A 57,671-nucleotide genomic window follows, 5' to 3' on the forward strand; every position below is an offset into this window, starting at 1 on the left:
CCATCCGCAACGACGACAGCTCGCAGTATGGATCAAAGAACTCCGGCTCGCTTGGCTACGGCTACCGCATCACGGCGGGCCTGCGCGTCAATGCCAGCTATGGCACCAGCTTCCGCGCGCCCACCTTCAATGAGCTGTACTACCCCGGCTACGGCCTGCCGGCCAATCGCCCGGAAGAAGGCCGCAATCGCGAGATTGGCATCCACTTCGAGCAGGCCGGCACCGCACTGGCCGCCGTGGCTTACCGCAACAAGCTGACCGACCTGCTGGTAAACACCGCTCCTTGCCCGCTGCCCGGCTTCCGCTTCGGTTGCGCCTACAACGTGAACCAGGCCACGCTGGAAGGCATTTCGCTGTCGGCCCGCCGGCAACTGGGCGGCAGTTTCACGCTGTCCGCCAACGCCGACCTGCAAAACCCGCAAGACGACGGTACCGGCAAGCTGCTGGTACGCCGCGCCAAGCGCCACGGCAATGTGGCGCTGGAATATACTGCGGGCAGGCTGAGCAGCGGCGCCGAATGGCAGGTTTCCAGCAACCGCTTCGACGATACGGCCAACCGCAACCGCCTGGGCGGCTACGGTTTGCTGAACCTGTATGCGGCCTGGGAGTTCGACCGCGCCTGGACAGCCACCCTGCGCTGGAACAACCTGGCCGACAAGCGCTATGAACTGGCGCGCAATTACGCCACCGCCGGGTCCACCGTGTATGCCGGCCTGCGCTACGGCTACAGATAAATGAGATAAGCTGCCCGCTATGCATCCTCTTTCCGCCAAACTGCGCCTGCGCGCAGTCACCGTCGTCATCCTGCTGGTGCTGTTATCGCTGGCCAGCCTGGTGGCCGCCGGCATGATCGGATCGGTCAGCATCCCGCTGGCCGACATGCCAGGCGCGCTGCGGGAGTTCATCAGCGGGCAACCGGCCTCCCTGCCCGGCCACCTGCTTGGCTTGCGCGCCGAGCGGGCGGCCACCGCCTTCGTCACCGGCGCCTCGCTGTCGCTGGCCGGCGTCATGATGCAGGCCTTGCTGCGAAATCCCCTGGCCGATCCTTTTGTACTGGGCATTTCTTCCGGCGCGTCGGTCGGCGCACTGGCGGCATTGATGTTCATGTGCGCCGCATGGATGGTCGATGCGGCCTCCTTCGCCGGCGCTGTGGTCGTATCGATGATGCTGTATTTCCTGGCCCGGCGCGACCTGCGCGGCGGCACCGCGGCGGAAGGCGGCACGGCCCTGCTGTTGTTGACCGGCGTGATCCTGTCTTCCGGCTGCGTCGCCCTGGTCACACTGATGCTCTCGATTGCGCCGGAAAGCCGCCTGCGCACCATGGTGTTCTGGCTGATCGGCGACCTGTCCGGCTCCCCGATCCGCTGGCTGCCATGGATCGTATTGGCCGGCGGCTTGGCATTCGCCCTGCGCGCCGCCCGCTCCCTGAACGTGATGGCGCTGCATGCGGAAGCTGCGGCTACGCTGGGCATCCGCGTCGGCGCCTTGCGCAAGGGCCTGTTCTTCTGTTCCGGCCTGCTGACCGCCAGCGCCGTGACGACCGCCGGCAGCATCGGCTTTGTCGGCCTGATCGTGCCGCACGCCTGCCGCTTCGCCTTCGGCCCGGACCATCGCCTGCTGGTGCCAAGCGCCGCACTGGTCGGCGGCGCCTACCTGGTGCTGGCCGACACTGTGGCGCGCACCATCATCGCGCCGCAGCAGCTGCCGGCAGGCGTGGTGACCGCGCTGGTCGGCACCCCGGTCTTCCTGTATCAGCTGCACCGCCTGAGGAAATAAGATGATCGGCACCCATCAACTGCGCCTTGCCATGGGCAAGCGCACCCTGGTCGAAAAGCTGGACTGGCAGGTTGGCGACGGCGAATGCTGGAGCGTGATCGGCCGCAACGGCGCCGGCAAAAGCACCTTGCTGCGCACCCTGGCCGGCCTGCGCCAGCCAGAGGAGGGCTATGTCAGCATCGACCGCCGCGCTTTGGGCGAATGGCCGCTGCACGAACTGGCGCTCAAGCGCGCCTTCCTGGCACAGGCCCGCAACGACGCCTTCTCATATTCCGTGATCGAAACCGTGCTCTCCGCACGCCACCCCTACCACGATAACCGGTACTGGGAGAACAGCGACGACCACCAGGCCGCCATAGCCGCACTGGCTGCGATGGAAGTCGACCACCTGGCGGCGCGTGACGTACGCACGCTGTCCGGCGGCGAGCGCCAGCGCGTGGCAATCGCTGCCATGCTGGCACAGGATACGCCCCTGCTGCTGCTGGACGAACCGGCCAATGCGCTGGACCTGGCGCACCAGGTCAGCGTGATGTCCCTGCTCTCCAGGCTGTGCCGCGAGCAGCGCAAGACCGTGGTGATGGTCGGCCATGACCTGACGCTGGCGCACAGCGTGTCGTCGCACGCCCTGCTGTTGATGGGCGACGGACGCTGGCTGGCCGGGCCGGTCGAAGAGGTCATGCAGCCGGCCGTCCTCGGCGAATACCTCGACCATCCGATCGAAACCATCCGCCACGGCGAACGCACCATTTTTATTCCCGGGAGCCCCCAATGAACGACATCAACGACCGCCACCGCGACCGCATGGCGCGCAAGAAGGCGATCATCGACGCGAAGATCGCGGCGGCCGACAAGAATATCGGCGTCCTGATCGTCAACACCGGCAATGGCAAGGGCAAGAGCTCGAGCGGCTTCGGCATGGCAATGCGGGCCATGGGACATGGCATGAAGGTGGGCGTGGTGCAGTTCATCAAAGGCGCCATGTCGACCGGCGAGGAACAGTTCCTGCGCCGCTTCCCGGAGGAGTGCAGCTTCCACGCCATGGGTGAAGGCTATACCTGGGAAACCCAGAACCGCGAGCGCGATATCGAAAAGGCGCAGCAGGCCTGGGATCAGGCGCGCGCCTTCCTGCGCGATCCATCCTACGGCATGGTGGTGCTGGATGAATTGAACATCGCCCTGAAGTACCGCTACCTGGACGTGCACGATGTGATTGCCGACCTGCTGGACCGTCCCGCGATGCAGCACGCCGTGGTCACCGGCCGCGCCGCGCCGCAGGAATTGATCGACGTCGCCGATACCGTCACCGAGATGACCGTCGTCAAGCACGCCTTCAAGGCCGGCATCGCGGCGCAGCCGGGGACGGAATGGTAGCCCGCGCCGTACTGATTGCCGCTGCCGCCTCCGGCCAGGGCAAGACCACGGTCACGGCGGCGCTGGCGCGCAAGCTGGTACGCGCCGGGCGCCGCGTGCGGGTCTTCAAGTGCGGCCCGGATTTCATCGACCCGATGGTACTGGCTCGCGCTTGCGGTTCGCCGGTCGAATCGCTCGACCTGTGGATGGTGGGGGCTGAGCGCTGCCGCACCTTGCTGGCCGAGGCGGCCGAGCAGGCCGATACCATCCTGGTCGAAGGCGTGATGGGCCTTTACGACGGCACGCCCTCCACCGCCGACCTGTCGCGCGAATTCGGCCTGCCCGTGCTCGCCGTCATCGATGCAGGCGCCATGGCGCAGACTGCCGGGGCGCTGGTGCACGGACTGCGCGACTATGGGCCGGTCGCCATGGCGGGCGTGGTGGCGAACCGGATTGCCAGCGCGGGACATGCGGCCATGGTGGCGGCCTCGCTGCGCGAGATTCCCTTGCTGGGGACCCTGCCAAAGCAGGCGGTTTCGCTGCCCGAGCGCCATCTGGGTCTCGTATTGCCGGACGAAGTCGCCGGCCTCGATGAACTGCTCGATGCGCTGGCCGACCAGTTGACGTTCGACTTGGCAGCATGGGATGCCTTGCCAGAAGCGCACATTGCGGACGGCCGCGGCGCGGACGGCGGCACGCCGGCTGGACGGCCGCTCGACGGAACGCGTATCGCCATCGCCCGCGATGCGGCTTTCATGTTCCTCTATCCTGCCAACCTGTCCGTGCTGGAAGCGCTGGGCGCACGGCTCGACTACTTCTCGCCGCTGGCGGACCAGCCGGTGCCCGCCGGGGCCACGGCCATCTACATGCCCGGCGGCTACCCCGAACTGCACGCCGCCGAACTCTCCGCAGGCCAGCGCTGGCAAGCCTCGCTGCGCGCCGCGCACGCCGCAGGCCTGCCGATCGTGGCCGAATGCGGCGGCATGATGGCCATCGCCGAATCGCTGCAGGACAAGGAGGGCAAGGACTGGCCAATGGCCGGCCTGCTGCCCGGCAAGGTGTCCATGCAGCCCCGCCTTGCCGGCCTGGGCGCGCAGGCGATGCCCACGCCGCTCGGCCCGCTGCGCGGCCACACCTTCCACTACTCGCGCCTGGAAACCGGCGAGCCGGCCGCCGCGACAACGCAAAAGCACCCAAGCGGCGCCGCAGGAGAAGCGGTATACCGCCTAGGGTCGCTGCAGGCGTCGTACTTCCACGGCTACTTCCCCTCCAACCCCGCCGCGGTGGCAGCCATGTTCTCGCGGAGCGCGGCATGACGCGCACGCTGGTCTTCGGCGGCGCCCGTTCCGGCAAGAGCGCACATGCCGAGCAGCTTGCCGCGGCTTCCGGCAAGGAGGTGGTCTACATCGCCACCGCTGCCGCCGGCGACGCCGAGATGGCGGCCCGCATCGCCCTGCATCGCGCACAGCGCCCGCCGCATTGGCATACCGTTGAGGAGCCGGTCGCCCTTGCCGCCGCACTCGCCGCATGGCGTGCGCCGCAGCGCCTGGTGCTGGTCGATTGCCTCACGCTGTGGCTGTCCAACCTGATGTTCAGCGACGGCACGCACTATCCGGAGGTCGGCACGGTCGAACTGCCTGCCCTCTTCCATGAGCAGCGCGCGGCCTTGCTGGGCGAGCTGGCCGTCGAGCGCGGCGACGTCGTGCTGGTCTCGAATGAAGTCGGCATGGGCATCGTGCCTTGGGGCGCCGTGTCGCGCAGCTATGCCGACGAAGCCGGCCGCCTGAACCAGTCGGTTGCCGCCGTATGCGACCGCGTCGCCTTTGTCGCGGCAGGCTTGCCGCTGATGCTGAAAGGCGCCTGATGCTGCTGGCAGGCCTGGACTGGACCGTATTTGCCGGCGCGCTGCTGGCCGGCGTCCTGCTCGACGCCATCGTGGGCGAAGTGCCGCGCTTCCACCCGCTGGTCGGCTTCGGCCGCCTGGCCGGCGTCATCGAGAAACGCCTGAACCGTCCCCGCGCCAGCGATGCAGGCGCACCCGCTGCGCCTTTCGCCCGCTTTGCCCGCGGCGCGCTGGCTTGGACCCTCGCCGTCCTGCCGCCCACCATGCTGGCCGCATGGGCACTCGGGCAAGCGCTGCCGGTCGCAGCGCAGGCAGCCCTGCATGCGATCATCCTCTATTTCTGCCTCGGCCTGCGCAGCCTGCGCGACCACATGCTTCCCATCGGCCATGCGCTCTTGGCCGGGAACCTGCCGGCCGCGCGCGCCCTGACCGCCCGCATCGTCAGCCGCGATACGGCGCATGCCAGCGAACCAGATCTCGCCAAGGCAGCCACCGAATCAATGCTGGAGAACGGCAACGACGCCGTCTTCGGCACCCTGTTCTGGTTCGCCATCGCCGGCGCTCCGGGCGCCCTGCTGTTCCGCCTGGCGAACACGCTCGACGCCATGTGGGGTTACCGCAGCGAGCGCTTCAACCTGTTCGGCCGCAGCGCCGCCCGCATCGACGACGTCCTCAACTACCTGCCGGCACGCCTGACCGCATTCAGCTACGCCCTGCTGGCGCCTGGCCCCGGCAGCACGCGCCGCGCACTGGCCTGCTGGCGCAGGCAGGCCCCGGCCTGGAGCAGCCCTAATGCAGGCCCGGTCATGTCGACCGGCGCCGGCGCACTCGGCCTGCAACTGGGTGGCGCCGCGAGCTACGGCGGCGAGATCGAACACCGGCCGCCACTGGGCGAAGGCAGCACAGCATCGGCCGCCGACATTCCGCGCGCCTGGCGCCTGGTGCGCAACACGACCGGGTTGTGGATGGCCATCATGCTCGCCATTGCCTATGGAGTACATCATGCTTGAACACGGCGGCAAGCTGCGCGAAGCGGCGCAACGCTACGGCCGAACCGATTGGCTCGACCTGTCGACCGGCCTCAATCCCAACGGTTATCCAGCGCCAGCACTGCCCTTCGACGCCTGGCACCGCCTGCCCGAGCACGATCCGGCGCTGCAGGAAGCCGCACAACGCTACTACCGAGCGCCGCGCATGCTGGCCGTCGCAGGAACACAGGCAGCCATCCAGGCCCTGCCCCGCCTGCGCGCGCCGTCGCGGGTGGCAGTCGCCAGCCCCAGCTACGCCGAGCACCTGCACCACTGGTCGCAGCACGGCCACCAGGCTGGCGCCGTGCCGTACAGCGGGCTGGCAGGCGCCGCCGCCACTGCCGACGTGCTGGTGGTCTGCAACCCGAACAACCCAACCGGTGCGGTAGTGCCGCGCGCGGCACTGCTCGATTGGGCCGGAGCGCTGGCGGCACGCGGCGGCTGGCTGGTGGTCGACGAAGCGTTCGCCGACACCGATGGCAGCTACAGTATCGCCGACGCCACGCAGGCGCCAGGCCTCATCGTGCTACGCTCGGTCGGCAAGTTCTTCGGCCTGGCCGGCCTGCGCCTGGGCTTCGTCGCCGCGCGAGAAGATATCCTCACGCCGCTGGCTGACTTGCTCGGCCCGTGGGCCGTCAGCGGCCCCGCCCAGCAAGTCGCACGCGCCGCGCTGGAGGATGGCAGCTGGCAACGCGCCACCCAGAAAGAACTGCGAACGGCAGGTACGCGCCTGCGCGAGCTGCTTGCCAGCCACGGCATCGCCAGCCACGGCACGGCATTGTTCCAATGGTGGCCGGAAGCGCGCGTCGAAGAGTTTCACGACCACATGGCGCGCCGTGGCATCTGGGTGCGCCTGTTTCGCGATGCAGCGCGCGGCATCCGTATCGGACTGCCGCCCGGCGAAGCCGGCTGGCAGCGCCTCGAGCGTGCATTGAACGAATGGACCAAGGAAAACCAATGAAAAAGCTGTTGCTGATCTCCGCCCTGTGCACCGCGCAACTCCCTGCGCATGCCGCCATCACCGTCAATGACGACGACGGCAAACCCGTCACCCTGCAAAAGCCGGCGCAACGTGTCGTCGCACTGGCGCCGCACGTCACCGAATTGCTGTTCGCGGCCGGCGGCGCCGGTAAGGTCGTGGGTGCAGTCAGCTACAGCGACTATCCGGAAGCGGCCAAGCAGGTTCCGCGCGTCGGCGACAACCGCCAGGTCGATATGGAACGCCTGCTGGCAATGAAGCCGGACCTGCTGGTGGTCTGGCGCCACGGGACTTCGGAGCGCCAGATCGACCAGTTGCGCCAGCTCGGCATCCCGATGTTCCACAGCGAACCGAAAAAGCTGGACCAGATCGCCGACAACCTGGAAAAGATGGGCAAGCTGCTCGGCACCGAACCCGCCGCCAACGCGGCAGCGAAAGAACTGCGCCAGAAGCTGGCCGCACTGCGCGCGCAATACGCCGCCCGCCCCCCGGTGCGCGTCTTCTACCAGGTATGGGACAAGCCGCTGTACACCCTGAACGGTGAACATATCGTCAGCGACGCCTTGAAAGTATGCAGCGGCCAGAACATCTTCGCCGATCAGAAAGTGACGGCGCCGGTCGTCAGCATGGAAGCCGTGCTGGAAGCCGATCCCGAAGCAGTCTTCGCCACGGCGGAGAAGGACTACGGCGGCGTCAACCTGTGGCGCCCCTACAAGACATTCAAGGCGACACGGCAGGACAACCTGTTCACGATCGACGGCAACCTGCTCAATCGTGCAGGCCCGCGCATGATCGCCGGCACCGCCGTCCTGTGCGAAAAGCTGGAAGAAGCCCGTAAGCACCGCCCTGAAAAATGAGCTTCCCTTACCGCACCCTGATGGTCCAGGGCACCACGTCCGATGCCGGCAAGAGCACCATCGTCGCTGCCCTGTGCCGCCTGCTGAAACAGCGCGGCGTGCGCGTCGCTCCTTTCAAGCCGCAGAACATGGCGCTGAATAGCGCTGTCACGATCGACGGTGGCGAGATCGGACGCGCACAGGCGCTGCAGGCGATTGCCGCGGGTGTCCCGGCACACACGGATATGAATCCCGTGCTGCTCAAGCCAAGCAGCGATATCGGCGCCCAGGTCATCATCCACGGCAAGGTGCGCGGCGACATGAATGCACGCGACTACCACCAGTACAAGACCATTGCCATGGCTGCCGTGCTGGAGTCTCACCAGCGCCTGCTGGCGCAATTCGAAACCGTTGTCGTGGAAGGCGCGGGCAGCCCGGCCGAAATCAACCTGCGCGACCGCGACATTGCCAACATGGGCTTCGCGGAAGCTGCCGACTGTCCCGTCATCCTGTGCGCGGACATCGACCGCGGCGGCGTGTTCGCCCATATTGTCGGCACCCTGTCCTGCCTGTCCGAAAGCGAACGCAAGCGCATCATCGGCTTCGTTATCAACCGCTTCCGCGGCGACATCAAGCTGCTCGAGCCCGGGCTGGACTGGCTGGAACAGCAGACCGGCAAGCCGGTACTGGCTGTGCTGCCCTACCTGCATGGGCTCTATCTCGATGCCGAAGATGCGGTACAGGCGGCGCAGGCAGAGCGCGGCGCCTTCCGCGTGGTGGTGCCAAGCCTGCCGCGCATGAGCAACCATACAGACTTCGACGCGCTGCGCGCCCACCCCGGCGTAGACTTGCGCTTTGTGCGCAAGGGCGAAGCGATCCCGCCCGCCGACCTGCTGGTCCTCCCCGGCAGCAAGAACACGCGCGACGACCTCGCCGCACTGAAAGAAGGCGGCTGGCCGCAGGCGATTGCGCGCCACCTGCGCTACGGCGGCAAGGTGATCGGCATTTGCGGCGGCTTCCAGATGCTGGGCACCCTGGTGAACGACCCGCATGGCGTGGAAGGCCGGGCCGGCAGCGAGACAGGACTCGGCCTGCTGGACCTGCAAACGGAACTCACGCGCGACAAACGCCTGGCGCAGGTCACCGGCCAATGCGCCTTCGACGATGCGCCGGTCAGTGGTTATGAAATCCACATGGGCGTTTCAAACGGCTCCGCGCTGGCGCAGCCGGCTTTTTACATCGAAGGCAGGCCGGAGGGCGCCATCTCCGCCGACGGCCAGGTGCTCGGCACCTACCTGCATGGCTTGTTCGATCACCCGCAGGCCGGCCGCGCCCTGCTGCGCTGGGCCGGTTTGGCGACGCAGCACACCGTCGACACCGCCGCCTTGCGCGAAGCTAGCCTGGACAGGCTGGCTGCAGCCTGCGAACCGCTGATGGAAGCGCTGCTCAAGCCGATGTAGGCATTGCTTTATTTGCAAACACTTTCAGGATTGGCTACCATCGTCCTGTTGAGTAACCGCATTTCAAGTCAAGGCCCGCACTACAGTGAAGCTGATTCGGAAAAGCAGCCTGGTTCGCAGGCAAAAAGACGCCATCATCCATTGCGAGATCGAGCTGTGCGAGGTGGCAGGATCGCCGGGCCGCTACCTGGTCAACCTGCGCCAGGGCCGCACCGGCGAGGAATGGCGCGAGAGCACGCGCACCCCGCAGCCGGTCGACTGGCAAGCAGCCGAAACCCTGTTTGAGCTGGCCCTGATCGAACGCACGGCACAGGGCTTCAGCGATCCGGCGTCCGCTGCGGAACCGGCCATGCCGCAAAGCGCCGCCCCAACCTCACCCCCGCCACAGCAACCGCCGGATCCTGCCGCCGTCACGCTGCTGCAGCAACTGCAGCCCGGTCACTGGAAGAAGCTGGACCAGCACCACCGTAACCGCGTCATCTGGCGCATCGGCGAACGCCGCCTGCGCGGCGCCGTCCCCACCATGGTCGACCTGATCGCACGCGGCGACGCCATGCAGGATTACTGCCTGGCCTGGGCCATCGGCCGCTGTGGAGACCCCGGCGCCGCCATCGCCATGCAGGAGCTGCATGCGCGCGGCAGCACCGGTGCCGTGCGCCGCATCGCGCTGCAAGCATGGCTGATGCTGGCCGATAGCGCCGCGCTGCAGGCGCACGCGGCGCGCCTGCTGGCCGACTGGCCGGCTGTCCTGCGCAGCGCCTGGGACCAGCAGGACGAAGAAAAGCTGCAGTCGATCGCCGCCGGCGACGACGAGTGGCAGGGCTTGTCCAAACCCGACTGGCTCGAGCAACTGCACCAGGTAGCCCTCAGTCATCCCTTGGCGCGCCGCGTCCTGCGCAGCCACCTCAAGCGGATGCGTTTGCGCGCCGGGACTTTCCGCGCCGTGCGCCACATTTACAAGGCGGCCGAAATGGCCGGCGACGCCGAGCTGTTTGGCCTGCTCCAGCAGCGCTTCGACACCGATCCCCACACCAGCAGCAGCGAGTGGATCTACGTGCGGCGCGCCTACGGCAGATACGCCGAGGAGGCGTCCCGCCCGGACAGCAAGGTGGCTTACAGCCTGCGTACCCGGGACTACCTGCGCCGGCGCGGCTGGCGCACATTGCGCCGCCTGGGCGAGGACGCCGATCCAGCCTACATCCGCATGGCGCTCGGCGTCCTGGCCGCAATGGACGACAGCGATGCCGGCCAGCCGAAAGCGCGCGGCGGACGTTTTTACGACGGCTACAGCCACTGGATGGTCTTCAACCGCATGCTGCGCGCACGCGGGCACTGGCTCAGCAACCGCCACGGCACCAGCTGGTACCAGCCGCACCCGATCCAGGCCGATGACAGGCGCCAGGAGGCCTTCCCCGAACTGTGGGATGCGCAGCCGCAGGCCCTGCTCTCGCTGATGCAGCAAAGCCGCTGCGCCGGGGTGCACGAGTTTGCGGCGCGTGCGCTGGCCGATAACAGGGAATTCTGCGCGACCCTGGAACCCGGCGTTATTCGCGACCTGCTGCGCAGCCCCTACCTGTCGACGGCGCGCTTTGCCTTCCAGGTGGCGCGCCAGCGCTTCGAGCCCGGCACCCCGTCGACCGACTGGCTGCTGTTGCTGATCCAGTGCACCTTGCCGGAAGCGACCCGGTACGCCCTGGACTGCATCGCGCGCGACCCGCTGCGCTACGCGGCCGATCCGCTGCTGGTCGCAACCATCGCCTGCGCTCCGCTGGAAGCGGTGCGCCACCAGGGCCGCATGCTGTGCCAGGTTGCAGCCACCTTGCCCGGCCAGGCGCCAGCCATCGTCATGCAACTGCTCGACTGGCTGGACAACTGCGCCGACTTCGACGATGCGCGCAACGCCGTGCCGCCAATCGCCGCCGACCTGCTTTGGCTGATCGGGAATCCGCTGCGCGATGCGGCCGCCGGCGCCCCCTACGAGCGCCTGCTGCAACTGCTTGGCCATCCGCTGGCTGCCGTGCGCCTGCTGGCCTGCGAGTGGCTGATGCTGCACCCGGCGCCGACCGCAATGCTGCCCGGCTCCAGGCTGGCCATGCTGCTGAAAGATGAAGACGCCGATGTTCGCGGCGCCGCGGTACGACTGTTCGGTACGCTGCCGGACCAGGTGCTGGCCGCACAGTCGGACCTGATCATCGCCTTTGCCACCAGCGCGGAAGCGCGCATACGGCGCGGCGTCGACCCGGTTATCCAGCGCCTGGCAGCCACCGATGGCGGGTTCCGCCGCACGCTGCTGGCCGGACTGCTCGATGCCCTGTTCCGCAGCGAAACCGGGGATGGCATGCTCGCCGACCTGGTGGCCTGGATCACCGGGCCGTTGAAGGACGAGGAGCAATTGGCCGATACTGCCTTGCTGGCGCGCCTGCTGGCCGCGCGCAGCAAAGGCGCCCTACTGCTCGGCGCGCGCCTGCTGCCGGGCTTCCGGTACGATCAGTTTGACGTCGCAGCATGGGCGGCGTTCGGCCGCAACCCCACCGCCAGCGTACGGCAATGGGCGTTCGAAGCCTACCGGTCCCACCCGCAGCGTGTGCGCGGCCAGATGGAAGCCGCCCTGCGCATATTCGACAGCCGTTTCGACGACAGCCGCGAATTCGCTGCGGCCTTCTTCAACGATGCCTGCACCCGCGACGACTGGACGCCGCTGCTGCTGGTAAACCTGTGCGACCACCAGGACCCGGCAGCGCAACGCTTCGGCCGCGCCATGATCACCAGGCACTTCGACGTCGGCGATGTGACGGAGTTGCTGGATAAGCTGAGCCAGCATCCTTCGGCGAATATGCAGCTCTTCGTCAGCTCCTGGCTGGAGAGCGCCTGCGCCGGCGACCTGCACAAGCTGCAGCGCATGGAGCCCTATTTTCTCAGCGTGCTGTCGCAGGTAAATCGCGGCCGCGTCGTCAAAAGCCGCGTGCAGGCATTCCTGCGCGCGCAGGCCGAACTGTCGGAGGAGATCGCCGGCTTCGTCGCCAGGCTGTTCGCACGCCAGGTGCTCACCGTCGCCATCGCCGACAAGGCGCAATACATCGAAGGCCTGCGCGCCATCCAGCAGCGGTATCCGGACCTGCCTGCAGCCATCACGATCCATACGCCGGCAGCTATCGCCGACCGGGGAAGCAAGACATGAGATTCCAGTACCGCTACTACGGCGAGACTTACGTCAGCAACAGCGCAGCGTCGACCGATATGCGCTTTGTGCCGGACACCCTGCGCGCTCCGACCCATTTCGTCGCCAGCATCAACAAGCACATTCCGTTCCGCGAAGCGATCTCCGCCCTGCACGATGTGGTGGTAGCCGACCAGCGTTACCAGCCAAAAGACAAGATGGCCTACAAGGAATGGGTCGCACAGAACGAAGAACTGATGCTGGCCCAGTTCCAGGCTCGCGGCAGCGAGCTGAGAGAGCAGCTGCAGCCGCTGCAATCCGAAATGCGGGCGCTGAGGGAACGCAAGTCCAGGCTGATGAAGCCCTTCTACGATGCCCAGTCCAGGTACTACAACTACCTGTACCAGACCAATCGCGAACTGTGGATTGCGCTCGACCCGGTGATCACCGTGCATCCGGACCGCGTGTTTTTCGAGTGTTTCAGCCGCGACGAATCGAGCTACGCCTCGCTGAGCTGCAGCCACAATGTGTTCGGCCAAATCGGCGACTTCGCTTGCGGCACCACCAATATCGACTATTCGGAAAGCCTGTACGGCGAGTTCCAGAAAATACGCGACTACAAGGAGACCAGGCTGTCGATCGACCCGAGCGGCTTCCAGGTCAAGACCGCGGACGATCCCGAATTCATCGAACAGAAGATCGAAGTTCCCGACACGTGGGTGCGCGGCTTCCTGCAGGTGAGCAGCGCCATGAATATGGTGGCGCGCCGGCTGGAACTGCACCCGATGGACGTGCACAACTTCTGCCTGCAGATGCGGCGCAAGAAGGAACGCGCCGGTCCACGTTCGATCCGCTTCGTGCTGGCGCCGGGCCAACCCGTACGCGCGATATTCGAGCCGTGGAACGAAGAAATAGTCTGCCGCCGCTCCATTTACCAGGGCAGCGTGGCCGAGGAAGTGCGCGTCTGGGGACGCCGCCGCCTGCTGCTGCTCGAACGCCTGATTCCCGTCGCCCACAGCTTCACAGTGCACCTGATGGGCAGCGGCCTGCCAAGCTTCTGGATCGCCAACATGCCCGACATGCAGTTCACGCTGGGCCTCTCGGGCTGGACCGCCAACGACTGGTCGCATGCCGGCCAGTTCGACCTTCTCGCGCCGCGTGGCGAGATCGACAACGACAGCAAGGAAAAAGTATTCATCGCACTAGGCAAGCGCTGGTTCGCCACCAGCGCCCAGCTATCGCTGGACACCGGCCTGGAGCGCATGATGGTCGAACGCGCACTGACCCTGTACACGCAGGCCGGGCGGGTGATCTACGACATGGTCGATGAAGTCTACCGCCTGCGCGAACTGGCCCGCGATCCACTGCCGCTGGACACGCTGCGTTTCGCCAGCCCCGAGGAGGAGGAGGCACGGAAGCTGGTCGCGCTTCACGCAATAAGCAAGCACTCAGTCGAAGCAGTGGCCGATGGCGGCATCCGGCTAAGTGCCCTGGCCCGGCAAGGCGATCGCCAGTACCAGGTCATGCTGCGGCTGGACGCCGACGAACGCATCGTCGATGGCGCCTGCCAGTGCAACTTCTTCACTTACAACCGCATGCACAAAGGTCCTTGCGCACACATGCTCGCGCTGCGCATGTCACGGAACCAGGCGGCTTGAGGAAGGCGATTGATATGAAAAATGCAAATGAACTGATATACTCGTTCCAGCAAACACGGCGGGATGGCTCTTGCAAACCGAACGGTGGATCGCCGTTCACGTATTCAGCTCTTCCCATGCGCCACTGGCACGCTCTTCACAGTGCCATACAGACACCGGTGCGGCAAGACGGTGTGACTGCCCTGCAGTCCATTCGCCGCACCGGTGCCGTATGGCATCGAGTGGAGCGCCCCAGTCCTAAAGGCTCTTCGATGACAATCCCGCCGTGCTTGCATCTTTTGCGCTCGCCTCGCCAGGAGGCCATGCAATGAGCGCCAACGAATCCAAGCCAGTCACCACCCGCGCCGAATTGATGGAGCGCCTGCGTAACAGCTCGCGCCAGGAAGTCGTGCTTGGCGAGATGCAGCGCCTTGGCTTCTGGCCTGCCAATAGCGGCCAGCCCACCGAGCTGGAGGAATTGATAAAACGCGAGGCGGAGCTCAGTAGCGCCTTGCATCGCCTGGGGCAGGAGCTGCGTACCATCCAGGACCCGGAACAGGCACTCAAGGCGATGCGCAAGGAGCGCCTGGCCAAAGCGCGGCAGCGCCGCGAAGAAACCCGCCAAAAGCGCGCGCGAGAACGTTTTGAGCGCGCGAGCGCATGGCACAAGCGGCGGTCGACCGAACTGCTCTATCTGGGCGAAGGCGTATCCGCCGGCTTGAACGATACCGAAAGCAATGCCGGGAAACTGGCACGCTGGTCGCTTCCCGCAATGCACAATGCGAGCGAGCTTGCGCACGCCATGGGTGTTACGCTGCCCGAGCTGCGCTTCCTTAGCTTCGAACGCCGTGTTTCGCGCGTCAGCCATTACCGCCGCTTCGCTATGCCAAAGAAGACCGGCGGCGAGCGGGTCATCTCCGCACCGATGCCGCGTGTGAAGCGCCTGCAGTATTGGGTGCTGGACAACATACTGGCCAAGGTGCCGCTGCACGACGCTGCACACGGCTTCATTCCGGGTCGCTCGATTGTCAGCAACGCCCAGCCCCACGTCGGCAAGGCCGTGGTGGTCAACCTGGACCTGAAAAACTTCTTCCCTTCCGTCAGCCTGCCGCGCATCAAGGGGGTGTTCAGGGAGCTTGGCTATAGCGAACAACTGGCGACCACGCTCGGCCTGATCTGCACCGAATCGCCTACCGAAGAAGTCAGCGTGGATGGCGAAAAGTTCTTCGTCGCGACCGGCGAGCGCGCACTGCCGCAGGGCGCGCCGAGCAGCCCTGCACTGACCAACATCCTGTGCCGTCGCCTCGACGCGCGCGTGCAAGCCTGCGCAGCAAAGCTCGGCTTTGCCTATACCCGCTATGCCGACGACCTGACTTTCTCCGGCGATGCCGCCGCACGCAAGCTGGCGGGCAAGCTGCTGTGGCGCGTGAAGCAGATCATCGCCGACGAGGGCTTTACGCCGCACCCTGATAAGCAGCACGTCATGAGCGATGCGCATTGCCAGAGCGTCACCGGCATTGTGGTCAACAGGAAGCTTTCCCTGGACCGCGACACCTTGCGACGCTTTCGTGCGACCCTGTTCCAGGTCGAAAAGGACGGTCCGGCCGGCAAGCAATGGAATGGTAATGAAGATGTGATCGATGCCCTCGAGGGCTATGCGCAGTTCATCAAGATGGTCGATGCAGCAAAAGGAGTGCCTTTGCTGCAGCAGGTACGCGCAGCACGCGCGAAGTGGGTCCAGCAAGCTCAGCCCGAGAGTGCGCAGGTCGTTCGCCGCAGCAGTGGTTTCCGCGCCCTGTCAGCGCAAGGCAAGGAACCTTGGGCGGGCTTCTGGCAGGCCGCAGCGCCACCTGCGCCTGTCCTGGAAAAGACGCAGCAGCAGCTTACGCTGGAGAAGGTCACGGCAGCGCAGAAAGTTGCCTCTCCCACCAGCGGCCCCTCGCGGCCTGCAGCAAGGCCGGTTTCCGAAGCAGCAGCGCCGGCCCAGGCGCGAGGCGGCCGCGGGACTTTCACCGGCCGTCCATGGGTGGCCATCATCATCCAGCTCTACTTCGCCATTACCTTGTGCCTGAACTTCCGCACGCCGCTACCGTTCGTCGTTGCGGCCGTGCTGGCTGTGCTGGCCTGGCGAGACTACAGCGGTAAGTGGCTGCGCTATTTCGGCGCCATGCTGCTGGCGGTCATTGCAGGCGTGATTCTGCGGTAAAGCCCCAGCGAAACTGGACTTAGTAGGGATGCGGCAGTCTGGCCAGCTCGAAGCTGCGCCAGACTGCCCCTCCCACAGCCCGCCAGTCCTGTGCAGAGGCGAACTGGAAATCGCGCATACGGCCGCGTGGATCCTGTTCCGGCGGCAGGCCGCGGTCGACAACGGTAACGACCCGCGGTTTACCCTGCTCGAACACCAGCGCTTCGTCCTCGGCTTCGTTGGTGTTCACGTCGACAGCGATCACCCGGCCATTGTGCAGCATGGTTACCTTGTCGACCAGCGTATGCCCAACTACTACAGTCGACGCACCGAAACGCGCCAGCACATGCTGGACCTCGTCCGCTGACACCAGTCCGCTCTCCTGATCCAGATAGCCGCGGTACTGCGTCACACCACCACGGCCTAGCACTGCGTCCAGCGCCGGCTTGGCCGCAGGCGTGCCGTTCCAGTAATTTCGCATTGCTTCATTCAGCTGCTGAACGGTCAGTCCGCTGTCGGCAGTCGCCTTGCTAATGCCGCCGTGAGTAAACAGCACGCTGCCGATCTGCAGGATTACGGGCTGCGCGCGCAGCCAGGCGCCTATCACGGTATCATCGGCGAATGCGGACACTGCACCGCCCATCTGGCCCAGTGCATACAGGTGCTCCAGGTGCGCGCGCGAAGTGTTCCCGCGCAGGATGTATTGCTCGTGATTTCCCAGCACCATATGTACACCACCGCCAGCACGCTGCGCTTCTTGCGCCAGCGAATACAGGCGCCACAGCACCGCGAATACGTCGCGGCCTCGGTCCACCACATCGCCGGCAATCACAAGGCGACCTTGCCCGTATGCCCACGCGCCGGCGCTGTCGGTCACACCCAGCTTCGCCAGCGCGCCATCGAGGAATGCCAGGTTGCCTTCGATATCGCTTAATACCGCGACCTTGTCCGGCATAGGCATGACGCCCGCCACTTCCGGCATCGCCGCGCCGATCGGGTAAGTAGTACGTTTGCCAGCGCAGTTGATGATCAGTTGGGAGGCATTGATCTGTTGCCTATGCACGCGGTCTTCGCAGAACCAGCTTGCCGACCAGCTACCGTCAGGCGCCTTGCGCGCAATCGGACCGTCCAGGAAGCCAGGCAAAGATGCGCTATCGCCTGTACCGGCAAACATCGCAACTTTGGCATAACCTTTTCCGATCGGGACATAGAGGCGCTGATGCACGCCATGCGGATTCAGCTCAAAGCGCGAGTTATAGAGTGCGAGTAAGGCGAGGGCAGCCAGCAGCAGGGTGAAGAGGCCAGCGACGATCGCCAGCCAGCGCAGGGGCTTTTTAATATTCATTTGGCAATATTAACCAAATATTGCCGAAAGCGCAAAATTTCAGCCAGAACCGGTAATCCAGGGTCTGACCCGCAGGGTCAGACCCGCTCAAAGCAAAAAGCCCGCTGGCACATGCCTAGCGGGCTTTTCTAATAAGAGCCTGACGATAACCTACTTTCACACTGGTTGCAGCACTATCATCGGCGCAGAGTCGTTTCACGGTCCTGTTCGGGATGGGAAGGGGTGGGACCGACTTGCTATGGTCATCAGGCATGACTTGTCAACAATCGGGAAGAAGTAAAGTTGGGGTAGTGTTCTCAAACACGGTAAGTGCTATATAACCGTCAAGGTTATAGGGACAAGCCGTACGGGCAATTAGTATCAGTTAGCTTAATGCATTACTGCACTTCCACACCTGACCTATCAACGTCCTGGTCTCGAACGACCCTTCAAGGAGCTCAAGGCTCCGGGAAATCTCATCTTAAGGCAAGTTTCCCGCTTAGATGCTTTCAGCGGTTATCTCTTCCGAACTTAGCTACCCGGCAATGCCACTGGCGTGACAACCGGTACACCAGAGGTTCGTCCACTCCGGTCCTCTCGTACTAGGAGCAGCCCCCTTCAAATTTCCAACGCCCACGGCAGATAGGGACCAAACTGTCTCACGACGTTTTAAACCCAGCTCACGTACCACTTTAAATGGCGAACAGCCATACCCTTGGGACCGGCTACAGCCCCAGGATGTGATGAGCCGACATCGAGGTGCCAAACTCCCCCGTCGATATGAACTCTTGGGAGGAATCAGCCTGTTATCCCCAGAGTACCTTTTATCCGTTGAGCGATGGCCCTTCCATACAGAACCACCGGATCACTATGTCCTACTTTCGTACCTGCTCGACTTGTCGGTCTCGCAGTTAAGCACGCTTATGCCATTGCACTATTAGCACGATGTCCGACCGTACCTAGCGTACCTTCGAACTCCTCCGTTACCGTTTGGGAGGAGACCGCCCCAGTCAAACTGCCTACCATGCACTGTCCCCGATCCGGATCACGGACCAAGGTTAGAACCTCAAACAAACCAGGGTGGTATTTCAAGGATGGCTCCATGAGAACTGGCGTCCTCACTTCAAAGCCTCCCACCTATCCTACACAGATTGGTTCAAAGTCCAATGCAAAGCTACAGTAAAGGTTCATGGGGTCTTTCCGTCTAGCCGCGGGTAGATTGCATCATCACAAACACTTCAACTTCGCTGAGTCTCGGGAGGAGACAGTGTGGCCATCGTTACGCCATTCGTGCAGGTCGGAACTTACCCGACAAGGAATTTCGCTACCTTAGGACCGTTATAGTTACGGCCGCCGTTTACTGGGACTTCAATCAAGAGCTTGCACCCCATCATTTAATCTTCCAGCACCGGGCAGGCGTCACACCCTATACGTCCACTTTCGTGTTTGCAGAGTGCTGTGTTTTTATTAAACAGTCGCAGCCACCAGTTTATTGCAACCTTTTCGCCCTTCCACAGTAAAGTGGTCAAGCTACCGAGGCGTACCTTATCCCGAAGTTACGGTACCAATTTGCCGAGTTCCTTCTCCCGAGTTCTCTCAAGCGCCTTAGAATACTCATCTCGCCCACCTGTGTCGGTTTGCGGTACGGTCTCGTATGACTGAAGCTTAGAGGCTTTTCTTGGAACCACTTCCGATTGCTTCACGGGCAAGCCCGCTCGTCCCAGTCCCTTGAATTACGCGCCCGGATTTGCCTAAGCGCCTTCTATGAACCAGGAACTGCCTATTCCAACAGGCAGACAACCTTCCGCGATCCGTCCCCCCATCGCATCATACGACGGTGCAGGAATATTAACCTGCTTCCCATCAGCTACGCATCTCTGCCTCGCCTTAGGGGCCGACTCACCCTGCTCCGATGAACGTTGAACAGGAAACCTTGGGCTTACGGCGTGCGGGCTTTTCACCCGCATTATCGCTACTCATGTCAGCATTCGCACTTCTGATACCTCCAGCATCCTTTACAAGACACCTTCGCAGGCTTACAGAACGCTCTCCTACCATATCCTTGCGGATATCCGCAGCTTCGGTGACTGGCTTAGCCCCGTTACATCTTCCGCGCAGGACGACTCGATCAGTGAGCTATTACGCTTTCTTTAAATGATGGCTGCTTCTAAGCCAACATCCTGACTGTTTTAGCCTTCCCACTTCGTTTTCCACTTAGCCAATCTTTGGGACCTTAGCTGGCGGTCTGGGTTGTTTCCCTCTTGACACCGGACGTTAGCACCCGATGTCTGTCTCCCAAGCTCGCACTCAACGGTATTCGGAGTTTGCAATGGTTTGGTAAGTCGCGATGACCCCCTAGCCATAACAGTGCTCTACCCCCGTCGGTGATACTTGAGGCACTACCTAAATAGTTTTCGGAGAGAACCAGCTATTTCCAAGTTTGTTTAGCCTTTCACCCCTATCCACAGCTCATCCCCTAATTTTTCAACATTAGTGGGTTCGGTCCTCCAGTGCGTGTTACCGCACCTTCAACCTGGCCATGGATAGATCACTTGGTTTCGGGTCTACACCCAGCGACTGGCGCCCTGTTCGGACTCGATTTCTCTACGGCTCCCCTATCTGGTTAACCTCGCCACTGAATGTAAGTCGCTGACCCATTATACAAAAGGTACGCCGTCACCCCTTACGAGGCTCCGACTGTTTGTATGCACACGGTTTCAGGATCTATTTCACTCCCCTCCCGGGGTTCTTTTCGCCTTTCCCTCACGGTACTGGTTCACTATCGGTCGATTACGAGTATTTAGCCTTGGAGGATGGTCCCCCCATGTTCAGACAGGATTTCTCGTGTCCCGCCCTACTTGTCGTACGCTTAGTACCACCGCTTGGATTTCGTGTACGGGGCTATCACCCGCTATGGCGCCTATTTCCAGAGGCTTCCACTATCCAAACGACTATCACGTACAGGCTCTTCCCATTTCGCTCGCCACTACTTTGGGAATCTCGGTTGATTTCTTTTCCTGCAGCTACTTAGATGTTTCAGTTCGCCGCGTTCGCTTCACACACCTATGTATTCAGTGAGTGATGACCTAAAAGGCCGGGTTTCCCCATTCGGAAATCTTCGGATCAAAGCTTGTTTGTCAGCTCCCCGAAGCTTATCGCAGACTTCTACGTCCTTCATCGCCTGTAATCGCCAAGGCATCCGCCATGTGCACTTATTCACTTGTCCCTATAACCTTGACGGCTATAAGTTCAAGCACTTACTACTGTGTTTGATGAGTTTTACTACTACCCTAAGTAATATCTTTCGATATCGCTTAATAAAACTTTTACTTCTTCCAGATTGTTAAAGAACGGTACTACTCAAACCTAAACGTCTATTCGCTTACGTTTGAACAGTAATTGGTGGAGGATGACGGGATCGAACCGACGACCCCCTGCTTGCAAAGCAGGTGCTCTCCCAGCTGAGCTAATCCCCCGTAGTTACTACATGGTGCTGGTAGGGCTGGTTGGGCTCGAACCAACGACCCCCGCGTTATCAACACGGTGCTCTAACCAGCTGAGCTACAGCCCCAACATTGCTGTTCTTTATATGCCAACAGCCGATAAGTGTGAACGTTTGAGTCTGATGCCGACTCTAGAAAGGAGGTGATCCAGCCGCACCTTCCGATACGGCTACCTTGTTACGACTTCACCCCAGTCACGAATCCTACCGTGGTAAGCGCCCTCCTTACGGTTAAGCTACCTACTTCTGGTAAAACCCGCTCCCATGGTGTGACGGGCGGTGTGTACAAGACCCGGGAACGTATTCACCGCGACATGCTGATCCGCGATTACTAGCGATTCCAACTTCATGTAGTCGAGTTGCAGACTACAATCCGGACTACGATACACTTTCTGGGATTAGCTCCCCCTCGCGGGTTGGCGGCCCTCTGTATGTACCATTGTATGACGTGTGAAGCCCTACCCATAAGGGCCATGAGGACTTGACGTCATCCCCACCTTCCTCCGGTTTGTCACCGGCAGTCTCATTAGAGTGCTCTTGCGTAGCAACTAATGACAAGGGTTGCGCTCGTTGCGGGACTTAACCCAACATCTCACGACACGAGCTGACGACAGCCATGCAGCACCTGTGTGCAGGTTCTCTTTCGAGCACTCCCAGATCTCTCCAGGATTCCTGCCATGTCAAGGGTAGGTAAGGTTTTTCGCGTTGCATCGAATTAATCCACATCATCCACCGCTTGTGCGGGTCCCCGTCAATTCCTTTGAGTTTTAATCTTGCGACCGTACTCCCCAGGCGGTCTACTTCACGCGTTAGCTGCGTTACTAAGTCAATTAAGACCCAACAACTAGTAGACATCGTTTAGGGCGTGGACTACCAGGGTATCTAATCCTGTTTGCTCCCCACGCTTTCGTGCATGAGCGTCAGTTTTGACCCAGGGGGCTGCCTTCGCCATCGGTGTTCCTCCACATCTCTACGCATTTCACTGCTACACGTGGAATTCTACCCCCCTCTGCCAAACTCTAGCCTCGCAGTCTCCATCGCCATTCCCAGGTTAAGCCCGGGGATTTCACGACAGACTTACGAAACCGCCTGCGCACGCTTTACGCCCAGTAATTCCGATTAACGCTTGCACCCTACGTATTACCGCGGCTGCTGGCACGTAGTTAGCCGGTGCTTATTCTTCAGGTACCGTCAGCAGTCGTGGATATTAGCCACGACCTTTTCTTCCCTGACAAAAGAGCTTTACAACCCGAAGGCCTTCTTCACTCACGCGGCATTGCTGGATCAGGGTTGCCCCCATTGTCCAAAATTCCCCACTGCTGCCTCCCGTAGGAGTCTGGACCGTGTCTCAGTTCCAGTGTGGCTGGTCGTCCTCTCAGACCAGCTACTGATCGTTGCCTTGGTGAGCCTTTACCTCACCAACTAGCTAATCAGATATCGGCCGCTCCAGGAGCACAAGGCCTTGCGGTCCCCTGCTTTCATCCTTAGATCGTATGCGGTATTAGCGTAACTTTCGCTACGTTATCCCCCACTCTTGGGTACGTTCCGATATATTACTCACCCGTTCGCCACTCGCCGCCAGGCCGAAGCCCGCGCTGCCGTTCGACTTGCATGTGTAAAGCATGCCGCCAGCGTTCAATCTGAGCCAGGATCAAACTCTTCAGTTCAATCTCTGTTTTTCGGTATTGCTACCGAGGTCACTCACTCAAAATACTGACGAAATCTCTTTCGAGATTACGTTTAATTTTGTGCGAGCGTTATAACGTATATTTTGAGCATCGGACCCGAAGGTCCGGGCATATCGTCAAACGCCCACACTTATCGACTGTTGATTTTTAAAGATCGCTGCTTTTGTGTTACGAAGCGTTGTGTTCGTTGCAGCAGAGAAGCGAGATTATGCGGTACAGCGTGCAACTCGTCAACCCCTTCTTTTTCTCGTTTCGCTCTACCGCGTTAGCGGCACTGCGTTGCGAGGGACAGAACTATAGCAAACGAAATTCGCCTCCGCAAGGGGAGATGTATAGTTTCGCCCATGCCTTATATTCAAATACCTGATCAGGTGCCGGTCGTCGTTGTCAGTGCCACGCGCTCGGAGCGAGCCGTTTTCGACGTTCCGGCCGCGATCGATGTGCTGGATGCCGGCCGCATTCGCGAAGGCCAATTGCGGGTCAATGCTTCAGAATCCCTCGCGGCCGTACCTGGCCTGGTGGCGCAGAACCGCCAAAACTATGCCCAGGATCTGCAGATCTCCTCACGCGGCTTTGGGGCACGCTCCGCTTTCGGCGTTCGCGGCGTACGCCTTATTGCGGACGGGATCCCGGCCAGCATGCCGGATGGCCAAGGACAGGCTGCAACCTTCAATCTTGATATGGCGGAACGTATTGAAGTGCTGCGTGGCCCCTTCTCCGCCCTGTACGGCAACCACTCCGGCGGAGTCATCCAGTTGTTCACCCGCGAAGGCAAGGGCCGACCGAGCGTGGAAACCAGCATCGCCACCAGCAGCGACGGCTTACATAAGATAGACATATCTGCCCAGGGCAAAGCCGCTGGTATTGGCTACGCACTCGATGCGTCGCGCTTCCACACTGACGGCTTTCGCCATCACAGCGCTGCCACGCGTGAGCAGGCGCACGCCAAGCTCAACATGCGCCTGGGCGGCGACGGAAAACTAACGCTGGTCGCCAATGGCTTGCGGCAGAAGGATACGCAGGACCCGTTGGGCGTTACGTGGGCGACCTGGCAACGCGATCCCCGCGCCGGCGAGACCGATGCCACCGACACCGCGGTACCCAAACGTACGCTGGCCGAGCGCTACGACACGCGCAAGAGCATCGACCACCAGCAGGCGGGGATCACCTGGGAGCAGCCGATCGGCGACGCCACGCTGCTGCTCACTGCCTATGCAGGCAACCGCCAGGTGGTGCAGTACCAATCTTTCTCGCGGGGCTTCCAGGCGCCGGCGACACATTCTGGCGGCGTCGTCGACTTCGATCGCGACTTCCATGGAGGCGAAGTGCGATGGCAGAGTGTGCGGGCGCTTGCCGGTGGCAAGCTCACAACGTCAGTGGGCATTGAGTATGGGAATTCGAAAGACGACCGCAAGGGCTACGAGAACTTCTCTGGAACCACGCTGGGAGTGAAGGGCCGGCTGCGCCGCGACGAGGAAGACTCGGTAAGCAATGCCGATCCCTATGCCCAGGCCGAATGGCAGGGCGAACGCTGGCAACTGACAGCAGGCTTGCGACACAGCCGTATCCGCGTATCCGTTGCAGATCGCTTTACCAGCAATGGCGACGACAGCGGCAAGCTGCGCTTCAGCCAGACCACGCCCTTGGCGGCGGTGCTGTACCGCGCGACCCCGTCGCTAAACCTGTATGCCAGCGCCGCACGGGGCTTCGAAGTGCCGACGTTGAACGAGCTGTTCTACTCTGCAGGCGGCGCAGGATTCAATTTCGGCCTCCGGCCCGCGCGCAGCAAGCACGTCGAAGGCGGGGCCAAGGCCGTCCTGGCGCCAGGCGCCAGGATCGATGCTGCCGTCTTCGAAATTCGTACCAGCGACGAGCTGGTCGTGGACTCCTCGGCCGGGGGACGTACCAGCTACCGCAATGCGGCGCGTACTGTACGAAAGGGCGCGGAAGTGTCCTTCGACGCTGAACTGGGCGCCGGCTTCAGCACGCGAGTTGCCCTGACATCACTGCGCGCCACCTATGAGGATGGCGCCCGCCTGCCCGGCGTAGCGCGGGCCTATGGTTTCGGTGAACTGGCTTGGCGGGAAAGCGCTGGCCGCTGGGGCGCCGCGCTGGAAGCCGTCGCAAGTGCCAAGGTCTACGCGGAAGACAGCAATACCGAGCGGGCCGCCCCTGGCTACGGGGTACTGAATCTTCGCCTGACTGCAGCCCAGGAGGTTGGAGAATGGCGCGTCAGCGAATTCGTTCGCCTGAATAACCTGGCGGACAAGCGTTATGTCGGATCAGTCATCGTCGGCGATGCCAGCAAGCGCTATTACGAAGGGGCGCCTGGCAGAAACTGGGCGGCAGGCATCTCTGCCCGGTACCAGTTCTAGGGGTACACGAAGGACTTCACCAGGGTCAGTTCTCCCGGCGCGCGCAATGGCACCATGAAGGTTTGCTGTTTCTCGCTCGGCGTATTCTCGTTGCTGATGATCGACACCGTGGCAACAGTAATGACCTGCTTTTCAGAATTGCCGCCGTAGTAATTGACGTAGACGTGGTAGTTGCCCTTGGCCGGCGACGGGCTGGAGTAGATTTCCGGGCCATAGCCGCCGGTAACGTCGACATCCAGGCCACTGCCGTCGGGGAGCATGCGCTGGCCAAACCAGGAGTGGCCGCCATTGGGCGTCACCACGTGCAAGTCGACGTCGGTGCCCGGACTGTCCCAGGACAGCACAACCCGCAGGCGCGACCTGGTCTTGCCGCTATAGCTGTCGTAGAACTGGCTGCGCGCGCGGCTCTTGCCGTCGGGGGAACGCACCTCGACGCCGTTCGAGCCGGGGCCGAAGATGTAAGGACGGGCAAAGCTGCCGTCTTCCTGCAACTCGACCGGCATGGCCACGCCGTTGACGATCAGCTTGGCCGGCTTGCTCCGGCCGGCACCCGCTATCTTGCCGCGGATCTGCGCCGTTTCGGACTGCCCTGGCTGCATGTTGACGGCGGATGCCGGGTAATTCACGGTCTGGCTGTACTGCTCCGCGCTGCCGCCCGAATGGCGCCAGCCGCCCTTGGGCGTTTCAATGCTCACTTGCGCCAAGGCGCAGGCGGGCAGCAGCAACAGCGGGAGGCAGAGTTTCTTCATGTGTTCAATAGACAAAGGATTTAACAAGGGTCAGGTCGCCGATCTTACGCAGGGGGACAACGAAATCCTGCCGTTTTTCGCCAGCCGTGTTTTCGTTGAAGACGAGGGTGATGCGCGTTGTGATAATGGGCCGCTGGCGCGTGGCTTCGTCAAAGTGATAGCCGGAGCTGCCGAAGTTTCCCCAGTAGTTCACCCACACCTGGTAAGTGCCGCGCAGGGGCGAGGCCATGGTGAACATTTCCGGACCGGGGCCATCGACGCTGTCCGCATCCAGCCCGCCCCCATTGGTAAGGAAAGGATGGCCAAAGAAGGCGTGCTGGCCGTCCGGCGTGACAATGTGCAGGTCAATCTCAGCCTGATTGTCGTCCCAGGCGCCGATGATGCGCAGGCGCGGTTGCGGGCGACTGTTGTCCGCCTCGTAAAACTGCATGCGCTTCAGCGATTTGCCGTCCGGCGAACGGATTTCGACGCTGTTGGAACCGGAACCGAAGGCATAGCCTCGCGCATAGCGGCCCTCATCGTCCGTGTAAAGCGGTGTCGGGTTGCCGTTCACAACCAGTTGATGGAACGGCCGCTTGGTGCTGATCCTGGCCAGCTGGCCACGGATCATGGTGCGGTTCTTCTGCGCGCCACGGTCGATCAAGGAATACGGGTAGCTGACGGCCAGCTCACCGGATTTATCGGTCATGCCGGCGCGGTTCCAGCCGCCGACCGGCGCGGTCAGCGTCTTGTCTTGCGCCGCCAACGGCGCGGCGGCCAGCGCCAGCGCCAGTGCGGATACGAATCGGATGTGTGTTTTCACTTGGCCTCCAGTGAAAGGTCATTCAGGCGGCGCGCCATGCGCTCCACATAGTCTTCATCCTGCCCGCGCGGATGGCGCCGCAGTCCGATGTGCAGGTACTCGTGCGCCAGCGTGATGCGGTCCTCGCGGGTGGCCAGGGGCCGCATGAAGATGCGGTTACGCGACTGTTCGGAATACGGCGAGCCGGCAGTGATGGCACAGACGGCCGGCAGTTGCGGGGGCGCTTCGTAGCCTTCCTCACGCCGCAGCATGCTCTCCCAGCGCGGCAGGACATACGCCAGCCACTGCTCGTTCTTCGCAAGCCGCGCGCAGGTAGTACCTGTATTTCCCGCAATGGCCAGCGTGGTGCCGGGATAGGCCGCTGCCAGGATGTCGTCGAAACCTTTGCCGGTGCGCGCCTGCGCCTGCGCGTCGCTCCAGGCCAGGACGTTGATTCCTGCTTTGTTGCTGTGGTAGCGCACCTGCGCGCCGTCCAGCACCAACTGGTCTGTCCAGCGCGCGACTTCCAGCGCGCCGGCGCTGGCCGGATTCGGGCTGACGCGCTGCGTGGCGCTGCTGTCCGCGATGTGCTGGCAGGATTCAGCGCGGCGCGCATTCTGCTGCAGGTAGCTGCGGGCTGCGATGGCAAAGGCACGCGCGGCTTCCGGCTCGGTGGCGCTGGCTTCGCGGTCGATCACGCGCGCCACATATTCGTTGACGCCCATGCGGCCGCGAAGCTGAAGCTTGCCATTCGCGCTGGTGGACAGGGACAGCTCGCCATTGCTGCGGATCGGCAGGCTCTTGCCGTTTTCGAACTGCACCACGTAGCGGCCGTTCAGCGCGCCCGGCGCCGCCTGGCCGTCGGAGCTGCGCACTGCCCGGACTGGATAGCGGGTGAAGTAGTCGACAACGACACAGCCGCTGTCTTCCGCCGGCTGCACGGGCGGCAATGCGGCGGCAATCTGCGGCGCCCATTTCTCGAAGATGCCGGCGCTGCTGCCGCTGCCGCCAAACCATACCGGAGTGCCGTCGGCCAGCCATCCGGCAGCACCGCCCAGCCGGGCATCGGCGCGCTTGGGATGGTGCCAGGAATAGGTCTTTACACGAAGCTGGCTGCCGAACCAGCGCACGCTGCCTGCGCCACGGCCGTCCAGCACCACGCGCAGCAAGGCCGCTTCCGCCTCTGCGCGGCTCGCGGCAGGGATGCTGCCCAGCACACGCAGCAGGCTGCCGAGCGTCACCAGCCGCCCCGGTTCCAGCCGTGCAGGATCGGCCAGCCAGGCGAATTCACCGGCTGGTGCGCGGCCGAGGCGGCGCGTCCAATAATCCTGCCACGGTCGCTGTGTGATGCCAAGGCGTTCCGCCGCGAAGAACAGGCCGCAGGATTGCGCCAGCGCGGCGTCGCGTGCCACGCTGCTGCCGGCTTCGCAGCAATACACTTCCTCCTGTTTGCGTCCGCCACAAGTGTAGTCGGGCATAGGCAGCTTGCTGTCCACCGCATACACGTAGACGAACAGCTTCCACAGGCTGCCCAGCGGGATTTCCGTGCTGGCGGCCAGCGGCTGCACCGCCGATGCGTTGCGCTGCTGCAGTTGCACCGCCTGGACCTTGCCGTCACGCCACCATGCCAGGTCGAGCGAGGCCGCAGCCGCGACGGGTGCGGCGCTGGCCAGCAACAAGGCGGGTAGCAGGCGTGCCAGCATTACTCGACCTTCAGCGCGCGCATGGCCTTGCCGCCGCCTTCGAAGGCTTTCTGCTCCGGCTGGTACATGCGGTGGAAGCGGGCCGGCGGCAGGGTATAGCTGCCCTTCTGGCCAAAGCGCAGCAGGTGGCGCACGACCACCTCGCCGCTCAGTGGCTCAATCGGCACGGCATAGCCGTCGCGGCGCTCGACGTGGCGCGCACGCTCCAGCTGCACCGGTTCGTCGCCGGCCAGCTTCATGCCCCAGGTAGTCGATTCAACCGATGCACCGGGCGGCAAGGCCACTTCCAGCAGACCGAAACGATGCGCGGCGCTGCCGGCCTTGAGCTTGATCTCGTCCATGTACAGTTCGTCCGTGCGCAGCGCCTCGCCCGGCTTGACCGGTTCCATGGTGTAGCCCTTGGAGCCAGCCTTCATGCGCAGGATGCGGCGCTCGATGCCGACGTCCAGCGCATGCGCCTCGGCGGCGCGGCTGTCGTACTGCACGATGGCGACGGTGCCGGACGGCGCCGCTTGCGCCAGCTTCAGTTGCTCCGGCAGCGCCTTGGCGTCGGTCCAGCGCCATACCGGCTGCCCGCTGCGGCTATCCATCTGCTGCCATGCGCCTTCCAGGGCAGCTACCGGCGGCCTCGCAGCAGGCGATCCACCCAGCTTCTTCTGCACCCACACCAGGGTCAGTGCACGGTCCATGGTTGGCATGTCGGCACGCACGGATGAAAGCACGGCGTCCGCCTGCGATACAGGCAACTCGCCGGCCAGCATCAGCAGGGCCTGCGCCACCGGTGCCGGCGAAGCCCGCAGAACGGCCCACGCCTGCGGCAATTGCTGCTGCAGCGATGCCGGCAGGGCGACGCCGTTCTGCACCGCCACGACGGACGTCAGGCCGACCGCCATGGCGCGGGTCACGCTGTCCTGGCCACCTGCCAGCAACACACTGCTGGTGAGGCCCTGCTGGCGCGCCGCAGAGCCGACTTCCAGGCTGGCGGCATCGGCCACCAGGCTTTCCGCCAGCGTCCTGGTCGGCAAGCCCATTTCGTGCATCATCCACAGGCTCATGGCGCGCTCCAGCGGGCCAATGTCCTTGCCATGCTCGGAGTAGACGCTGACCAGGTTGTTCCAGTGCTCTCCCGGCAGTTCCAGGCGCAGCGCGCGTGAAGCGTACCAGTCTGCGTAATAGGCGTAGGACGTCATCAGCGCATCGCCCTGCGTAGCCGGGCCCCACCAGCTGAAGACCGCGTTCGGGCCGGCCATGGAAACCAGGCGCAGGCGTTGCGCCTGCATGATCGCCATCAGGCGCTCGCGTACCGGGCCCGCATCGGCCGGCATGCTTTGCGTGGCCATGGTGAGGGGAATCAGGCGGCTGGCCGTCTGCTCCACGCAGCCATACGGGTAGTCGATCAGGTCATCGGCGATGCGGGCAAAGTGGCTTGCAGCGCCTTGCGCGAACGAAACTCGGATATTGCGCGCGTCAGGCGGAAGCTTCAGCGCGTTGTCGGCGCCGGTCAGCGTCACGCTCATGCTGCGCGGGCTGCTCCAGGCGGCAGGCTGCTCCTGCACCCTGGTGTCCAGCGCATCAACCAGCTTGCCATCCTGCTTCACTTCCAGGCGCAGCGGCGCGCTGCCTACTGCAACCGGGAATTCGACATAGTTCACGCCGGGTTTTGCCGACAGCTTCTCCACTTTCGGCTGCGGCCCGCCTGACAGTGTCACCTCCAGCGTCTTGGTCTCGCTGGTCTGGTTGAAAATGGCGACGGAGGCGCGCGGCGCATCGCCGGTACGCAGCCAGTCCGGCGAAGTCCACTTGGTGTAGAAGGACTTGTCGGAGCGAAGGTAGCCAGTGCGCTGGCCAACGCGGCCTTGCGCATCCATGGCGCGGCCCGTGATGCGCCAGCGCGTCAGCGCATCCGGCATGATAAAGGTGACGCGCGCCTTGCCGTCGGCATCGGTTTTCAGCGATGGCGCCCAGAAGGCGGTATCGATGTTGTCGCGGCGCGGGCGCTCCAGCACTTTTACGCCGCGTTCGTTGTAGTTATGGCGGGCCGGCACGTTGTCGCGGCGGCCTTGCGCCATATCGTAGCTGATGAAGGACAGGCTGGCCGTGGTGCGCACATTGTTCCGGCGCGGGTGGTAGAAGAAGTCCGCGATATCGGGGGCGATTTCAGGCTGCAGCACGTAGATCATTTCGTCGACCACGCCCAGCGCCACCAGGGTGGACAGCGGCTTGCCATCCATCTGCGCCGTCACGTCCAGCGTGACCTTTTCACCCGGCTGGTAGACCTCCTTATCGGTCTTGAAGCTCAGCGCGATGCGCGGTTCGACCACCTGCAGGCCCGCGTTCTGGAACACGAAGTCGCCGTTACGGGTATAAGCCACGGAGAAGGTCATGTTCGGGCCGTGTTCTTCCTTTACCGGAATGCGCACGCGCCACTGGTTCTTAGCCACGCGCCTGGCCTGGTACCAGCCGGCGCCGCCGTTCATCAACCCGTACTGCTCGACCTTGTCGCGTTCCATTGTCAGCAAGGCCTGGTCCACCGGATCGGAGAAGGTGACCAGTGCTTCGGCGGTGTCACCCGGGCGATAGCGTACCTTGTCCATCACGATCTCGATGCTGCCCGGTGCCGCCTGCAGGCCCTCGCCGCTGACCCAGTGGCTGGCGCCCGCCAGCAGGTTGCCGCGCTCATCGCGCAGCGAGAGCTGGTAGGAGCCCGGCTTGGCGAAATTCACGTCCCAGCCCTTGGCGGCCGGATCGAATTTGCCTTCAGTCTTTTCCTGCTTTTCAAGCTGCACCATCTCCCAGCGTACCGGGCGTACCGCGCCCTGGCCGTCCGCAATCAGGTCGAAATGCACCTGCTGGCCCGGCTCGGAGAAGGAGCGCGCCGCCTTCAGCTGGTAGCTGCTGGTGGAGCGCTCGATCATCAGCTCGCGCGTAGCCTTGACGCGGTAAGCCGCGCCGTCGGTTGCCATCACGGTCAATACATAGCGCGACGGATCGGCGGCCGGCGGCAGCGTGAACGAATAGTCGCCGCTGCGGTCGGTTTCCGCTTCCTCGTTCTTCAACTGGACCGGGAACAGGCCACTGTAGCGCAATTCGCCTTCCACCATGCTGTTCTGCTGGCCGCGCAGCGACAGCGACAGCCTGGCGTTCTTGACCGGCTTGCCGTCCGGGTAGCGCAGCGAAATGGTGCCGCTGACCTTTTCGCCGGTCTTGAATTCCGGCTTGGCCGGCTGGACGTTGATCTCGAAGTGCGGCTTGACGTATTCCGCCACGCGGAAGGCAGCGCCATACAGGCCGTCCCGGTAGCTGAAGCGCAGCTCATAGCCGCCGGCGGTGGCTTGCTCCGGCAGGCGGAAGCGGGTTTCGGTGCCGGTTTCAGCGGACAGTTGCAGGGTCTGGGTCAGCACCGGCGTGCCGTTCGGATCGAATACGGTCAAGCCGACAGGCGCCGCCGCGGCAGCCTGCGACAGGCGCGCGGACTTGAATTCGCGGCCGAGGAACTTGACGTTCACTTCATCGCCCGGACGGTACAGCGGTCGATCCGTCACCGCATAAATCTTGGTGTTATAGATTTCGCTGTCGTAGTAGAAATTCTCCGACACGAACACGCCACCGCTGCTGTCTTCGCCGATCACATAGGTGTGTTCCGGGCTGCTGCGCTCCATCGACACCACGCCATCCCTGGCAGTCTTGCCGGATTGGAGAACGCCCGTGCCGTCGGTCCACATCACACTGGCATCGGCCACGGCGGCGCTGTTGTCGCGGCGCGCAGCCCAGACCAGCATCTGGCCGGACGACACCTTGGTCACTGCCATCGTGTCGGAAACGAATACCAGCGTGGTAGCGCGGTGTTCGCCGATAATGGCCTCCACCAGGTACAGGCCCGGTTTGCGCTTGCCGACCGGGATCATCACGTTGCCGCTATTGCCGGCAATGAATTCGCTGCTGGAGCCGTCCATCTTGACGCCCTTCGGCGGCTCGATCGCCTTGGCTTGCCAGATCGGATAGCGGAAGCTGTCCACCATCTCGAAGCCCTTGATCGGCTTGTACTGCGGGTTGTTGGCAAACACGGTGGCGCGCTTCATGGCTTCGCCGTTCGTCGCCAGCTTGGGCTGGCTGCTGGTCACGGCGTGGCGTGCCTCGGACGAGAAGATCCGGCGCCATGCCATGCGCGATTGCTTCCACCATGTGTCCCACAGGAAGCTCAGGGCATTGGCCAGGCCCTCGCCCTGGTAGTTGCCATCCACCTGCACGCGGTGCAGGTTGCGCTGCTTCTTCAGGAATTCCAGCGGCTGCGGCACGCGATAAACCACGATATCGGCGCCGGAATACTGTTCAAGCTGCGAGCGGCCCATTTCGCGGCCCGGCACCTCCAGGCGTACGCGCGCCTCGTCCGTGCTGCCATAGCTGGCATCGGACAGCAGGAAGAAAGGCTCGCCCTTGAACAGGCGATAACCGCTGGACGGCGTCTCCTGCGCTTGCGCGCCCGCCAGCGCGGTCAGCGCCAGCAAGCCTGCGAGGCACAGCTTCAGGACAGAAATGACAGCCGGAATACGCCGGCGAAGTTGGGATTGTTGACCGCTGGTTGCCACCGCGTGTCCTTCCATGTCGTTAGTTGTTGAATATCGACGGTACGAAGACCGTTGTCGGTTGGGGTGACGGTGCCCGTGTGGTAGGCGATATGCGCCCCCATCCACACCATCAGATGTTGTTCGTCGCCCTGGTCGTAGAACAGCAGGTCGCCGGGCAGCGCCTGGCTGAGTTCACGCGCCACGAAGCGGCTGTTGTGCTGGACCAGCGCCAGCGCCGTGACGAAGTGGCCTACCTTGCCCTCGCCTTGCACCCATCGGTTGCGCAGGGCTGCCTGTTGCGGCGTCAGGTCCAGTTCCGGCGGCAGGCGGTGGTCGCTTGCAATGCCGTTGGCGCGCATCCACCTGGCGTCATGCACGGACAGGGCTTCGTTGACCGCAAATCGCACCAGCCCCGCGCAGTCGCGGTGGTGCCAGCGCGGCGAAGGCCCTTGCTCGACCTGGGCGCTGATGATGCGCAGCATCCACGCCTGGAAGGCGCGCGACTGCGCCTGCGACAGGCGCACCTGCGTGTCCCTGGCGCTCGTCAGCGCCAGCACCTGGGGCGCGGCTACTGCAGCAGCACACCCGGCCAGCAGGCGCAAGGTACTGCGCCGTTTCATTTTCCTGCTGCCTGCCATTCCAGTGCTTGCCATGACACGCCTTTGGCCGGGACCGACTTCAGCACCATGCGGTAAGGCGGGTACTTTTTCAGCGCCTGCAGGCGCGGCACCAGATGCGAATCGACCGCGCCGCGCAGAACAGGCTCGCGCTGGCTCGGCAGGGTATTGAAGCTCTCTTGTTCGATCAGCCTGGCCAGCGAAGCCGGCGCAATCAGGCCCACGGTATGCTTGGCGTCGGGCAGCAGGTCCGAAGCGGCAGGCATTTCCTTGCGCTTCACGGCCAGCACCTGGTCGACCAGCTTGCCGTCCGCCGAGAACACCACGGTATTGCCGCTGACAGCCAGTGTCGGTGTGGTTTCGCCCTGCGCAGTGGAAACCGAGCCGTTCCAGCGCAATTCACCCTTCCTGCCTTGCTGCTTCTGGACACCCTTGCCGTCGCGGATCGCGGCCTGGAACAGGCTTTCGAACAGCGCCTCATTGCCGCCGGCACGGTTGGCGACGAATACCGGCGTATGCAGGCGGGAGCTGCCGTACCAGCAGGCAGCGGCCGGGCCACTCAGCTCGGTCGCCAGCGGCAGCACCGGCTGGCTGGTCTTGCCGCTTATGCTTTTCAGCACCGGCTGCAGGCTGTTCCAATCCACCGGCAACGTGAAGCAGCTGCTGGGGTTATAGGGCAGCGCGCTCCACAGGGCACTGCTGTCATAGCCGTCTTTCGGCAGTTTGGCCGCGTCGAGCAGTACCTGCGAGCGCCAGGCGCCCTTGCTGAAATCGAAGCGCAGCGCTTCCAGGCCGCTAAAGAAAGGCTGATAGCCAAAGGAGAGGAAATCGGCCTTGATGGCGATGCTGTGCCCGTCCTGCGCCGTTTTCTCAAAGTGGAACTGGTCGTGGAAGACCTTCTGCTGCGCAGAGTTTTTCCCCAGCAGCTTGGCGACGGTTTCTTGCGCCGTGTCGTCGCTCTCGGTGCGGTCGGAGCCATACAGCATGCCGGGATGGGACAGGATCACCATGCGTTCGCCGTGTGCTGCGAACAGCAGGTTGCGCTGGTAGGCGTAGTTCAACGCGTACACAGGCACCTTGTCGCCATCGACCCGCAATTCGCCGGCAATGGTGAGCTGCGCATCCTTCAGCGCCACCTTGCCCGCTTCTTCCAGCACGCGCGCCAGCTTGCCGCGCGAAACGGAGATCACGTAGTGTTTGAGTGAGCCATCGGCATCGCGCCACATGGCCACTTCCGCCGGCTCGTCCAGCACCATGCGGATCAACTGGTCGCCCCAGCCCAGTTCATGCTCGTAGGCGATGCGGCGCAGGCTGCCTTTCAGGCCAAGGCGGTCTTCGGTCTGTTCGTAATAGAACAGGAAGTCTTCGCGCAGCACGTCGCGCGCCAATGGCACGGTCAGCAGATCACGCGGCAGGCTGGAAAGGCTTTTGGTGACGACCAGCGCGTCCGGCTTGGACAGGTCGATCTTCAGGCTGTTGACGGGGCCGTTCATGGCGCCCCAGCCAAAAGCCCGGTAGGCGAAAACACCGCCGGCAACGACAACAACTGCCGCGGCGATTTTGGCCAGAGTCTTTTTGTTCATGGCGGGTCCAGCAAAGTTATATTAAATACAACGAGGCCAAATTTTGCCACGGAGTAACCAAATTAGCTAGCTAATTCGCCAATCGTGCGGGAGGATTGCAGCAATAGCTGGAGCGTTTTGGTTCCAGCGTATTCAGGTATCTGTTTCAGCGCCGCGTTTTTGATTTTTCCCAAATGGGAACGGTTCTTCAGCCTCCCCTGCTGGAATAGAAAAATGCAGTCATCAACAAAATGCATCATTTCTTTACGCGACAACGATTCCCGCGCCTGGAACTCTGCGTATCGCTCCCTATGGCGCTTAACCGTGTGCTGTTTGCGACGGCACTCGACACAGCGCACACAGTCGACATCAATGTAGAAGCCCAGCGTCTCATACCAGTAGCGCTGTTCGCGTGCAAAGAAAATGAACGCCCGCGAACACTCGACACAGGTTTTCAGCATGTCCACGTAGTACGGCCGCGGAAAAACCGCGTAGCGCTGTACACTCAAGTCGGCCCGAAGGGCGGTGGCCGGAAGAATATGCGCATCCGAGTAGCGCCAGTAGGATCCGCGCACCTCCTGCTCAGTGAGCTTGAGTTGCGCACGGGGAGGCTTCCCGCGAAATCGCGGGTGCGGCACCAGCTTATCCAGGTTTAACCTCGCAATAGCTGCACGCATCACGCTTCTCGAAGGTGATCGAAACCGGCAGGAATCGTGCGATAACTTCGGCGTTGGTGCGGGTGTGCTGCGACAGCACGTCCATGGTGAAGCTGCCGCCGCCGCCCAGCGCCATCGGGACCAGCAACTGGTCTGCCAGATGCTCGCTGACCGCGGCACCCGAGGCGATGAAGCGGCGCGCCTGCGCCACAGCATCGCGCGCCACCTCTTCCGCACGCCGGGCCTTTTCGCCGAAGGCGACGAAGACTTCCGTTACGTGTTCGTGATCGAGTGTGATCAGGAGCGCGTTCCCTGGCCCCCAGTTGTCCGGCAGCGTGCGGAAACGCAACTGGTCGCCCGACCAACCCATGGCGCTTGCCACGCAATCGAGCTCGCGCTTTGCCACGCCGGCCGGAACGGCGGCGACCAGGCTCTCGGCATACGCTTCGCGCCGCTCGCCGCGCGCTTCCAGCGCCAGTTGGCGCCAGGCCGCCAGCGGCTTCACGGTGGCCCGCACCGCACCGCCGCCAGCCGGGTAAAACCCGGTGCGCTCAAGCACGAATTCAACTTGCGCGCCCATGTCGGCCATGGCGCGGCCGTAGGCGCGTTGCAGAAATTCCGCAGGCGGCGCCTTGGCGTTATGGGTGCCGCCGCTGACGCGCACCACGGACTCGCCCGAGGCGTACAACAGCGCCGGCACCACGGTCTGCAGCACCAGCGTCGAGCTGCCGGCCGTACCGATCTGGAATTCATATACGCCGGCCTTGATCGCACCCGGTTCGAACATCAGGCTGGTCGAGCCCAGCGTGTCGCCTTCAACTTTCGCGCCGGAGATTTCCGTCGCCGCCTTGACCGATGCAAGGTGCTGCCGCATCAAGCCCGGTTTCGAGCGGTTGGCCCGGATGTTCGAGATACGGAACGGCTGGCCGGTAATCATCGAGAGCGTCAGCGCGGTGCGCAGCACCTGGCCGCCGCCCTCCCCCTGGGATCCATCAATTTCAATCATTCTTGTTCTTTATCCTTTAACGCATACAACCTGCTTCAGGGTATGCACAACTTCAACCAGCTCTTCCTGCGCCTTCATGACAGCTTCAATGTCCTTATAGGCCATCGGGATTTCATCGATCACCCCTTCGTCCTTGCGGCACTCGACGCCTTCCGTCGCTTTCACCTGGTCTTCCAGCGAAAAGCGGCGCTTCGCCTCGTTACGGCTCATGGTACGGCCGGCACCGTGGCTGCAGCTGTTGAAGCTCTCAGGGTTGCCTTTACCGCGCACGATGAAGCTCTTTGCCCCCATCGAACCCGGAATGATCCCCAGTTCGCCTGCGCGCGCCGAAACCGCGCCTTTACGGGTCACCAGCACGTCCTTACCGAAGTGGCGCTCTTTCTGCACGTAGTTGTGGTGGCAGTTCACTGCTTCCACGTGCGTCTGGAACGGCTTGGTAATGACGGTACGCACGGAGGCGATCAGGTTCTGCATCATCACTTCACGGTTCATGCGGGCGAACTTCTGCGCCCATCCCACCGCTTCCACGTAGTCGTCGTAGTGCTGGGTCCCTTCTTCCAGGTAGGCCAGGTCCTTGTCCGGCAGGTTGGCGATATGGGTACGCATATCCTTTTGCGCCAGTTCGATGAAGTGGGAACCGATGGCATTACCAACACCGCGCGAACCGGAGTGCAGCATGAACCACACCGAGCCCTCTTCGTCCAGGCACACTTCGACGAAGTGGTTACCCGAACCCAGGGTACCCAGGTGGCGGTAGTTGTTGGTGTTCTTCAGCTTCGGCGTTTTCTCGCAGATCACGTCGAATTCGTCCTTCAACTGGCCCCACGCCACGTCAACGGCCGATGGCGGGTTCTCCCATGAACCGCGATCGCGGCCACGGAATTTCGGGGTCAGGCCGTGCGGGATCGCTTTTTCGATCGCGCTGCGCAGCGGGCCCAGGTTGTCCGGCAGGTCACGCGCATTCAGGGTGGTCTTGGCGGCCATCATCCCGCAGCCGATGTCCACGCCGACTGCCGCCGGGATGATCGCACCCAGGGTCGGGATCACGCTACCGATGGTCGAACCCTTACCCAGGTGGACGTCCGGCATCACCGCAATATGCTTGTAGATGAAGGGCATCTTGGCCGTGTTGGCCAATTGCTGGCGCGCTTCCGATTCCACCGGCACGCCCTTGGTCCACATCTTTACCGGGCTACCGCCCGATACTTCCATTACTTCGAATTCTTTATCATTCATCATAGTTCTCATCTTCTAACGATTAATCTGCGCCGACAAGGTTGGAGACCACGCCATTCCACACCGTGCGGCCTTTGCCGGGGAGCGGCTCGGCATGCCAGCTGACGGTTGTGTGGCGGCGGCTGGTGGAAATATTCATCGCCGCGTTCACGCCGCCGTAGCTGCGTTTTACGGGTTTCCTGCCGACTGCGCCGGCGCTGATGGTCCAAGCCTTGATTTGTGATTCCGCCATTTTGATCTCCTTTCGTCTTTGCGTATCTCATCTATTGCAAAGGGTGTGCCAGCTTGTTAAGTACTTGATAAATATAGATTCATGGAAATCGACTGTTGTGATAAATTATCCGAAAAGATAAATATTTATACTCAATGAAAAAGAAGATAGTCATCCTCGGCTTCCTCGGCACGCAATTGGACGGTGGACCGCGCACTTCCGCGCGCTGGGAGAAATGGCGTCCCAGCGTCTCGCTGCTGCAGCATGAAGACCTGGTCGTCGACCGTTTCGAGCTGCTGGCCAGCGCTCATCACGACAGCCTGGCGCGGCAGATCGAAGAGGATATGCACGCCATCTCGCCGGAGACCGTCGTGCAGCGCCACACGCTGCCGATCAGCGACTGGTGGGACTTCGAGGACGTCTACAGCCAGCTTTTCGACTTCGCGCGCCATTACCACTTCGATACCGAGAACGAGGAGTATTGGGTGCACATCACCACCGGCACCCACGTCGCGCAGATTTGCCTGTTCCTGATGACGGAAGCGCGCTACTTCCCTGGCCGACTGCTGCAGACCTCCCCGCCGCGCCGCGCGGCCCCCGGCAAGACCGGCGACTACGTGCTGATCGACCTGGACCTGTCGCGCTACGACCAGATTGCGCAGCGCTTCTCCAATGCGCAGCGCGAAGGCGTGGAATTCCTGAAGTCCGGCATCGCCACGCGCAACCCGCAGTTCAACCTCCTGATCGACGAGATCGAACACGTGGCAGCGCGGTCGCGCGCGCCAATGCTGCTGATGGGACCAACCGGTGCGGGCAAATCCTTCCTGGCGCGCCGCGTGTACGAATTGAAGAAAGCGCGCCACCAGCTCGACGGCGCTTTCGTCGAGATCAACTGCGCCACCCTGCACGGCGACGGCGCCGGCTCGACCCTGTTCGGCCACGTGAAAGGCGCGTTCACGGGCGCGGCATCGGACCGCCCGGGCTTGCTGCGCACTGCGCACAAAGGCTTGCTGTTCCTCGACGAGATCGGCGAACTGGGGCTGGACGAGCAAGCCATGCTGCTCAAGGCGGTCGAAGAGAAGCGCTTCCTGCCGATGGGCGGCGACCACGAAGTGCGCAGCGACTTCCAGCTCATCGCCGGCACCAACCGCGACCTGGGGCGTGAAGTAGCGGCGGGCCGCTTCCGCGAAGACCTTTTCGCGCGCATCAACCTGTGGACCTATTCCCTGCCCGGCCTGGGCGACCGGCCGGAAGATATCGAGCCAAACCTGGACTACCTGCTAGCGCAGTTCGGCGCGGAGAACGGCTCCATGGTGCGTTTCAATACCGAGGCACGCCAGCAATACATGCGTTTTGCTGCTTCGCCAGACGCGCTATGGAATGGCAACTTTCGCGACCTGTCGGCCTCCGTCACACGCATGGCAACGCTTGCCGATGCCGGCCGCATCACGGCACCGATCGTCACTGCGGAGGTGGCGCGCCTGCAGCGCCAATGGCGCCCCCTGGCAGAAGGCGTCAAGGCGACGGCGACGCTTGACGGCTTGTTCGATGAAGAGGCCCTCGGCCAAATCGACCTGTTCGACCGCGTGCAGCTCGAAGCCGTGATCGCCGTTTGCCGCCAGTCGAAAACCATGTCCGATGCCGGGCGCAAGCTGTTCGCAGCCTCGCGTCTTGGCAAGGCAAAGCCGAACGATGCCGACCGCCTGAAGAAATACCTGGCCCGCTTTGGCCTGGAATGGGACCAGGTCAGCTAGATCTTGGCACGCACATGGCAGGTGTTGAAGCGCTCGCCCTGCTCGAAACCGATCGTCACCGGGAGGAAATGGGTGATCACTTCCGCATTCGTGATCGCATGCTGCGATACGTGGTCCAGCGTGTAGGCGCCGCCACCAGCCAGCGCCATCGGCAGCATCACCTGGTCACCAAGATGCTCGCCCACCGCAGCGCCGGAAGCGAGGTAGCGGCGCGCCTCCAGCGTCGCCTCGCGCGCGACAGCCTCGGCGCGCACCCCGCGGTCGCCAATGGCGGAGAAAACTTCCGTCACCGTTTCGCTCTCGATGGTCAGCAAGATCGCATTGCCCGGGCTGTCCGAGGGCGGCGACAGCACTTCGCGCAGTTGATTGCCCTCCCATCCCAGCAGGTTGCGCACGGTCGCGTACTGCCGCTGCGCCACCTGTGCTGGCAAGCGCGCGGCAATCGCTTGCGCGAATGCCTCCTGCAAGCCGCCCCGGTCGAGCAAATCAAGGCGGCGCAGCTGCTTGCATGGCCAGACGTTGGCTGAGATGCTGCCGCCGCCGGCGGGGTAAAAACCATAACGCTCGATATCGATCGAGACGTCCACACCCATGGCCGCGAGCACTCGGCGATAGGCCCGCTGCAGGAACTCGGCAGGCGGCGCCTTGGGATTATGCGTTCCGCCGCTGACGGTGACGACAGTCGGCTGTTCAGCGAACAGCAGGGCTGGGATAAGGGTTTGCAGCACGAGTGTGGTGCTGCCCGCAGTGCCGATATCGAAGTCATACACGCCGCCGGTCACACGGCCGGGCGTGAACTCCAGTGAAGTCGAGCCGACTTCGGCGTGGGTGACGGTGGCACCGCAGGCGATCGCTGCCGCGCGTACCGCCGACAGGTGCTGGCGCCGCAAGCCAGGCGGCTGGCGATTGGCACGGATATTCCGGATGCGAAAAGCCTGACCGGTAATCATCGACAAAGTCAGCGACGTGCGCAGGATCTGCCCACCGCCTTCGCCCGTCGAACCGTCCAGTTCAATCATCGCGCACCTCCCTGTCGGCATTATGCTGCTGCCGACAGGGAGGCGGCGCACGAACATCAATAGGTGTTAAGTGCCTTCGAGAACTTAATCAGCCACAAGCGGCTTGGACGCTCACGATCGTCGCCACGCGCAACGCGGATGCTGTTGGCCGCATTGCAGCCGGTTGCGTTGCTGGTGATGATGGCGCCGTTTGCATCGGCATTGCACTTGGTGACATCGGCATTGGCCACTTCCTCGCCGGCTGGCGTGAAGATTTTGGTCTTGAGGCCGAAGTCGTTATCGTTGGCCAGTGCAATAGTGCTGCCGTCGACGATGGTCAGGCCCTCGGCCTTCTCGGCCAGCCAGCCGATGGCGTTCAGGTCCAGCAGCATCGTCTTCTTCAGGGTGACAACCTTGGACCAGTCGGCACCGTTTACCGCGGCCGCGCCCATCGAGCTCTTTTCCAGGTCGGAGGTGGCCGGGTTGTAGGCCGCGGCATTGATGTCGGTAGCGCTGCCGATCTCCACCAGCATCAGCTTGTTGAATACCTTGCCGCCCGGTGCGGAGCCCTGCTCGATCACGATGAACTTGCCATTGCCGAGTGCGGCCATGTCGCCCAGTTTGGCATTGCCGGTGCGGCCGTCGGCGTAATCGGCGCCATTCAGGGGATAAGCAAGCATGCGGCCAGTGGTGCCGGTCGCCGGATCAAACTCAATCCAGCGGGTGAAGCGCGCAAAGCGTTCCACCTGCTCGCTCTTGCCGCTCACCGAATACGGCGCGCTGCCATCGCTTAATGGGCTTTGCAGGAAGCCATGCAGCTTGTCGGTCGAGGTATCGAGTGCCATGCCTTCCATGCCGCGATTGGCGCGCCGCTTGGCGAAGATGGCAGGCAGGCCGCTGCCCGGTGCATAGCGGGACTGGATCACACCACTTGTGGCGTCGATCTTCACGATGAAGGGGCCGTATTCGTCGGACACCCACAGGGCATTGCGCTTCTTGTCGAAGGCAATGGCTTCAGTATCGAGCCCGTTAGCGCTGAATACCGCCTTGGTCGTGGTGTCGTACTTCATCGCGTCGAAGACAGGCACCTCGGCGGAATTGCCCAGCGTACCCGCCGGGATGGCCAGGCCGGAACTGTTGGCGCTCGCCGAGACCTTGATCGGCAGCGAGGAGTTAAGCACGGCGCCACCCTTGCCGACCGTGATGATGCCGATCGATGGCGTAAACCCCGGCGATGGGAAGATCTTGGCGCCCATGGTGCCGCTGCCGCCCGGAGTCGGGACATTCGGGCCGTCGCCGTTCGGGCCGCGGTCGGTCATCCCGTAGAACTCCAGGTCGCCGTTGGCAGTCGTGCCTTTGAAGGCCAGCGCGGATCCATAGGATGGCAGGAAGCCCAGTGGAAAATCGGCCTTGACCTTGGCATTGCTGCCTTCGTAAGGAATGTAGAAGCTGTTCGCGGCCTGCACTTGGTAGCGCGTCACGGTAACGGTGGCAGCGGCTTGGGCGAAGGTCTCCTGCACCGGCGTGCCAACTTTGGAGGCCAGCGTGTCTTCGAAGTGTTCACGCACCAACTGGCGGCGATCTTCGTCGACGCCGCGCGCAGCATAGGCCGTGCCGGCGGCAAGCAGGTTTGCGGCCATAGCCTTATTGAAGTCCGCGGCAGCGGCGCCAAAATCGGCGGCCTTGCCTGCAAGCGCAGTTTTCACATTAGGCGTGATCTTGATGCCGTTCGACGGATCATTGTCTTCATCCAGCAGTTGCAGTGCCAGCAGGCGGTTGACCACCTTGACGTCCTTGACGTCGGTCACGCCTGCCAGCTGCAGTGGCGTGATGATCGGCGCGCAAGCAGCGCTGCCCAAAGCGATGCCGCCCACGCTGAAGCTGACAGAGTCGCCTTCCTTGCAGGTGAACTCGCCCTTGGTCCCGGTTACGGCCTTAGGAGCCGTACCGGCCACATAGTCCGCACCTTCAACGGCGCCGTCCACGAAGCTGCCATTCACGGAGAGTTTGACGGGTTCATCGCTGCCGCCGCCGCCGCAAGCGGCAAGGGCGAGTGCAAGGGGAAGGAGCGACAGGGTTTTCATGCTGGCCTTTGGAGTTAAAAGGCGCAGCTTAAATAGCGGAAGTGACATGCCGATGACACAAAAGCAAAAAGGCCCGCTATTCAGCGGGCCTTTTTGGCTTATTACTTAGTCTGACGATAACCTACTTTCACACTGGTTGCAGCACTATCATCGGCGCAGAGTCATTTCACGGTCCTGTTCGGGATGGGAAGGGGTGGGACTGACTTGCTATGGTCATCAGACTGACCGGTACTTGGCTCGCGCGGGGCGCGTCACCAGGAATAACTAGCTTGACGATAACCTACTTTCACACTGGTTGCAGCACTATCATCGGCGCAGAGTCATTTCACGGTCCTGTTCGGGATGGGAAGGGGTGGGACTGACTTGCTATGGTCATCAAGCATGACTTGTGTGCAGCGCATCTGGCGCGCTGCGCAATCGGGAAGAAGTAAAGTTGGGGTAGTGTTCTCAAACACGGTAAGTGCTACATAACCGTCAAGGTTATAGGGACAAGCCGTACGGGCAATTAGTATCAGTTAGCTTAATGCATTACTGCACTTCCACACCTGACCTATCAACGTCCTGGTCTCGAACGACCCTTCAAGGAGCTCAAGGCTCCGGGAAATCTCATCTTAAGGCAAGTTTCCCGCTTAGATGCTTTCAGCGGTTATCTCTTCCGAACTTAGCTACCCGGCAATGCCACTGGCGTGACAACCGGTACACCAGAGGTTCGTCCACTCCGGTCCTCTCGTACTAGGAGCAGCCCCCTTCAAATTTCCAACGCCCACGGCAGATAGGGACCAAACTGTCTCACGACGTTTTAAACCCAGCTCACGTACCACTTTAAATGGCGAACAGCCATACCCTTGGGACCGGCTACAGCCCCAGGATGTGATGAGCCGACATCGAGGTGCCAAACTCCCCCGTCGATATGAACTCTTGGGAGGAATCAGCCTGTTATCCCCAGAGTACCTTTTATCCGTTGAGCGATGGCCCTTCCATACAGAACCACCGGATCACTATGTCCTACTTTCGTACCTGCTCGACTTGTCGGTCTCGCAGTTAAGCACGCTTATGCCATTGCACTATTAGCACGATGTCCGACCGTACCTAGCGTACCTTCGAACTCCTCCGTTACCGTTTGGGAGGAGACCGCCCCAGTCAAACTGCCTACCATGCACTGTCCCCGATCCGGATCACGGACCAAGGTTAGAACCTCAAACAAACCAGGGTGGTATTTCAAGGATGGCTCCATGAGAACTGGCGTCCTCACTTCAAAGCCTCCCACCTATCCTACACAGATTGGTTCAAAGTCCAATGCAAAGCTACAGTAAAGGTTCATGGGGTCTTTCCGTCTAGCCGCGGGTAGATTGCATCATCACAAACACTTCAACTTCGCTGAGTCTCGGGAGGAGACAGTGTGGCCATCGTTACGCCATTCGTGCAGGTCGGAACTTACCCGACAAGGAATTTCGCTACCTTAGGACCGTTATAGTTACGGCCGCCGTTTACTGGGACTTCAATCAAGAGCTTGCACCCCATCATTTAATCTTCCAGCACCGGGCAGGCGTCACACCCTATACGTCCACTTTCGTGTTTGCAGAGTGCTGTGTTTTTATTAAACAGTCGCAGCCACCAGTTTATTGCAACCTTTTCGCCCTTCCACAGTAAAGTGGTCAAGCTACCGAGGCGTACCTTATCCCGAAGTTACGGTACCAATTTGCCGAGTTCCTTCTCCCGAGTTCTCTCAAGCGCCTTAGAATACTCATCTCGCCCACCTGTGTCGGTTTGCGGTACGGTCTCGTATGACTGAAGCTTAGAGGCTTTTCTTGGAACCACTTCCGATTGCTTCACGGGCAAGCCCGCTCGTCCCAGTCCCTTGAATTACGCGCCCGGATTTGCCTAAGCGCCTTCTATGAACCAGGAACTGCCTATTCCAACAGGCAGACAACCTTCCGCGATCCGTCCCCCCATCGCATCATACGACGGTGCAGGAATATTAACCTGCTTCCCATCAGCTACGCATCTCTGCCTCGCCTTAGGGGCCGACTCACCCTGCTCCGATGAACGTTGAACAGGAAACCTTGGGCTTACGGCGTGCGGGCTTTTCACCCGCATTATCGCTACTCATGTCAGCATTCGCACTTCTGATACCTCCAGCATCCTTTACAAGACACCTTCGCAGGCTTACAGAACGCTCTCCTACCATATCCTTGCGGATATCCGCAGCTTCGGTGACTGGCTTAGCCCCGTTACATCTTCCGCGCAGGACGACTCGATCAGTGAGCTATTACGCTTTCTTTAAATGATGGCTGCTTCTAAGCCAACATCCTGACTGTTTTAGCCTTCCCACTTCGTTTTCCACTTAGCCAATCTTTGGGACCTTAGCTGGCGGTCTGGGTTGTTTCCCTCTTGACACCGGACGTTAGCACCCGATGTCTGTCTCCCAAGCTCGCACTCAACGGTATTCGGAGTTTGCAATGGTTTGGTAAGTCGCGATGACCCCCTAGCCATAACAGTGCTCTACCCCCGTCGGTGATACTTGAGGCACTACCTAAATAGTTTTCGGAGAGAACCAGCTATTTCCAAGTTTGTTTAGCCTTTCACCCCTATCCACAGCTCATCCCCTAATTTTTCAACATTAGTGGGTTCGGTCCTCCAGTGCGTGTTACCGCACCTTCAACCTGGCCATGGATAGATCACTTGGTTTCGGGTCTACACCCAGCGACTGGCGCCCTGTTCGGACTCGATTTCTCTACGGCTCCCCTATCTGGTTAACCTCGCCACTGAATGTAAGTCGCTGACCCATTATACAAAAGGTACGCCGTCACCCCTTACGAGGCTCCGACTGTTTGTATGCACACGGTTTCAGGATCTATTTCACTCCCCTCCCGGGGTTCTTTTCGCCTTTCCCTCACGGTACTGGTTCACTATCGGTCGATTACGAGTATTTAGCCTTGGAGGATGGTCCCCCCATGTTCAGACAGGATTTCTCGTGTCCCGCCCTACTTGTCGTACGCTTAGTACCACCGCTTGGATTTCGTGTACGGGGCTATCACCCGCTATGGCGCCTATTTCCAGAGGCTTCCACTATCCAAACGACTATCACGTACAGGCTCTTCCCATTTCGCTCGCCACTACTTTGGGAATCTCGGTTGATTTCTTTTCCTGCAGCTACTTAGATGTTTCAGTTCGCCGCGTTCGCTTCACACACCTATGTATTCAGTGAGTGATGACCTAAAAGGCCGGGTTTCCCCATTCGGAAATCTTCGGATCAAAGCTTGTTTGTCAGCTCCCCGAAGCTTATCGCAGACTTCTACGTCCTTCATCGCCTGTAATCGCCAAGGCATCCGCCATGTGCACTTATTCACTTGTCCCTATAACCTTGACGGCTATAAGTTCAAGCACTTACTACTGTGTTTGATGAGTTTTACTACTACCCTAAGTAATATCTTTCGATATCGCTTAATAAAACTTTTACTTCTTCCAGATTGTTAAAGAACGATGAACATAAAGTTCAAACCTAAGCGCGGCCGCTTACGTTTGAAATCTTGTTCCAACAGCCGATAAGTGTGAACGTTTGAGTCTGATGCCGACTCTAGAAAGGAGGTGATCCAGCCGCACCTTCCGATACGGCTACCTTGTTACGACTTCACCCCAGTCACGAATCCTACCGTGGTAAGCGCCCTCCTTACGGTTAAGCTACCTACTTCTGGTAAAACCCGCTCCCATGGTGTGACGGGCGGTGTGTACAAGACCCGGGAACGTATTCACCGCGACATGCTGATCCGCGATTACTAGCGATTCCAACTTCATGTAGTCGAGTTGCAGACTACAATCCGGACTACGATACACTTTCTGGGATTAGCTCCCCCTCGCGGGTTGGCGGCCCTCTGTATGTACCATTGTATGACGTGTGAAGCCCTACCCATAAGGGCCATGAGGACTTGACGTCATCCCCACCTTCCTCCGGTTTGTCACCGGCAGTCTCATTAGAGTGCTCTTGCGTAGCAACTAATGACAAGGGTTGCGCTCGTTGCGGGACTTAACCCAACATCTCACGACACGAGCTGACGACAGCCATGCAGCACCTGTGTGCAGGTTCTCTTTCGAGCACTCCCAGATCTCTCCAGGATTCCTGCCATGTCAAGGGTAGGTAAGGTTTTTCGCGTTGCATCGAATTAATCCACATCATCCACCGCTTGTGCGGGTCCCCGTCAATTCCTTTGAGTTTTAATCTTGCGACCGTACTCCCCAGGCGGTCTACTTCACGCGTTAGCTGCGTTACTAAGTCAATTAAGACCCAACAACTAGTAGACATCGTTTAGGGCGTGGACTACCAGGGTATCTAATCCTGTTTGCTCCCCACGCTTTCGTGCATGAGCGTCAGTTTTGACCCAGGGGGCTGCCTTCGCCATCGGTGTTCCTCCACATCTCTACGCATTTCACTGCTACACGTGGAATTCTACCCCCCTCTGCCAAACTCTAGCCTCGCAGTCTCCATCGCCATTCCCAGGTTAAGCCCGGGGATTTCACGACAGACTTACGAAACCGCCTGCGCACGCTTTACGCCCAGTAATTCCGATTAACGCTTGCACCCTACGTATTACCGCGGCTGCTGGCACGTAGTTAGCCGGTGCTTATTCTTCAGGTACCGTCAGCAGTCGTGGATATTAGCCACGACCTTTTCTTCCCTGACAAAAGAGCTTTACAACCCGAAGGCCTTCTTCACTCACGCGGCATTGCTGGATCAGGGTTGCCCCCATTGTCCAAAATTCCCCACTGCTGCCTCCCGTAGGAGTCTGGACCGTGTCTCAGTTCCAGTGTGGCTGGTCGTCCTCTCAGACCAGCTACTGATCGTTGCCTTGGTGAGCCTTTACCTCACCAACTAGCTAATCAGATATCGGCCGCTCCAGGAGCACAAGGCCTTGCGGTCCCCTGCTTTCATCCTTAGATCGTATGCGGTATTAGCGTAACTTTCGCTACGTTATCCCCCACTCTTGGGTACGTTCCGATATATTACTCACCCGTTCGCCACTCGCCGCCAGGCCGAAGCCCGCGCTGCCGTTCGACTTGCATGTGTAAAGCATGCCGCCAGCGTTCAATCTGAGCCAGGATCAAACTCTTCAGTTCAATCTCTGTTTTTCGGTATTGCTACCGAGGTCACTCACTCAAAATACTGACGAAATCTCTTTCGAGATTACGTTTAATTTTGTGCGAGCGTTATAACGTATATTTTGAGCATCGGACCCGAAGGTCCGGGCATATCGTCAAACGCCCACACTTATCGACTGTTGATTTTTAAAGATCGCTGCTTTTGTGTTACGAAGCGTTGTGTTCGTCAGCAGCAGAGAAGCGAGATTATGCGGTACAGCGTGCAACTCGTCAACCCCTTCTTTTTCTCGTTTCGCTTACTGTTTAAACAGTGCTGCGTTGCGAGGGACAGAACTATAGCCGACCAGCGCCGGTCGCGCAAGAGTAAAATGTGAGGTTTCGCGCTTCACGCTCCATCATGACGATCCTGCTCTCCACTCTTAACGCCCGCTACACCCATGCTTCACTGGGCCTGCGCTACCTGCTCGCCAATATGGGGGAGCTGCAGACGCGGACGCGTATCCAGGAATTCGTGATCGGTGCGAAGACAACCGAGATGGTTGAACGCATCCTGGCGGCGCAGCCGAAGATCGTCGGCTTCGGCGTCTATATATGGAACGTAGAAGAGACCTGCCGCCTGGTCGCGACGCTCAAGCGCGTTGCGCCACACCTGGTTATTGTTCTCGGTGGACCGGAAGTCTCTTATGAAACCGGTGAACAGGAGATTGCGCGCCTGGCCGACTATGTCGTCACCGGCTGGGGCGACGTGACCTTCCCCAAACTGTGCGGCGAGATCCTGAACGGCCCCAAGCCTTTGATGAAGGTGCATGCCGGCGTGCAGCCGCCGATGGCGGAGATCAAGCTGCCCTATTCGATCTACTCGGACGAGGATATCGCGCACCGCACCTTATATGTAGAGGCCTCGCGCGGCTGTCCGTTCAAGTGCGAGTTCTGCCTGTCGTCGCTGGACAAGACTGCGTGGCCCTTCAATATCGATGCCTTCCTGGCGGAGATGGAGGCGCTGCACGCCCGCGGCGCACGCACCTTCAAGTTCGTGGACCGGACCTTCAACCTGAATATCAAGACCAGCCTGAAGATCATGCAGTTCTTCCTGGATAAGCTGGCCGCTGCGCCGGATGATCCTGTATATGCCCACTTCGAACTGGTACCAGATCATTTGCCGGATGCACTTAAGGAAGGCATCGCGAAGTTCCCACCGGGAACACTGCAATTCGAAATTGGCATCCAGAGCTTTAACCCGGTGGTGCAGGCCAACATCTCGCGCAAACAGGATAACGCCAAGGCTGCGGACAATATCCGCTGGCTGTGCGAGCACTCGGACGTGCACATGCACGTTGACTTGATTGCGGGCTTGCCTGGCGAGACGGTCGAGAGCTTTGCCGAGGGCTTCGACAAGCTGTGGGCATTGGGGCCGCACGAAATCCAGTTCGGCATCCTGAAGCGGCTGCGCGGCACGCCGATCATCCGCCACACACAGGAATTCGGCATGGTGTACGACCCGTACCCGCCATATACGATCCTGGCCAACCGGGACATCGATTTTTCGACCATGCAGCGCCTGGTGCGGTTCGCGCGCTACTGGGATCTCGTGGCGAATTCGGGACGCTTCACGCATACCGTGCCGGTACTGCTGGGCGACCGTCCGTTCAAATCGTTCATGGCGTTCTCCGATTGGCTTTATGCCAACACGGATGCCACGCACAGGATCGCGCTCGACCGGCTGGCGGTGATGGTCGGGCGCTGGCTGGTCGTGGCCGGCATGGAGGCCACCGCCGTTACCGAGCTGCTGGCACGCGATGGACATGGCATGAAACAGAAGGCGGCGGCGCCGGCAAGCGCAGCCCCGGCGCGGCAGATGCGGCACCTGGCAGCCTGATCCCGGCTGAGTGGCGCTATAGGCGAAACTCTTTTACACTGGTGGCATGCCTATTGCTCAAGAGCCAACGTTATCTATCAGTCCAGACGGGCGCACGGTGTCAGCCGGCGGGACCTGGCAAGTCAGTGCACTTGCCAGCAAGCGGGTAATGAAGGCTATTTCTGGTTGCCTTAACCATGTGAAGGACATTCACGCGGTCGAATGGGACCTGAGCGGGGTCGAAATGCTGGACCACGTTGGTGCGCAGTTGCTGTGGAGCGCCTGGGATTACAAGCGTCCGGCCAAGCTGAAACTGGTCAACGGCCAGGAAGAGATATTCAAGCGCATCGAAACTGCCGGCAAGCTGGAAATGCCGCGCCCGCGCAAGGAACGTTTCGGCTGGGTGACGACGCTTGGCTTCGGCGTTCTGCACTTCCTCGAACATATGCAGGGCTTCGTGCAATTGATTGGCTCGGTAGTGCAGGACGTGGGGCTCTTTGCCGCCAATCCAAGGCGCGGGCCATGGCGCGAGATATCGGCGAATATTTTCCATGCAGGTTTCCAGGCATTGGGCATCACCGCGCTGGTGGGCTTCCTGATTGGCGTGGTGCTGTCCTACCTGTCGGCGCAGCAGCTGCGTAACTTTGGCGGCGACATTTACCTGGTCAACCTGCTGGGCATGTCGGTGATCCGCGAGCTGGGCCCGCTGATGGCGGCAATCCTGGTGGCAGGCCGCTCCGGATCGGCAATCACGGCGCAACTGGGCGTGATGCGCGTAACGGAAGAACTGGATGCAATGCTTGTCATGGGCATTTCGCACGGCTACCGCCTGATCATGCCGAAAGTGGTCGCGCTGGCGATCTCCATGCCGCTGCTGGTGATCTGGACCGACGCCGCTGCGCTGATCGGCGGCATGATCGCGGCCAAAGTGGAATTGAACCTGTCGATCCGCTACTTCATCATGAAGCTGCCGCAAGTGGTACCGCTGGCGAACTATTACATCGGCTTGTTCAAGGGCGCTGTCTTCGGCATGCTGATTGCGATGGTGTCCTGCCACTTTGGCTTGCGCATCCAGCCGAATACGGAAAGCCTGGGCCGCGGCACCACTACATCGGTGGTGACGGCGATCACGGTGGTGATCCTGGCGAACGCGGTGTTTGCGATCGTCTTCAATGGAGTGGGTTACTGATGAACGACCTGCCGGTACAGGAAGACGAAAGCTGCGGCTGCCCCGAAAGCGAGAGCAAGCTGACGCTGGATGGCAGCGTGCCGGCTGTGGAGATCACCAACCTGCAGACCAAGTTCGGCCGCACGGTGATCCACAATGACCTCAACCTGACCATTCATAACGGCGAAATCCTGTCGATTGTCGGCGGTTCCGGCACCGGCAAGACGGTGCTGCTGCGGCAGATGCTGGGACTGGAGCGTCCGACCAAGGGTTGCGTGCGGGTCTTCGGCGAGGACATCACGGTCGCATCGCAAGGCCACCTGCAGGAATTGCGCAACCACTGGGGCATGCTGTTCCAGCAGGGCGCGCTGTACTCCGCGCTGACGGTGTTCGAGAACGTGGCGCAGCCGATGCAGGAACTGGGCACCCTGCCCCAGCACCTGATCCGCGATGCGGTGCTGCTGAAAATGAATATGGTGGGCCTGGGCCCGGAGCACGCCAACAAGATGCCAAGCGACCTGTCGGGCGGCATGATCAAGCGCGTGGCGCTGGCGCGGGCGTTGGCCCTGGAGCCGAAGCTGCTGTTCCTGGACGAGCCGACCGCCGGCCTCGATCCCGACCTGTCGGAAAGCTTCGTCTCGCTGATCAGGTCCCTGCACCGTGAACTGGGCCTCACCGTGGTGATGGTGACGCACGACCTGGATACGCTGTTCGCCCTGTCCACACGCATTGCGGTACTGGCGGAAAAACATGTGTTGGCGATCGGGCCGACCCGCGAGGTGATCAAGACCGATCACCCGTTTATCAAGGAATTCTTCCTGGGCGACCGCGGCAGGCGCGCGCTGGAGGCCCTGGAGTAAGGAGCAAGGCATGGAAAACAGATCACACGCTTTGATGACAGGCATCTTCACGATCTCGCTGCTGATCGCCGCGATCCTGTTCGGCATCTGGTTCAATCGCGACCGGGTGAAGTATGACCCTTTCCTGATTGCGACCACGCAGTCGGTTCCCGGCCTGAACCCGCAGGCTGCGGTGCGCTACCGCGGGCTGGAAGTAGGCAAGGTGGACGAGATCGACTTCGATCCGAAGCTGGCCGGCCAGATCCTGATCCACCTGAGCATCGACCCGGCGACGCCGATTACCAAGACCACTTATGCGACACTGGGCTATCAGGGCGTAACCGGCATCGCCTATATCCAGCTGGACGACGAAGCCGTCGGTTCGCCGGCGCTGGAGACCAGCAAGCAGAATCCAAGCCGCATCCCGCTGCAACCGGGCCTGTTCGACCAGCTGGAGAAGCGTGGTACGGCGATCCTGGAGAAGGCGGAAGAAGCCACCAAAAAGCTGGATACCCTGCTCAGTCCGGAAAACCAGAAGACGATGCTGGGCGCCTTCAGCGACGTGAGTGATGCCGCCCAGTCGTACAAGGACCTGGCGGCCAAGCTGGATCCGGCGGTGCAGAAGATTCCGGCGCTGGTGGAACGCAGCGACCGCGCCTTGCAGTCGGTCGATACCCTGGCCAATGAGGCGACCAAGGTGACGCGCACCCTGCAAGGCCCGGACGGCGCGGTGCAGCGTATTACCGCTTCGGTCGATCGCGCCACGACCTCCGTCGAGGCGGTGGCAAGCGGCATTGAACTGGAGACGCTGCCAGGCGTTACGGGCCTGGCCGATGAAACCAAGTCTTCCATGCGCGCCATCCGCCGCACCATGAATAATATTAGCGATCGCCCGTCGAGTATCCTGTTCGGCGCACCCGGCACGCCGCCGGGCCCGGGCGAACCGGGCTTCGACCCCTCTGGCAAATAAGGACCAGCAATGAAGAAGAACATTCTCCTGATCGCCGTTGTCTCCGCCGCTGCCGCACTGGCGGGCTGCGCGAGCAAGGGGCCGCAGCCGACCTCCTACGACTTTGGCCCGATGGGACCGCCGCTGGCGCCTGCCGCTGCGGGAATGCATGGCACGAATGGCGCCGGGAGCCCGGCGCGGGGAATTACAGCCCTCGTCGTGTCTGATGTGAATGGCCCTGCTTCGCTCGACACGCAGCGCATGTTCTACCGGTTGATGTATGCCGACGCGCGCCAATCGCGCCCCTACGCCTACAACAACTGGTCGGTGACGCCCTTGCAACTGCTGTCGCAGCGCCTGAAAGCCCGCATCGCACAATCCGGTGTCAAAGTGGTGTCGACATCCGACGCTGCCGGCGGCCTGCCGTTGCTGCGCCTTGAAGCCGACGAGTTCTCGCAGAACTTCGACAGCGCTACGCAGAGCAGCGCCAGCATCACCCTGCGCGCCTCGATATTCCGCGACCACAGGCTGGTCGACCAGCGCACCTTCAGCCGCACGGCACGCGCGCCGAGCGCCGACGCGGCAGGCGGCGCCAGTGCGCTGGCCGAAAGCACCGACGGCATCGCCGCCGACATCCTGACCTGGCTGGCAACCATGCCCAGGTAAGACATGAGCGAAGAAGCGCCCGCCCAATCCCCAGCGCCGACACCGCCCCCGGCTTCCGAGCCGCAGGCGCGCACCGGCTCGCCAGTGGCGCGAGCGACCCTGCTCGCCTACATGGTGCTGATCGTATATGCGAGCTGGTTCCCCTTCTCCGGCTGGCAGAACCAGGGCCTGTCCCCGCTGATCTTCCTGGAGTGGACTTCGCTGCCGCGCTACTGGACGGGTTTCGATGCCGGCATCAACGTGATCGGCTATATCCCCTTCGGCATGCTGCTGGTATATGCGATGCGGCCCAGGGTCACCGGTTTCTGGGGCTTCCTGCTGGCCAGCATTGCCGGCATGCTGGTCTCGGGCACGATGGAAGCGGTGCAGACTTATCTGCCGACCCGCGTGTCGTCCAACCTGGATTTCTATACCAACAGTGCCGGCTCGATCATCGGTGCCTTCATCGGCTCGCTGACCGCACACAAGCTGATGGACACCAGCAATGCCTACAAGCTGCGCCAGCGCTGGTTCGCCCAGCACGCCAGCCAGGGCCTGGTGCTGGTGGCGCTATGGCCGCTGACGCAGATCTATCCGCAAGGCTTCCTGTTCGGCCTGGGCCAGCTGCTGCCGATCCTGTCCGAATGGCTGAGCGAACTGCTGGACATGGAAATCGATCTGGCCGCCCTGGTACGTCCCGATGTGACACTGACGGTGGAGCAGTACTGGCTGTCCGAAACCATCGTCACCGCCTGCGGCATGGTGGGAGCGGCCCTGACCCTGCTGTGCATCCTGCGCAAGCCGGCGCCGCGTGCGCCGCTGGTTGCCCTGCTGGTAGTGGCCGCCGTGCTGGTGAAATCGCTGTCGACCGCGCTGCAACTCGGCCCCGACGCGGCCTTCGTATGGGTCACGCCGGGCGCCCAGGGCGGCTTCCTGATCGGCGTGATCATGCTGGGTGGCCTGATTTTCGCGCCCCACGTGGCGCAGCGCCGGCTGGCAGTGGCAACGTTGCTGCTCAGCCTTTTGATCGTCAACACGACCCCGACCAACCCGTATTTCAGCGAAACGCTGCAGACCTGGGTGCAGGGGAAATTCCTTAACTTCTACGGCGCGGCCCAGTTCCTGTCGCTGGCATGGCCATTGGCAGCCCTCTGGTACCTTTGCCTGCCATCGCACAAGCTGAACAAGGAAACCCGGGAAACCCCGGTAAAATAAGCGCCTGCATGACAAACGAGGCTTCAGATGAGCGACAACCAATACTACAAGCATCACGTGTTCTTCTGTACGAACCACCGTGATGACGGCCGCGAAAGTTGCGGCCCGCGCGGCGCCGAAGCCGCCCAGAAGCACGCCAAGAAACGCTGCAAGGAACTGAACCTGAACGGCGAAGGCAAGGTGCGCATCAATTCCGCCGGTTGCCTGGACCGCTGCGAGCACGGCCCGGTAGCCGTGGTCTACCCGGAAGGCACCTGGTACACCTACGTTGACACCGCCGACATCGACGAGATCGTCGACAGCCACCTGGTCAACGGCAAAGAAGTAGAGCGACTCAAGATCAAATGATGAACAAGAATTCCGAGAAGTTTTCGCTGCAGGGCGGCGCCGGCCTGATGGAGGGCCTGATCGACATGCCGGCCGGTACGCCGAAGGGCATCGCCCTGGTGGCCCACCCGCACCCGCTGTACGGCGGCACCATGGAGAACAAGGTGGCGCAGACCCTGGCGCGTACCTTCGTGGCGCTGGGCTATGTGGCCGCCCGCATCAACTTCCGCGGTGTCGGTGCGTCGGAGGGCGTGCATGACCACGGCCACGGCGAAACCGACGACATGATGATCCTGTACCAGCACATGGTGCAGCGCTTCCCCGGCCTGCCGGTATCGCTGTCGGGCTTCTCGTTCGGCACCTTCGTGCAGTCGCACCTGGCGCAGCGCCTGGCCGACGCCGGCACCCCGGCGGAACGCCTGGTGCTGGTTGGCACCGCCGCTGCCAAATGGCAGATCGCCAACGTACCGGCGGACACCATCCTGATCCACGGCGAGAACGATGAAACGATCCCGTTGATCGACGTGCTGGATTACGCACGCCCGCAGGACATTCCTGTGATCGTGATTCCCGGCGCCGACCATTTCTTCCACCGCAAGCTCGGTCACATCAAGAATTGGGTGATCGCCTTGTGGGGATCGAAAGCACAATAATTTTCCCCGTAACCCCTACTAGTAAGAACAAGCACCAATGAAAAAGATCATCGCTGCACTGGCAACCAGTGTGCTGCTCATGACTTCGGCGGTGGCGCAAACGCTGCCGCCGCCAACCATCGCCGCCAAATCCTGGCTGCTTCTGGATTCCACCAGCGGGCAAGTGATTGCCGCCCAGGACCCGGATGCGCGCGTGGAACCGGCTTCCCTGACCAAGATCATGACCGCCTACCTGACCTTCCAGGCGATCAAGGACAAGAAGCTGACCCTGGACCAGAAGGTCAACGTGTCGGTCAAGGCATGGAAAGTGGACTCCAGCTCGTCGAAGATGTTCATCGATCCGGCCACCCCGGTTTCGATCAACGACCTGCTGCACGGCCTGATGGTCCAATCCGGCAACGACGCCGCCGTGGCACTGGCCGAAGCCGTAGCCGGCGACGAATCGGCCTTCGTCACCCTGATGAACCGCGAGGCGCAGCGCATGGGCATGGTCAATTCGCGCTTTGCCAACCCGCACGGCCTGCCATCGCCGGACAACTTCACCACCGCACGCGACCTGTCGGTGCTGGCGCGCCATGTGATCCAGGATTTCCCCGAGTTCTACAAGATCGATTCGGTGAAGAGCTTCACCTACAACAAGATCACCCAGCAGAACCGCAACCGCCTGCTGTGGCTCGACCCGACCGTGGACGGCATGAAGACCGGCCACACCGAGTCCGCCGGCTACTGCATGGTGGCTTCGGCCAAGCGCCCTGCCGGCAACCTTGAACGCCGCCTGATCTCCGTGGTGATGGGCACCAATTCCGACGGTACCCGTACCGCGGAAAGCCAGAAGCTGCTGAACTGGGGCTTCCAGAACTTCGACACCGTCAAGCTGTACTCCAAGGGCCAGGCGGTCTACACGCCGGAAATCTGGAAAGGCTCGCAGGCGACCGTGAAGATCGGCTTCACCAACGACGTGCTGGTGACCGTGCCGAAAGGCGTGGCTGCCAAGATGAAGCCGCTGCTGGAGCGCAAGGACCCGCTGGTGGCCCCCGTCGCAGCCAACACCCGCGTCGGCACCCTGAAGATGATGGTGGATGGCAAACCGCTGCTGGAACTGCCGGTCGTGGCGCTGGAGACCGTTGAACAGGCTTCGATCTTCGGCCGCGCATGGGATTCCGTGCGCCTGTGGATGAAGTAATGGCGAAACTGGGCCTTTCCCGCATTGTCGCGGGCATGTGGCGCATGACCGAATGGGACATGACGCCACAGCAGCGGCTGGCCTTCATCGAGCAGTGCGTGGCGCTGGGCGTGACCTCCTTTGACCATGCCGACATTTATGGCGGCTATGGCGTGGAAGGCTTGTTCGGCGAGGCGCTGGCCTTGAAGCCGTCGCTGCGCGAGCAGATACAGATCGTGAGCAAATGCGGCATCAAGCTGGTTTCCGGCCGCCGCCCCACGCACACCATCCAGCATTACGACACCAGCGCGGCGCATATCGTTGCATCGGTGGAGAATTCGCTGAAGGAGCTGCGCACGGATTACCTGGATTTGCTGCTGATTCATCGCCCCGATCCTTTGATGGATTTCGATGAGGTGGCAAATACGTTCCAGCGCTTGCGCTCCGAGGGGAAGGTGCGGGAGTTCGGGGTGTCGAACTTCTCGCGGCATCAGTTCGAGGCGCTGAACAAGCGCGTGCCGCTGGTGACCAACCAGGTGGAGTTTTCGCCGCTGCACCTGCAGCCGATGTTCGATGAAACTTTTGACGGGCTGCAGGACCTGGGTGTGCAGCCGATGATCTGGTCGCCTTTGGGCGGCGGACGTTTGTTCACTGCCGGCGACGAGCAGGGCGAGCGGCTGCGCCTGAAGATCAAGGAAGTGG

Annotated in this window: 38 protein-coding genes, 2 tRNA genes and 7 rRNA genes (2 of these 47 running past the window's edge); 25 read left to right on the forward strand and 22 right to left on the reverse strand. The window is 61.8% G+C overall.

What is annotated here, in order from left to right; genetic code table 11:
- From ACWBU6_RS29180 to ACWBU6_RS29240, 13 genes are all read left to right on the forward strand, one after another.
- On the forward strand, nt 1-734 hold the 3' portion of the coding sequence (locus ACWBU6_RS29180; protein WP_452646815.1) for a TonB-dependent receptor domain-containing protein. 1,105 nt of this gene lie to the left of the window's left edge; the window shows 734 of its 1,839 coding nt (coding positions 1,106-1,839); the start codon falls outside the window, past its left edge; it ends in the stop codon at nt 732-734.
- 19 nt (nt 735-753) lie between these two features.
- Nucleotides 754-1,776, forward strand: a complete 1,023-nt coding sequence (locus ACWBU6_RS29185; RefSeq protein ID WP_452646816.1) for a FecCD family ABC transporter permease — start codon at nt 754-756, stop codon at nt 1,774-1,776.
- Between the two features lies 1 nt (nt 1,777).
- Nucleotides 1,778-2,548: an ABC transporter ATP-binding protein gene (locus ACWBU6_RS29190; RefSeq protein WP_452646817.1), complete on the forward strand. Its 771-nt coding sequence runs from the start codon at nt 1,778-1,780 to the stop codon at nt 2,546-2,548.
- Nucleotides 2,545-3,147 carry a cob(I)yrinic acid a,c-diamide adenosyltransferase gene (cobO, locus tag ACWBU6_RS29195; protein ID WP_452646818.1) on the forward strand — a complete coding sequence of 201 codons (603 nt, stop codon included), beginning with the start codon at nt 2,545-2,547 and terminating at the stop codon, nt 3,145-3,147. Before ACWBU6_RS29190 ends, cobO begins: the two co-directional genes overlap by 4 nt.
- A complete protein-coding gene (locus tag ACWBU6_RS29200; RefSeq protein ID WP_452646819.1) occupies nt 3,141-4,442 on the forward strand; it encodes a cobyrinate a,c-diamide synthase in 1,302 nt (433 codons plus the stop codon). Before cobO ends, ACWBU6_RS29200 begins: the two co-directional genes overlap by 7 nt.
- Nucleotides 4,439-4,990, forward strand: coding sequence for a bifunctional adenosylcobinamide kinase/adenosylcobinamide-phosphate guanylyltransferase (cobU, locus tag ACWBU6_RS29205; RefSeq protein WP_452646820.1), 552 nt, complete (start codon nt 4,439-4,441; stop codon nt 4,988-4,990). The genes ACWBU6_RS29200 and cobU overlap by 4 nt, the downstream gene beginning before the upstream one ends.
- Before the next feature lie 2 nt (nt 4,991-4,992).
- Nucleotides 4,993-5,979: an adenosylcobinamide-phosphate synthase CbiB gene (gene cbiB / locus ACWBU6_RS29210; RefSeq protein ID WP_452649632.1), complete on the forward strand. Its 987-nt coding sequence runs from the start codon at nt 4,993-4,995 to the stop codon at nt 5,977-5,979.
- Nucleotides 5,972-6,958: a threonine-phosphate decarboxylase CobD gene (cobD, locus tag ACWBU6_RS29215; protein WP_452646821.1), complete on the forward strand. Its 987-nt coding sequence runs from the start codon at nt 5,972-5,974 to the stop codon at nt 6,956-6,958. The genes cbiB and cobD overlap by 8 nt, the downstream gene beginning before the upstream one ends.
- Nucleotides 6,955-7,833 carry a cobalamin-binding protein gene (locus tag ACWBU6_RS29220; RefSeq protein ID WP_452646822.1) on the forward strand — a complete coding sequence of 293 codons (879 nt, stop codon included), beginning with the start codon at nt 6,955-6,957 and terminating at the stop codon, nt 7,831-7,833. The genes cobD and ACWBU6_RS29220 overlap by 4 nt, the downstream gene beginning before the upstream one ends.
- Nucleotides 7,830-9,272: a cobyric acid synthase gene (locus ACWBU6_RS29225; RefSeq protein ID WP_452646823.1), complete on the forward strand. Its 1,443-nt coding sequence runs from the start codon at nt 7,830-7,832 to the stop codon at nt 9,270-9,272. Before ACWBU6_RS29220 ends, ACWBU6_RS29225 begins: the two co-directional genes overlap by 4 nt.
- Before the next feature lie 85 nt (nt 9,273-9,357).
- Nucleotides 9,358-12,450: a hypothetical protein gene (locus ACWBU6_RS29230; RefSeq protein WP_452646824.1), complete on the forward strand. Its 3,093-nt coding sequence runs from the start codon at nt 9,358-9,360 to the stop codon at nt 12,448-12,450.
- Nucleotides 12,447-14,087, forward strand: coding sequence for an SWIM zinc finger family protein (locus ACWBU6_RS29235; RefSeq protein WP_452646825.1), 1,641 nt, complete (start codon nt 12,447-12,449; stop codon nt 14,085-14,087). Before ACWBU6_RS29230 ends, ACWBU6_RS29235 begins: the two co-directional genes overlap by 4 nt.
- Before the next feature lie 307 nt (nt 14,088-14,394).
- Nucleotides 14,395-16,272, forward strand: coding sequence for a reverse transcriptase domain-containing protein (locus ACWBU6_RS29240; protein ID WP_452646826.1), 1,878 nt, complete (start codon nt 14,395-14,397; stop codon nt 16,270-16,272).
- Between the two features lie 19 nt (nt 16,273-16,291).
- Here the strand turns inward: ACWBU6_RS29240 and ACWBU6_RS29245 are convergent, their stop codons facing one another.
- The 6 genes from ACWBU6_RS29245 to ACWBU6_RS29270 form a co-directional block, all read right to left on the reverse strand.
- Complete coding sequence (locus ACWBU6_RS29245) at nt 16,292-17,596, reverse strand: metallophosphoesterase (protein WP_452646827.1); 1,305 nt, start codon at nt 17,594-17,596, stop codon at nt 16,292-16,294.
- 137 nt (nt 17,597-17,733) lie between these two features.
- Nucleotides 17,734-17,846: ribosomal RNA gene (gene rrf / locus ACWBU6_RS29250) — 5S ribosomal RNA — on the reverse strand.
- Nucleotides 17,847-17,929: 83 nt separating this feature from the next.
- Nucleotides 17,930-20,801: ribosomal RNA gene (locus ACWBU6_RS29255) — 23S ribosomal RNA — on the reverse strand.
- A gap of 174 nt (nt 20,802-20,975) precedes the next feature.
- Nucleotides 20,976-21,051, reverse strand: a tRNA-Ala gene (locus tag ACWBU6_RS29260).
- Between the two features lie 18 nt (nt 21,052-21,069).
- Nucleotides 21,070-21,146, reverse strand: a tRNA-Ile gene (locus ACWBU6_RS29265).
- Between the two features lie 67 nt (nt 21,147-21,213).
- Nucleotides 21,214-22,744 (reverse strand): 16S ribosomal RNA (locus ACWBU6_RS29270).
- Together the 16S, 23S and 5S rRNA genes with 2 tRNA genes alongside form the textbook arrangement of a ribosomal RNA operon.
- Nucleotides 22,745-23,109: 365 nt before the next feature.
- Here ACWBU6_RS29270 and ACWBU6_RS29275 point away from each other — a divergent pair.
- Entirely contained in the window at nt 23,110-25,140 is a 2,031-nt protein-coding gene (locus ACWBU6_RS29275; RefSeq protein ID WP_452646828.1) for a TonB-dependent receptor family protein, read from the forward strand.
- Here ACWBU6_RS29275 and ACWBU6_RS29280 read toward each other — a convergent pair.
- The 10 genes from ACWBU6_RS29280 to ACWBU6_RS29325 form a co-directional block, all read right to left on the reverse strand.
- The gene (locus ACWBU6_RS29280) at nt 25,137-25,889 is read right to left on the reverse strand and encodes a DUF2135 domain-containing protein (protein WP_452646829.1); all 753 of its coding nucleotides are present in this window, start codon (nt 25,887-25,889) and stop codon (nt 25,137-25,139) included. The genes ACWBU6_RS29275 and ACWBU6_RS29280 overlap by 4 nt on opposite strands.
- Nucleotides 25,890-25,893: 4 nt before the next feature.
- Nucleotides 25,894-26,691 (reverse strand): YfaP family protein, encoded by a 798-nt coding sequence (locus ACWBU6_RS29285; protein WP_452646830.1) that lies wholly within the window; start codon nt 26,689-26,691, stop codon nt 25,894-25,896.
- The gene (locus ACWBU6_RS29290; protein ID WP_452646831.1) at nt 26,688-28,373 is read right to left on the reverse strand and encodes a DUF2300 domain-containing protein; all 1,686 of its coding nucleotides are present in this window, start codon (nt 28,371-28,373) and stop codon (nt 26,688-26,690) included. The genes ACWBU6_RS29285 and ACWBU6_RS29290 overlap by 4 nt, the downstream gene beginning before the upstream one ends.
- Nucleotides 28,373-32,878, reverse strand: coding sequence for an alpha-2-macroglobulin family protein (locus ACWBU6_RS29295; protein WP_452646832.1), 4,506 nt, complete (start codon nt 32,876-32,878; stop codon nt 28,373-28,375). The genes ACWBU6_RS29290 and ACWBU6_RS29295 overlap by 1 nt, the downstream gene beginning before the upstream one ends.
- Before the next feature lie 17 nt (nt 32,879-32,895).
- A complete protein-coding gene (locus ACWBU6_RS29300) occupies nt 32,896-33,558 on the reverse strand; it encodes a DUF1175 family protein (RefSeq protein ID WP_452646833.1) in 663 nt (220 codons plus the stop codon).
- Nucleotides 33,555-35,138 carry a DUF2138 family protein gene (locus ACWBU6_RS29305; RefSeq protein ID WP_452646834.1) on the reverse strand — a complete coding sequence of 528 codons (1,584 nt, stop codon included), beginning with the start codon at nt 35,136-35,138 and terminating at the stop codon, nt 33,555-33,557. Before ACWBU6_RS29305 ends, ACWBU6_RS29300 begins: the two co-directional genes overlap by 4 nt.
- Before the next feature lie 62 nt (nt 35,139-35,200).
- Nucleotides 35,201-35,794 carry a zinc-ribbon domain containing protein gene (locus tag ACWBU6_RS29310; RefSeq protein WP_452646835.1) on the reverse strand — a complete coding sequence of 198 codons (594 nt, stop codon included), beginning with the start codon at nt 35,792-35,794 and terminating at the stop codon, nt 35,201-35,203.
- The gene (rtcA, locus tag ACWBU6_RS29315) at nt 35,760-36,779 is read right to left on the reverse strand and encodes an RNA 3'-terminal phosphate cyclase (RefSeq protein WP_452646836.1); all 1,020 of its coding nucleotides are present in this window, start codon (nt 36,777-36,779) and stop codon (nt 35,760-35,762) included. The genes ACWBU6_RS29310 and rtcA (ACWBU6_RS29315) overlap by 35 nt, the downstream gene beginning before the upstream one ends.
- A gap of 9 nt (nt 36,780-36,788) precedes the next feature.
- A complete protein-coding gene (locus tag ACWBU6_RS29320; protein ID WP_452649633.1) occupies nt 36,789-38,015 on the reverse strand; it encodes an RtcB family protein in 1,227 nt (408 codons plus the stop codon).
- A 22-nt stretch (nt 38,016-38,037) separates the two neighbouring features.
- On the reverse strand, nt 38,038-38,247 hold the full coding sequence (locus ACWBU6_RS29325) for a hypothetical protein (RefSeq protein WP_452646837.1): 210 nt from the start codon (nt 38,245-38,247) through the stop codon (nt 38,038-38,040).
- Nucleotides 38,248-38,381: 134 nt separating this feature from the next.
- Between ACWBU6_RS29325 and rtcR the strand changes: the two genes are divergently transcribed.
- Nucleotides 38,382-39,980, forward strand: a complete 1,599-nt coding sequence (rtcR, locus tag ACWBU6_RS29330; protein ID WP_452646838.1) for an RNA repair transcriptional activator RtcR — start codon at nt 38,382-38,384, stop codon at nt 39,978-39,980.
- Here the strand turns inward: rtcR and rtcA (ACWBU6_RS29335) are convergent.
- From rtcA (ACWBU6_RS29335) to ACWBU6_RS29360, 6 genes are all read right to left on the reverse strand, one after another.
- A complete protein-coding gene (rtcA, locus tag ACWBU6_RS29335) occupies nt 39,977-40,999 on the reverse strand; it encodes an RNA 3'-terminal phosphate cyclase (RefSeq protein ID WP_452646839.1) in 1,023 nt (340 codons plus the stop codon). The genes rtcR and rtcA (ACWBU6_RS29335) overlap by 4 nt on opposite strands.
- Nucleotides 41,000-41,055: 56 nt before the next feature.
- Entirely contained in the window at nt 41,056-43,062 is a 2,007-nt protein-coding gene (locus ACWBU6_RS29340; protein WP_452646840.1) for an esterase-like activity of phytase family protein, read from the reverse strand.
- A gap of 108 nt (nt 43,063-43,170) precedes the next feature.
- Nucleotides 43,171-43,283: ribosomal RNA gene (gene rrf, locus ACWBU6_RS29345) — 5S ribosomal RNA — on the reverse strand.
- Nucleotides 43,284-43,329: 46 nt separating this feature from the next.
- A 5S ribosomal RNA gene (gene rrf / locus ACWBU6_RS29350) occupies nt 43,330-43,442 on the reverse strand.
- Between the two features lie 104 nt (nt 43,443-43,546).
- A 23S ribosomal RNA gene (locus ACWBU6_RS29355) occupies nt 43,547-46,418 on the reverse strand.
- 225 nt (nt 46,419-46,643) lie between these two features.
- A 16S ribosomal RNA gene (locus ACWBU6_RS29360) occupies nt 46,644-48,174 on the reverse strand.
- Between the two features lie 379 nt (nt 48,175-48,553).
- Here ACWBU6_RS29360 and ACWBU6_RS29365 point away from each other — a divergent pair.
- The 10 genes in view from ACWBU6_RS29365 to ACWBU6_RS29410 are tightly spaced (at most 46 nt apart) and all read left to right on the forward strand, a layout consistent with a single transcriptional unit that may run on beyond the window.
- Entirely contained in the window at nt 48,554-50,032 is a 1,479-nt protein-coding gene (locus ACWBU6_RS29365) for a DUF4080 domain-containing protein (protein ID WP_452646841.1), read from the forward strand.
- 46 nt (nt 50,033-50,078) lie between these two features.
- Entirely contained in the window at nt 50,079-51,200 is a 1,122-nt protein-coding gene (locus ACWBU6_RS29370; RefSeq protein WP_452646842.1) for an MlaE family ABC transporter permease, read from the forward strand.
- Nucleotides 51,200-52,039, forward strand: coding sequence for an ABC transporter ATP-binding protein (locus ACWBU6_RS29375; protein WP_452646843.1), 840 nt, complete (start codon nt 51,200-51,202; stop codon nt 52,037-52,039). Before ACWBU6_RS29370 ends, ACWBU6_RS29375 begins: the two co-directional genes overlap by 1 nt.
- 10 nt (nt 52,040-52,049) lie before the next feature.
- Nucleotides 52,050-52,988 carry an MlaD family protein gene (locus ACWBU6_RS29380; protein ID WP_452646844.1) on the forward strand — a complete coding sequence of 313 codons (939 nt, stop codon included), beginning with the start codon at nt 52,050-52,052 and terminating at the stop codon, nt 52,986-52,988.
- A gap of 9 nt (nt 52,989-52,997) precedes the next feature.
- Nucleotides 52,998-53,633 carry an ABC-type transport auxiliary lipoprotein family protein gene (locus ACWBU6_RS29385; protein WP_452646845.1) on the forward strand — a complete coding sequence of 212 codons (636 nt, stop codon included), beginning with the start codon at nt 52,998-53,000 and terminating at the stop codon, nt 53,631-53,633.
- Between the two features lie 3 nt (nt 53,634-53,636).
- Nucleotides 53,637-54,827, forward strand: a complete 1,191-nt coding sequence (locus ACWBU6_RS29390) for a VanZ family protein (protein WP_452646846.1) — start codon at nt 53,637-53,639, stop codon at nt 54,825-54,827.
- 27 nt (nt 54,828-54,854) lie between these two features.
- A complete protein-coding gene (locus ACWBU6_RS29395; protein WP_055932001.1) occupies nt 54,855-55,175 on the forward strand; it encodes a (2Fe-2S) ferredoxin domain-containing protein in 321 nt (106 codons plus the stop codon).
- The gene (locus ACWBU6_RS29400; RefSeq protein WP_452649634.1) at nt 55,175-55,807 is read left to right on the forward strand and encodes an alpha/beta hydrolase; all 633 of its coding nucleotides are present in this window, start codon (nt 55,175-55,177) and stop codon (nt 55,805-55,807) included. Before ACWBU6_RS29395 ends, ACWBU6_RS29400 begins: the two co-directional genes overlap by 1 nt.
- Nucleotides 55,808-55,844: 37 nt before the next feature.
- Complete coding sequence (locus tag ACWBU6_RS29405; RefSeq protein WP_452646847.1) at nt 55,845-56,990, forward strand: D-alanyl-D-alanine carboxypeptidase family protein; 1,146 nt, start codon at nt 55,845-55,847, stop codon at nt 56,988-56,990.
- Nucleotides 56,990-57,671, forward strand: the 5' portion of a protein-coding gene (locus ACWBU6_RS29410; RefSeq protein WP_452646848.1) for an aldo/keto reductase. The gene runs 194 nt beyond the window's last position; the window shows 682 of its 876 coding nt (coding positions 1-682); it begins with the start codon at nt 56,990-56,992; its stop codon lies off the right edge, out of view. The genes ACWBU6_RS29405 and ACWBU6_RS29410 overlap by 1 nt, the downstream gene beginning before the upstream one ends.

It is taken from the genome of Pseudoduganella sp. HUAS MS19 (assembly GCF_053615455.1).

Bases quoted from the DNA above. Each gene is read 5' to 3' on its own strand.
- ACWBU6_RS29185 (WP_452646816.1), top strand. From the start codon at position 754: ATGCATCCTCTTTCCGCCAAACTGCGCCTGCGCGCAGTCACCGTCGTC.
- ACWBU6_RS29190 (WP_452646817.1), top strand. From the start codon at position 1,778: ATGATCGGCACCCATCAACTGCGCCTTGCCATGGGCAAGCGCACCCTG.
- cobO (WP_452646818.1), top strand. From the start codon at position 2,545: ATGAACGACATCAACGACCGCCACCGCGACCGCATGGCGCGCAAGAAG.
- ACWBU6_RS29200 (WP_452646819.1), top strand. From the start codon at position 3,141: ATGGTAGCCCGCGCCGTACTGATTGCCGCTGCCGCCTCCGGCCAGGGC.
- cobU (WP_452646820.1), top strand. From the start codon at position 4,439: ATGACGCGCACGCTGGTCTTCGGCGGCGCCCGTTCCGGCAAGAGCGCA.
- cobD (WP_452646821.1), top strand. From the start codon at position 5,972: ATGCTTGAACACGGCGGCAAGCTGCGCGAAGCGGCGCAACGCTACGGC.
- ACWBU6_RS29220 (WP_452646822.1), top strand. From the start codon at position 6,955: ATGAAAAAGCTGTTGCTGATCTCCGCCCTGTGCACCGCGCAACTCCCT.
- ACWBU6_RS29225 (WP_452646823.1), top strand. From the start codon at position 7,830: ATGAGCTTCCCTTACCGCACCCTGATGGTCCAGGGCACCACGTCCGAT.
- ACWBU6_RS29235 (WP_452646825.1), top strand. From the start codon at position 12,447: ATGAGATTCCAGTACCGCTACTACGGCGAGACTTACGTCAGCAACAGC.
- ACWBU6_RS29240 (WP_452646826.1), top strand. From the start codon at position 14,395: ATGAGCGCCAACGAATCCAAGCCAGTCACCACCCGCGCCGAATTGATG.
- ACWBU6_RS29245 (WP_452646827.1), bottom strand. From the start codon at position 17,596: ATGAATATTAAAAAGCCCCTGCGCTGGCTGGCGATCGTCGCTGGCCTC.
- ACWBU6_RS29275 (WP_452646828.1), top strand. From the start codon at position 23,110: ATGCCTTATATTCAAATACCTGATCAGGTGCCGGTCGTCGTTGTCAGT.
- ACWBU6_RS29280 (WP_452646829.1), bottom strand. From the start codon at position 25,889: ATGAAGAAACTCTGCCTCCCGCTGTTGCTGCTGCCCGCCTGCGCCTTG.
- ACWBU6_RS29290 (WP_452646831.1), bottom strand. From the start codon at position 28,373: ATGCTGGCACGCCTGCTACCCGCCTTGTTGCTGGCCAGCGCCGCACCC.
- ACWBU6_RS29300 (WP_452646833.1), bottom strand. From the start codon at position 33,558: ATGAAACGGCGCAGTACCTTGCGCCTGCTGGCCGGGTGTGCTGCTGCA.
- ACWBU6_RS29305 (WP_452646834.1), bottom strand. From the start codon at position 35,138: ATGAACAAAAAGACTCTGGCCAAAATCGCCGCGGCAGTTGTTGTCGTT.
- ACWBU6_RS29310 (WP_452646835.1), bottom strand. From the start codon at position 35,794: ATGCGTGCAGCTATTGCGAGGTTAAACCTGGATAAGCTGGTGCCGCAC.
- rtcA (WP_452646836.1), bottom strand. From the start codon at position 36,779: ATGATTGAAATTGATGGATCCCAGGGGGAGGGCGGCGGCCAGGTGCTG.
- ACWBU6_RS29320 (WP_452649633.1), bottom strand. From the start codon at position 38,015: ATGAATGATAAAGAATTCGAAGTAATGGAAGTATCGGGCGGTAGCCCG.
- ACWBU6_RS29325 (WP_452646837.1), bottom strand. From the start codon at position 38,247: ATGGCGGAATCACAAATCAAGGCTTGGACCATCAGCGCCGGCGCAGTC.
- rtcR (WP_452646838.1), top strand. From the start codon at position 38,382: ATGAAAAAGAAGATAGTCATCCTCGGCTTCCTCGGCACGCAATTGGAC.
- rtcA (WP_452646839.1), bottom strand. From the start codon at position 40,999: ATGATTGAACTGGACGGTTCGACGGGCGAAGGCGGTGGGCAGATCCTG.
- ACWBU6_RS29340 (WP_452646840.1), bottom strand. From the start codon at position 43,062: ATGAAAACCCTGTCGCTCCTTCCCCTTGCACTCGCCCTTGCCGCTTGC.
- ACWBU6_RS29365 (WP_452646841.1), top strand. From the start codon at position 48,554: ATGACGATCCTGCTCTCCACTCTTAACGCCCGCTACACCCATGCTTCA.
- ACWBU6_RS29370 (WP_452646842.1), top strand. From the start codon at position 50,079: ATGCCTATTGCTCAAGAGCCAACGTTATCTATCAGTCCAGACGGGCGC.
- ACWBU6_RS29375 (WP_452646843.1), top strand. From the start codon at position 51,200: ATGAACGACCTGCCGGTACAGGAAGACGAAAGCTGCGGCTGCCCCGAA.
- ACWBU6_RS29380 (WP_452646844.1), top strand. From the start codon at position 52,050: ATGGAAAACAGATCACACGCTTTGATGACAGGCATCTTCACGATCTCG.
- ACWBU6_RS29385 (WP_452646845.1), top strand. From the start codon at position 52,998: ATGAAGAAGAACATTCTCCTGATCGCCGTTGTCTCCGCCGCTGCCGCA.
- ACWBU6_RS29390 (WP_452646846.1), top strand. From the start codon at position 53,637: ATGAGCGAAGAAGCGCCCGCCCAATCCCCAGCGCCGACACCGCCCCCG.
- ACWBU6_RS29395 (WP_055932001.1), top strand. From the start codon at position 54,855: ATGAGCGACAACCAATACTACAAGCATCACGTGTTCTTCTGTACGAAC.
- ACWBU6_RS29400 (WP_452649634.1), top strand. From the start codon at position 55,175: ATGAACAAGAATTCCGAGAAGTTTTCGCTGCAGGGCGGCGCCGGCCTG.
- ACWBU6_RS29405 (WP_452646847.1), top strand. From the start codon at position 55,845: ATGAAAAAGATCATCGCTGCACTGGCAACCAGTGTGCTGCTCATGACT.